52 protein-coding genes (1 of these 52 running past the window's edge) are annotated in these 57671 nt (G+C 55.5%); 19 read left to right on the forward strand and 33 right to left on the reverse strand.

Translation table 11 applies throughout. The annotated features are described in order from the left end of the window. Positions 1-1059 precede the first annotated feature (1059 nt). Positions 1060-1980, forward strand: coding sequence for a ketopantoate reductase family protein (locus tag K7H09_RS18165; protein ID WP_230805484.1), 921 nt, complete (start codon positions 1060-1062; stop codon positions 1978-1980). Positions 1981-2090: 110 nt separating this feature from the next. Here the strand turns inward: K7H09_RS18165 and K7H09_RS18170 are convergent, their stop codons facing one another. The 9 genes from K7H09_RS18170 to K7H09_RS18210 all read right to left on the reverse strand — a co-directional run bounded on the left by K7H09_RS18170 (position 2091) and on the right by K7H09_RS18210 (position 11302). Beyond that, the gene (locus tag K7H09_RS18170) at positions 2091-2717 is read right to left on the reverse strand and encodes a glutathione S-transferase family protein (protein WP_230805446.1); all 627 of its coding nucleotides are present in this window, start codon (positions 2715-2717) and stop codon (positions 2091-2093) included. A gap of 206 nt (positions 2718-2923) precedes the next feature. After that, positions 2924-3826 (reverse strand): 3-hydroxyisobutyrate dehydrogenase, encoded by a 903-nt coding sequence (gene mmsB / locus K7H09_RS18175; RefSeq protein ID WP_230805448.1) that lies wholly within the window; start codon positions 3824-3826, stop codon positions 2924-2926. Between the two features lie 37 nt (positions 3827-3863). Next, positions 3864-4979 carry an enoyl-CoA hydratase/isomerase family protein gene (locus tag K7H09_RS18180; RefSeq protein ID WP_161463422.1) on the reverse strand — a complete coding sequence of 372 codons (1116 nt, stop codon included), beginning with the start codon at positions 4977-4979 and terminating at the stop codon, positions 3864-3866. A gap of 53 nt (positions 4980-5032) precedes the next feature. After that, on the reverse strand, positions 5033-6187 hold the full coding sequence (locus K7H09_RS18185; RefSeq protein WP_230805450.1) for an acyl-CoA dehydrogenase family protein: 1155 nt from the start codon (positions 6185-6187) through the stop codon (positions 5033-5035). 196 nt (positions 6188-6383) lie between these two features. Continuing rightward, complete coding sequence (locus K7H09_RS18190) at positions 6384-7376, reverse strand: branched-chain amino acid ABC transporter permease (protein ID WP_035578664.1); 993 nt, start codon at positions 7374-7376, stop codon at positions 6384-6386. 2 nt (positions 7377-7378) lie between these two features. After that, complete coding sequence (locus K7H09_RS18195; RefSeq protein ID WP_022523807.1) at positions 7379-8266, reverse strand: branched-chain amino acid ABC transporter permease; 888 nt, start codon at positions 8264-8266, stop codon at positions 7379-7381. Between the two features lie 101 nt (positions 8267-8367). Further along, the gene (locus K7H09_RS18200; RefSeq protein ID WP_230805452.1) at positions 8368-9591 is read right to left on the reverse strand and encodes an ABC transporter substrate-binding protein; all 1224 of its coding nucleotides are present in this window, start codon (positions 9589-9591) and stop codon (positions 8368-8370) included. Between the two features lie 164 nt (positions 9592-9755). Further along, the gene (locus K7H09_RS18205; RefSeq protein WP_027959156.1) at positions 9756-10499 is read right to left on the reverse strand and encodes an ABC transporter ATP-binding protein; all 744 of its coding nucleotides are present in this window, start codon (positions 10497-10499) and stop codon (positions 9756-9758) included. Next, positions 10496-11302 carry an ABC transporter ATP-binding protein gene (locus tag K7H09_RS18210; protein ID WP_230805454.1) on the reverse strand — a complete coding sequence of 269 codons (807 nt, stop codon included), beginning with the start codon at positions 11300-11302 and terminating at the stop codon, positions 10496-10498. Before K7H09_RS18210 ends, K7H09_RS18205 begins: the two co-directional genes overlap by 4 nt. 326 nt (positions 11303-11628) lie before the next feature. Here K7H09_RS18210 and K7H09_RS18215 point away from each other — a divergent pair, with 326 nt between their 5' ends. The 9 genes from K7H09_RS18215 to K7H09_RS18255 all read left to right on the forward strand — a co-directional run bounded on the left by K7H09_RS18215 (position 11629) and on the right by K7H09_RS18255 (position 22085). Beyond that, positions 11629-12096, forward strand: coding sequence for a MerR family transcriptional regulator (locus K7H09_RS18215; protein WP_230805456.1), 468 nt, complete (start codon positions 11629-11631; stop codon positions 12094-12096). A gap of 94 nt (positions 12097-12190) precedes the next feature. Then, positions 12191-13360, forward strand: coding sequence for an isovaleryl-CoA dehydrogenase (locus tag K7H09_RS18220; RefSeq protein WP_230805458.1), 1170 nt, complete (start codon positions 12191-12193; stop codon positions 13358-13360). Between the two features lie 10 nt (positions 13361-13370). Continuing rightward, positions 13371-14978: a carboxyl transferase domain-containing protein gene (locus K7H09_RS18225; RefSeq protein ID WP_230805460.1), complete on the forward strand. Its 1608-nt coding sequence runs from the start codon at positions 13371-13373 to the stop codon at positions 14976-14978. 12 nt (positions 14979-14990) lie between these two features. Next, the gene (locus tag K7H09_RS18230) at positions 14991-15815 is read left to right on the forward strand and encodes an enoyl-CoA hydratase/isomerase family protein (protein WP_230805462.1); all 825 of its coding nucleotides are present in this window, start codon (positions 14991-14993) and stop codon (positions 15813-15815) included. Further along, complete coding sequence (locus K7H09_RS18235) at positions 15812-17893, forward strand: acetyl/propionyl/methylcrotonyl-CoA carboxylase subunit alpha (RefSeq protein ID WP_269064048.1); 2082 nt, start codon at positions 15812-15814, stop codon at positions 17891-17893. Before K7H09_RS18230 ends, K7H09_RS18235 begins: the two co-directional genes overlap by 4 nt. 9 nt (positions 17894-17902) lie before the next feature. Next, entirely contained in the window at positions 17903-18808 is a 906-nt protein-coding gene (locus K7H09_RS18240) for a hydroxymethylglutaryl-CoA lyase (RefSeq protein WP_230805464.1), read from the forward strand. Between the two features lie 85 nt (positions 18809-18893). Continuing rightward, on the forward strand, positions 18894-20615 hold the full coding sequence (locus tag K7H09_RS18245) for an AMP-binding protein (protein ID WP_230805466.1): 1722 nt from the start codon (positions 18894-18896) through the stop codon (positions 20613-20615). A gap of 3 nt (positions 20616-20618) precedes the next feature. Next, positions 20619-21443 (forward strand): class I SAM-dependent methyltransferase, encoded by an 825-nt coding sequence (locus tag K7H09_RS18250; RefSeq protein WP_230805468.1) that lies wholly within the window; start codon positions 20619-20621, stop codon positions 21441-21443. A 78-nt stretch (positions 21444-21521) separates the two neighbouring features. Next, a complete protein-coding gene (locus tag K7H09_RS18255; RefSeq protein WP_009286455.1) occupies positions 21522-22085 on the forward strand; it encodes a hypothetical protein in 564 nt (187 codons plus the stop codon). Between the two features lie 33 nt (positions 22086-22118). On the opposite strand, the gene K7H09_RS18260 is transcribed toward K7H09_RS18255, so the two are convergent. After that, positions 22119-23012, reverse strand: coding sequence for an AraC family transcriptional regulator (locus K7H09_RS18260; protein WP_200890247.1), 894 nt, complete (start codon positions 23010-23012; stop codon positions 22119-22121). 144 nt (positions 23013-23156) lie between these two features. Here K7H09_RS18260 and K7H09_RS18265 point away from each other — a divergent pair, with 144 nt between their 5' ends. Then, positions 23157-23558: a VOC family protein gene (locus K7H09_RS18265; protein WP_041158348.1), complete on the forward strand. Its 402-nt coding sequence runs from the start codon at positions 23157-23159 to the stop codon at positions 23556-23558. After that, on the forward strand, positions 23555-24532 hold the full coding sequence (locus K7H09_RS18270) for a saccharopine dehydrogenase family protein (RefSeq protein ID WP_230805470.1): 978 nt from the start codon (positions 23555-23557) through the stop codon (positions 24530-24532). Before K7H09_RS18265 ends, K7H09_RS18270 begins: the two co-directional genes overlap by 4 nt. A 29-nt stretch (positions 24533-24561) precedes the next feature. Here K7H09_RS18270 and K7H09_RS18275 read toward each other — a convergent pair whose 3' ends face one another. After that, the gene (locus K7H09_RS18275; RefSeq protein WP_230805472.1) at positions 24562-24888 is read right to left on the reverse strand and encodes a winged helix-turn-helix transcriptional regulator; all 327 of its coding nucleotides are present in this window, start codon (positions 24886-24888) and stop codon (positions 24562-24564) included. Between the two features lie 178 nt (positions 24889-25066). Here K7H09_RS18275 and K7H09_RS18280 point away from each other — a divergent pair, with 178 nt between their 5' ends. Beyond that, a complete protein-coding gene (locus tag K7H09_RS18280) occupies positions 25067-25531 on the forward strand; it encodes a nuclear transport factor 2 family protein (protein WP_041158345.1) in 465 nt (154 codons plus the stop codon). A 298-nt stretch (positions 25532-25829) separates the two neighbouring features. After that, positions 25830-26498 (forward strand): glutathione S-transferase family protein, encoded by a 669-nt coding sequence (locus K7H09_RS18285; RefSeq protein WP_230805474.1) that lies wholly within the window; start codon positions 25830-25832, stop codon positions 26496-26498. Between the two features lie 56 nt (positions 26499-26554). Here K7H09_RS18285 and K7H09_RS18290 read toward each other — a convergent pair whose 3' ends face one another. Continuing rightward, a complete protein-coding gene (locus tag K7H09_RS18290) occupies positions 26555-28477 on the reverse strand; it encodes a monovalent cation:proton antiporter-2 (CPA2) family protein (RefSeq protein WP_230805476.1) in 1923 nt (640 codons plus the stop codon). A 97-nt stretch (positions 28478-28574) separates the two neighbouring features. Between K7H09_RS18290 and K7H09_RS18295 the strand changes: the two genes are divergently transcribed. Genes K7H09_RS18295 through K7H09_RS18305 form a run of 3 tightly spaced genes read left to right on the forward strand, consistent with a single transcriptional unit; the run spans position 28575 to position 30948 of the window. Further along, positions 28575-28853, forward strand: coding sequence for a Trp family transcriptional regulator (locus K7H09_RS18295; RefSeq protein WP_141441233.1), 279 nt, complete (start codon positions 28575-28577; stop codon positions 28851-28853). Continuing rightward, on the forward strand, positions 28850-30271 hold the full coding sequence (locus tag K7H09_RS18300) for an anthranilate synthase component I family protein (protein ID WP_141441234.1): 1422 nt from the start codon (positions 28850-28852) through the stop codon (positions 30269-30271). The genes K7H09_RS18295 and K7H09_RS18300 overlap by 4 nt, the downstream gene beginning before the upstream one ends. Then, positions 30268-30948, forward strand: a complete 681-nt coding sequence (locus K7H09_RS18305) for an anthranilate synthase component II (protein WP_009286448.1) — start codon at positions 30268-30270, stop codon at positions 30946-30948. The genes K7H09_RS18300 and K7H09_RS18305 overlap by 4 nt, the downstream gene beginning before the upstream one ends. 30 nt (positions 30949-30978) lie before the next feature. On the opposite strand, the gene K7H09_RS18310 is transcribed toward K7H09_RS18305, so the two are convergent. The 8 genes from K7H09_RS18310 to cysM all read right to left on the reverse strand — a co-directional run bounded on the left by K7H09_RS18310 (position 30979) and on the right by cysM (position 41222). Further along, positions 30979-31254: a DUF1294 domain-containing protein gene (locus K7H09_RS18310; RefSeq protein WP_022523829.1), complete on the reverse strand. Its 276-nt coding sequence runs from the start codon at positions 31252-31254 to the stop codon at positions 30979-30981. A gap of 26 nt (positions 31255-31280) precedes the next feature. Next, a complete protein-coding gene (gene rluF, locus K7H09_RS18315; RefSeq protein WP_041158340.1) occupies positions 31281-32360 on the reverse strand; it encodes a 23S rRNA pseudouridine(2604) synthase RluF in 1080 nt (359 codons plus the stop codon). Positions 32361-32396: 36 nt separating this feature from the next. After that, on the reverse strand, positions 32397-32942 hold the full coding sequence (locus K7H09_RS18320; protein ID WP_041158339.1) for a DUF924 family protein: 546 nt from the start codon (positions 32940-32942) through the stop codon (positions 32397-32399). An 80-nt stretch (positions 32943-33022) separates the two neighbouring features. Further along, positions 33023-35671 carry a phosphoenolpyruvate carboxylase gene (gene ppc, locus K7H09_RS18325; RefSeq protein ID WP_141441235.1) on the reverse strand — a complete coding sequence of 883 codons (2649 nt, stop codon included), beginning with the start codon at positions 35669-35671 and terminating at the stop codon, positions 33023-33025. A gap of 38 nt (positions 35672-35709) precedes the next feature. After that, the gene (mazG, locus tag K7H09_RS18330; RefSeq protein ID WP_141441236.1) at positions 35710-36564 is read right to left on the reverse strand and encodes a nucleoside triphosphate pyrophosphohydrolase; all 855 of its coding nucleotides are present in this window, start codon (positions 36562-36564) and stop codon (positions 35710-35712) included. Next, positions 36564-38840: a GTP diphosphokinase gene (gene relA / locus K7H09_RS18335; RefSeq protein ID WP_230805478.1), complete on the reverse strand. Its 2277-nt coding sequence runs from the start codon at positions 38838-38840 to the stop codon at positions 36564-36566. Before relA ends, mazG begins: the two co-directional genes overlap by 1 nt. Before the next feature lie 73 nt (positions 38841-38913). Next, positions 38914-40311 (reverse strand): 23S rRNA (uracil(1939)-C(5))-methyltransferase, encoded by a 1398-nt coding sequence (locus tag K7H09_RS18340; protein WP_022523835.1) that lies wholly within the window; start codon positions 40309-40311, stop codon positions 38914-38916. A gap of 2 nt (positions 40312-40313) precedes the next feature. Next, entirely contained in the window at positions 40314-41222 is a 909-nt protein-coding gene (cysM, locus tag K7H09_RS18345; protein ID WP_009286444.1) for a cysteine synthase CysM, read from the reverse strand. Between the two features lie 91 nt (positions 41223-41313). Between cysM and K7H09_RS18350 the strand changes: the two genes are divergently transcribed. Further along, positions 41314-44046 carry a response regulator gene (locus K7H09_RS18350; protein ID WP_230805480.1) on the forward strand — a complete coding sequence of 911 codons (2733 nt, stop codon included), beginning with the start codon at positions 41314-41316 and terminating at the stop codon, positions 44044-44046. 83 nt (positions 44047-44129) lie between these two features. On the opposite strand, the gene acpS is transcribed toward K7H09_RS18350, so the two are convergent. From acpS to rpoE, 12 genes are all read right to left on the reverse strand, one after another. Continuing rightward, on the reverse strand, positions 44130-44507 hold the full coding sequence (gene acpS, locus K7H09_RS18355) for a holo-ACP synthase (protein WP_041158334.1): 378 nt from the start codon (positions 44505-44507) through the stop codon (positions 44130-44132). Positions 44508-44540: 33 nt separating this feature from the next. Further along, positions 44541-45365: a pyridoxine 5'-phosphate synthase gene (gene pdxJ / locus K7H09_RS18360; protein ID WP_027959132.1), complete on the reverse strand. Its 825-nt coding sequence runs from the start codon at positions 45363-45365 to the stop codon at positions 44541-44543. Between the two features lie 54 nt (positions 45366-45419). Next, on the reverse strand, positions 45420-46115 hold the full coding sequence (gene recO, locus K7H09_RS18365) for a DNA repair protein RecO (protein WP_041158333.1): 696 nt from the start codon (positions 46113-46115) through the stop codon (positions 45420-45422). A gap of 8 nt (positions 46116-46123) precedes the next feature. Continuing rightward, positions 46124-47023, reverse strand: coding sequence for a GTPase Era (gene era / locus K7H09_RS18370; RefSeq protein WP_009286442.1), 900 nt, complete (start codon positions 47021-47023; stop codon positions 46124-46126). Next, the gene (rnc, locus tag K7H09_RS18375; RefSeq protein ID WP_009286441.1) at positions 47020-47712 is read right to left on the reverse strand and encodes a ribonuclease III; all 693 of its coding nucleotides are present in this window, start codon (positions 47710-47712) and stop codon (positions 47020-47022) included. The genes era and rnc overlap by 4 nt, the downstream gene beginning before the upstream one ends. Before the next feature lie 67 nt (positions 47713-47779). Continuing rightward, complete coding sequence (lepB, locus tag K7H09_RS18380; RefSeq protein WP_009286440.1) at positions 47780-48583, reverse strand: signal peptidase I; 804 nt, start codon at positions 48581-48583, stop codon at positions 47780-47782. Between the two features lie 15 nt (positions 48584-48598). Continuing rightward, entirely contained in the window at positions 48599-50416 is a 1818-nt protein-coding gene (lepA, locus tag K7H09_RS18385; protein WP_022523840.1) for a translation elongation factor 4, read from the reverse strand. A gap of 195 nt (positions 50417-50611) precedes the next feature. Then, positions 50612-52024 carry a DegQ family serine endoprotease gene (locus tag K7H09_RS18390; protein ID WP_141441243.1) on the reverse strand — a complete coding sequence of 471 codons (1413 nt, stop codon included), beginning with the start codon at positions 52022-52024 and terminating at the stop codon, positions 50612-50614. 81 nt (positions 52025-52105) lie between these two features. Continuing rightward, positions 52106-52573, reverse strand: coding sequence for a SoxR reducing system RseC family protein (locus tag K7H09_RS18395; RefSeq protein WP_141441244.1), 468 nt, complete (start codon positions 52571-52573; stop codon positions 52106-52108). A gap of 5 nt (positions 52574-52578) precedes the next feature. Continuing rightward, the gene (locus K7H09_RS18400) at positions 52579-53619 is read right to left on the reverse strand and encodes a MucB/RseB C-terminal domain-containing protein (protein WP_230805482.1); all 1041 of its coding nucleotides are present in this window, start codon (positions 53617-53619) and stop codon (positions 52579-52581) included. 54 nt (positions 53620-53673) lie between these two features. Then, complete coding sequence (locus K7H09_RS18405; RefSeq protein WP_141441246.1) at positions 53674-54402, reverse strand: sigma-E factor negative regulatory protein; 729 nt, start codon at positions 54400-54402, stop codon at positions 53674-53676. 308 nt (positions 54403-54710) lie between these two features. Next, positions 54711-55310: an RNA polymerase sigma factor RpoE gene (rpoE, locus tag K7H09_RS18410; protein WP_009286436.1), complete on the reverse strand. Its 600-nt coding sequence runs from the start codon at positions 55308-55310 to the stop codon at positions 54711-54713. A 379-nt stretch (positions 55311-55689) separates the two neighbouring features. Between rpoE and K7H09_RS18415 the strand changes: the two genes are divergently transcribed. Continuing rightward, on the forward strand, positions 55690-56766 hold the full coding sequence (locus K7H09_RS18415; protein ID WP_141441247.1) for a 3-deoxy-7-phosphoheptulonate synthase: 1077 nt from the start codon (positions 55690-55692) through the stop codon (positions 56764-56766). Between the two features lie 38 nt (positions 56767-56804). On the opposite strand, the gene dinG is transcribed toward K7H09_RS18415, so the two are convergent. After that, positions 56805-57671, reverse strand: the 3' portion of a protein-coding gene (gene dinG / locus K7H09_RS18420) for an ATP-dependent DNA helicase DinG (protein WP_022523846.1). It continues 1263 nt past the right edge of the window; 867 of the gene's 2130 nt are visible here — the last part of the coding sequence; its start codon lies off the right edge, out of view; the stop codon is at positions 56805-56807.

Here is a 57671-nt window from a genome sequence, read left to right on the forward strand (position 1 = left end):
GAATATCGGCAGTTATTCAGACCTTCCCTAGTAATATATAGCCGCCATGATCATTTGCTAAGGCCGACACGTATTTAGCAAGCTCTAAAGGACTGACAGACGCGGGTAATATTAGTTTGTCTTCATCATTACAGGTCTCCAAGAACCTTAAAGCCCAATCTTGGATTGACGTATCTACAGTTTTTAGCATTCAAAATCCCAATATAAGGGCCCAATGATCTGATTGTATTGAAGACCTATTCGCGATTCGTATAACGTTTTATGCATTTACAACGCCCTGGATAAACAAGCACGCGCCTATTGCGTAAGCTATAATTTGCAGCCAAAAGCAGCCCCACGTAACCGGACCACAACATTTGGCCATGAGAGTATTAAAGCAACCTCCATCCTTGATCTTCCTCGCGGTGTATCGGTAGTCAAGGAGCCGCGATACGGTAGCAACACAACCAAGCCCTGCCGAAACTGACCATACAATAATCACACAATTCAGAGGCAATGCCTGATGAGTAACTTCTCCCAGTTTTAGATTGATAGCATAGGCTAGTGATGCAACTGCGAACCCAAGGAACAAGTTGATCGAAAATGACAATTGGGTGATGCGGTAGTTTTGCCACCGTACGTACCGCTCTTTCTGATCTTGGTCCATGGGCTCCCTATGCATAACAGCGTATTAGACGGCGCGTTCTATGATTGAATGAACGTGCTGGTACTTTTTCCGGCAAATTCAGCCTATCAAATGTTCCCAAGTCTATGATCCTTTGGGCTATTAATTTTCATTAGGTCATATAGTCAAAATTCGCGCGCCTACTGCATTTCCCGGAATGTCTGCTCAGGGTCGAAATCAGCCATCAAATAATGTCTCATGACAACATCGGGCATCATACGCCGTCACACATTGACCACTTCATCCACCAAATTCACTTAGCATCAAACCTATCAGACATTGTTTACCACCGTCACTAGCCATTAGTCCCCTTTACTCGGCTTTTTTCACCTTCGCGACCCTAAACCAAACGCGGTAAGCTTGGCGGCAACGCCACTGCTGAGTACATGCTTGATATGACTACCCACTGGATACTCGGCCCGGGCGCCATTGGCCGCCTGCTGGCCCATTCACTGTCTCCAATAGCGACTACCACGCTGCTTGGTCGCCGTTCGCTGCCTGTGAGTCAGATACTGGCCACACCGGAAGGCGAACAGCGCGTGCGGTCATTAAATTCGTTGACGATAGCTCAACTGGCATCAAACACGCCTGAACCGCCCACCTTTGTACATATCACTACTAAAGCGATGGTGGCTGAGTCGGCGCTGGCTGGCATTACTGACTGTATTCCCCCTTCTACTCCTCTGGTGCTGTGGCAAAACGGTTTTTTGGCGCAGCCACGTATTACCCAGGCGTGGCCAGGGCCGGTGTTGTGCGCCACAACAACTGAAGGCGCTTATCTAACCGGTGATGATGGCGTGGTGCATGCGGGGCGTGGGCATACCTTTCTGGGTGATTTGCATAACCACCACGGTGCGCTGGCGGAAGAACTGGCCCAAACATTAACCCAGGCACGGCTTGCCGCCACAAAGGTGTGTGATATTCGCCAGCGCTTATGGCAGAAGTTGGCGGTGAACGCGGCGATTAATCCGTTGGTGGCATTAAATGGTGTGCGTAATGGTGAATTGCGCGGTGAAGCTTATGCGGGCCGTGTGGCGGCGGTGGTAAAGGAAGTCGCGGCGATTATGATAGCCGAGGGCATTGCGCCGCCTAATGATGGCAACGGTGAAGATGCGTGGTTGGCGTTGGTGTGGCAGGTGGTGGAGAACACGGCAAACAATAAGTCTTCGATGTTGCAGGATGTGGAGGCCAAACGCCCCACCGAGCGCGGGGCGATATTGGGGCCGTTAATTGAGAGTGCCCAGCGCCATGGGTTGGAGTGTGAGGTATTGCAGGCGCTGGATGATAAGTTGGCGGAGGTTGAGGCGAGCTTCTAGGCATTACCTGGGGCAGCTTCGCTGCCCTCCCGCGGGTGCCTCGTTTCTCGCTGCGCTCGCTACTCGTTACCACACGCTACAATTGCGCTTACCTCATTTAGATTCAAGCATCACGTTACAGGAATCACCACCACTTTTTGGTAGGCGGGGCGTTCAGCGATTTGTTGGTACCAGCGTTCTAGATTGGGGCGTGGCTGCCAGGTTAAGCCGATATGCCATAAGTTGTAGATAAAGGGTGCAACGGCAATATCACCCAGGCCAAACTCATTGCCCGAGAAGAACGCTTGCTTGGCCAGCACGTTATCCATCAATTCAAACAGCTCTTCACACGCCTGCATACCCGCTTCAAGGGCAGCATTATCGCGTTTTTCAGGTGGGGTTCTAACATAGCCCATCAGGATCGTGCGGTGCCTGGGTGACAGAGTGCTGTTCGACCAATCCATCCACTTTTCTGCCTGCGCCCGTTCGGCGGGGGCTTCGATCCATAGCTTGCTTTGCCCGTACTGCGCGGCAAGGTAGCGAATAATCGTATTGGATTCCCACAGCACGCTGTTGGTGGTGTCATCTTTGAGTAGCGGCACTAGCCCGGTGGGGTTCATAGCCAAGTATTCCGGCGTATTGTTAACCCCGTGCTCAAGCCCCGCCTGGATCTGTTCGAACGGTAGTTCCAGCTCTTCTAGCACCCAGCTCACTTTTTTGACGTTGGTGGAGTTGTTGCGGCCCCAAAGCGTGATCATGGTAGTCCTTGTATATGAGCAGTTTCTTTAAGTTTGCCCGCCCTTGAGGTCGGAGACAAGCTGTGGCTTTGGTGGGATAGCTGGGGCGGCTTCGCCGCCCTCTCGCGGGTGCCTCGTGTTGCTCGTTCCTCGCAAAACTCGTTACCACGCGCTACACCACCCCTTACTCCTCATCATTCGCGATTTTACCCCCCACCATTTACCCCTCACGATTCACCCTCTTTATCCTGATAGAACTGCATCAGGCTTGAGAAGTCGAGTTTACCGTTGCCTTTGGCTTTATGGAGGGTGAACAGTGAGCGGGCGGCGGAGCCCATGGGGACTGCGGAGGCACTTTGCTGACTGACATCCATGGCGAGGCCTAAGTCTTTGATCATCAGGTCGACCTGGAAGCCACCCTGATAATTTTTAGAAGCCGGTGCGTTTTCCATGACGCCTGGGTAGGGGTTGTAAACATTGAGCGCCCAGTTACCGCCGGAGCTTTGCTTCATGATCTCTGAAAGCACCGCGGGATCCAGGCCGTTTTTGACGCCCATATTGATCGCTTCGCAGGTGCCTGCCATCAAGATAGAGAGCAGCATGTTGTTGCAGGCTTTGGCCACCTGCCCTGCGCCGTGATCTCCGGCGTGGAAGATGTTTTTGCCCATGGCTTCCAGCACCGGCTTGGCAAGCCTGAACTCGACCTCGCTGCCGCCCACAATAAAGGTCAAGGTGCCCGCTTGCGCGCCGCCCACACCACCGGAAACCGGCGCATCGATAAAGCCGATACCCAGCTTCTCGCCCTCTTCAGCAACGCCTCGGGCAGTGGCACCGTCAATGGTAGAGCAGTCTATGACCAGCGCTCCACGTTTGATCACTTCAAACAGCGGCGCATCGTCTTCAATATATAGCCCGCGTACATGCTTTCCGGCGGGCAGCATTGAAATGATAAAGTCGGCATCGGTGGCAGCTTCCTGGGCCGAGAAAGCCACTTCACAACCATTCGCTTTGGCGGTCTCTTGCGCCTCTTGAGAAAGATCAAAGGCGCGCACGTCAAAGCCTGCTTTTACTAGGTTGGCAGCCATGGGGCCGCCCATATTGCCCAGGCCGATAAATGCGATGGTGTTCATTTTATTATCCTTATTAGCCGGTAATGGGAAGATTATATTAGCGTAGATCCGCCAGCGGATTTTGCGACCATGCGGAAGATAGTAGCTCGTTGATAAAGCTCTCCTCTACCGAGGCCACATCGGGATACGTCCAGTTCGGTTGCCCGTCTTTATCGACCAGCAGTGCGCGCACACCCTCGGGGAACTCACGGTGCCGGCAGCACTGTACCGAGAGCGACATTTCGGATTGGAACACTTCTGCCAGCGACATATGTTTAGCCCGCTTTAGCTGCTCATCAATCAATTTCACTGACACCGGGCTACCGTGGGCCAGCGTTTTCTGTGCCTTACCAAACCACTGATTATCGCTTTTTACCGCCGTAATAGCGGCGACAATTTGCTCCACGCTGTCGTGATCCATCAACTCGCGAATCAGCGGCGAGTGCTGGTAAACGGGCGCTTCCATCTCAGCAAATACAGGCTGCGATGTTTGCTCAAGCTCACGCATGATGCGGTTAACCACCCCGTTGGCATCGGTATTCTCACCGGCTCCCCACTGTGCGTCGGTCAGTTGCTGCAGCATGGCATCACGGTGGTGGCTGGCGATACAGCGGTCAGCCAAACCTAGATGAACGGCATCTGGCGCATTGATCTGGCAACCGGTCATGGCTAGAAAGCGCCCAGCGCCGTTGGGAAGCCGGTTTAAAAACCAGCTAGCGCCAACATCCGGGTAGAGGCCGATGGTGACTTCTGGCATGGCCAAACGCGAGGTCTCAGTCACTACACGGTGGCTGCTGGCGCTTAACAGCCCCATGCCACCGCCCATCACAATACCATTGCCCCAGCAGATCACTGGCTTGGGGTAGGTATGGAGTAGAAAATCGAGTCGATACTCGGTCTCGAAAAAGCGCTCCGGAAAGCTGGGGTCGCCTTCGCCGGTAATCGTTTTATACAGATTCACCACGTCGCCACCGGCACAAAACGCTTTTTCGCCTGCGCTATCCAGCAGCACCGCTACCACCCGCTCGTCGGTGGCCCAGTCGCGAAGGCGCGGCAGCATCTCTTCACACATCTCAAGCGTTAAAGCGTTCAGCGAGCGCTCGGCATTGAGCTTAACCTCAGCAATTACGTGGCCGTCTTGGGTGGCGTGTTCAGTAAACAGTACGCTGCTCATTGGCATTCCTTATCCGTCGCTATCGTATCCACCGTAATCTTATTCATCGTCATTTACAGCTCGGTGGCGCCGTCTGCCAGCACCCGGCGAGAGATGATCAGCCGCATGATTTCGTTGGTGCCTTCAAGAATCCGGTGTACCCGAGTATCGCGCACGTAGCGCTCCATGGGGTACTCCTTGATATAGCCATTACCGCCGTAAAGTTGAAGCGCTTCGTCGCACACCTTGAAGCCCACATCGGTAGCAAAGCGTTTAGCCATGGCACAGTAAGTGGGCGCGTCGGCGTGGCCGGCATCCAGCTTGGTCGCGGCCATGCGCACCAGTTGCCGTGCAGCCACCAGCTCAGTAACCATATCCGCCAAGCGGAACTGTAACGCCTGAAAATCGGCTAGACGTTTACCAAACTGTTTGCGCTCCAGCATATACTCCCGCGCTTTGTTGATCGCCTGCTGGGCGGTGCCGATAGAGCAGGTAGCAATATTGATACGCCCGCCGTCGAGGCCCTTCATGGCGATTTTAAAACCGTCGCCTTCATTGCCGAGCAGATGATTGGCGGGCACCCGAACGTCTTCAAACGTGATCATGCGGGTTGGCTGGCTGTTCCAGCCCATTTTCTCTTCCTTGCGTCCATAGCTAATGCCGTCACTCTTGGCATCGACCGCAAACGCCGAAACGCCACTGGCGCCCTCACCGCCAGTGCGCGCCATCACCACGAGAAAATCGGTGCTACCGGCGCCGGAAATAAACATCTTGCTGCCGGTCAACACGTAATGGTCGCCGTCGCGCTTGGCAGTGGTTTTCAGCGAGGCGGCGTCGGAGCCTGAGTTAGGCTCGGTTAAACAGTAAGAACCCAGCAGCTCGCCTGTGGCCAGTTTTGTGCCCCACTGCTCTACCGCTTCCGGCGTACCGAAATCTGCCAGCATCCAGGTGACCATATTGTGAATGGTTAGGTAAGCCGTGGTAGATGTGCAGCCCATGGAGAGCTGTTCGAAAATGATGCTGGCGTCCAACCGCGAAAGCCCTAACCCACCCACGCTTTCCGGTGCATAAAGAGAGCAAAAGCCCAGCTCGCCGGCTTTACGAATCACATCGACGGGGAAGAAGGAGGTTTGATCCCACTCGGCGGCATGGGGCTCTAGCTCGTTTTGGGCAAAGGCCCGCGCCATATCGGCAAAGGCCACCTGGTCTTCGTTGAGTTCAAAATTCATGGCATATCTCCGCAAATGCGCGTGCGCACTGCTGTTGTCGTTATAATTGACGTTAACGTTAACTTATCCATTTACTCGGCTACAAGCAACCTGCCAACGCTTGCGACCTTAGGCGTAGGCCTTATAAAAGAATCAAAAAAAGGGCGCCCAACGGCGCCCAAAATCGGACAGAGAGAGTGCTATTTAAAAAAAACGCTTACTTAAAGTTTTTGCGATACATCTTGTCCAGTTCACCGATTATTCCGCTACGGAAACTGAGTACACAGACCACAAAGATGATACCGAGAATAACGCTAACCCAATTCCCCAGCGGCGACTGCGCCAGGATATGCTGAAGGCTGACCACGATTCCCGCACCCATTAACGGCCCCAACAAGGTGCCCACACCGCCCAGCAGGGTCATCAGTATTACCTCACCGGACATATGCCAGTGCGCATCGGTCAGCGAAGCCAGCTGGAAAACCACGGTTTTGGTCGAACCCGCCAAGCCCGCTAAACCTGCAGAGATCACGAACGCCACTAGCTTATAGGCATCGGCGTTGTAGCCCAGCGATACCGCGCGGGGCTCGTTTTCACGAATCGCTTTTAGCACCTGGCCAAACGGCGAGTGCACCGTGCGTTGAATCAGCGCGAAGCCGAAGATGAAAATCGCGAACACAAAGTAGTACATCGCCAGGTTACTGCTCAGGCTGATAAACCCAAACAGTTCGCCACGGGGCACGCCATGCAAGCCATCCTCACCGCCGGTAAACGGCGCCTGTACAAACATGAAGTACACCAGTTGGGCGATCGCCAACGTCACCATGGCAAAATAGATACCCTGACGCCTGATGGAGAGCACCCCAAACACCACCCCAAGCAGGGTGGCCAGAACAGTCCCGGCGATAATACCCAGCTCAGGCGTCAGCCCTGGGTAGCTCGCCAACAGGTATCCGGTTACGTAGCCGCCGGTGGCCAAAAATGCCGCATGGCCGAAAGACAAAAGCCCCGCATAGCCCAGCAACAGGTTGAACGCGCAAGCAAACAGCGCAAAACAGAGCACTTTCATCAAGAACACGGGGTAGGCCAAAAATGGCGCGACCAAACCCACCACAATCAGAGCCAGATAGAACATATTGCGGCGAAACTTGGCCCGCTTCTGACGTTCCAGCACCGCGGATGGCGCCGCCATTGATTGAGATTCTGCCATGTTCATGCCTCCTTACCGAACAGCCCAACGGGGCGCAACATGAGCACGAGGATCATGACAAGAAAGATCACCGTATTAGAGGCTTCGGGGTAGTACACCTTGGTCAGCCCTTCGATGATGCCCATGGAAAGCCCGGTAATAATGGCACCTAGAATCGAGCCCATCCCGCCGATTACCACCACCGCAAACACCACGATTAACAAACTCGACCCCATGGTCGGCGATACCGGATAGAGCGGCGCTGCCAACACGCCGGCAAACGCAGCAAGACCAACCCCAAATCCATAGGTAAGCGTGATCAGCAGCGGCACATTAACGCCAAATGCCTGCATCAGCTGCGAGTTCTCAGTACCTGCGCGAAGGTAAGCACCCAACCGCGTACGCTCAATCATAAACCAGGTAAACAGGCACATCGCCAGCGCTGCCACCAGCACCCAGGCGCGATATGTCGGTAGGAACATAAAGCCCAGGTTCAAACCGCCCTGAAGGATCTCCGGTGTAGCGTAACGCGCCCCGGAAACACCGAAGAAGTTGACCAGCGTGCCCTCAAAAATCAGCGCTAAGCCGAAGGTCAGCAGCAGCCCATAGAGGTGATCCAGATGGGCGATCCTGCGCAGCAAAAAGCGCTCTAGCAGCACACCGAAAGCGCCGACCACTAACGGCACCAATATGAGCGCCAGCCAGTAATTAATGCCCAAATAGCGAAAGCCTAATAGCGCGGCGAAGGCTCCCAGCATGTATTGCGCCCCATGGGCAAAGTTGACGATCTTCAACAGGCCGAAGATGACCGCCAGGCCCAGGCTAAGCAGTGCGTAAAAGGCGCCATTCACAAGACCCAGCGTTAGCTGGCCCATGAAGACGGCCATTGGCACGCCGAATATCATCGTCATAACGCGACTCTCCTCGCCCTCAAACAGTTGGCGGCAACTTGCCGCCAACCGGTTCTACACATCACTTGCGATGGCTATCTGGCTCAAGCTCAGCCGGGAAATTAGTTTTGCACCAATTTGCACTGGCTTTCAGATAGCGGGCGGTAGGCTTCTTCGGCGGGAATGGTGCTGAGGATTTCGTAAAGATCCCACTCACCGGTGGACTCATCCGGCGTTTTAACCTGGGCCAGATACATGTCGTGGATCATGCGGCCATCTTCACGAATGCTGCCGTTACGGGCAAAGAAGTCCTCAATAGGCATCTCGGCCATTTGTGCACGTACGGTTTCAGGGTCGTCGGTGCCAGCGGCTTCAACGGCTTTCAGGTAGTGCATGGTGCTGGAGTAGATACCCGCTTGTACCATGGTCGGCATGCGGCCTACTTCATCGAAATAGCGCTGTGCCCATTCGCGGGACTGCTCATCCATATCCCAGTACCAGCCGGTAGTTAGCAGCAGGTTCTGAGTGGCTTCCAGGCCAAGGGCGTGAACGTCATTCAAGAAAATCAACAGCCCTGCTAGCTGCTGCCCAGATTGAGTCAAGCCAAACTGGCTGGCCGTAGTGATCGCGTTAACGGTATCGGCACCGGCGTTGGCCAAGCCAATAATTTTCGCGCCGGAGCCCTGAGCCTGAAGAATGTAAGAAGAGAAGTCGTTAGTCGGGAAGGGATGACGAACGCCGCCCACAATTTCACCGCCGCTCTCTTCCACTACTTTGGTGACGTCAGCTTCAAGCGCATGACCGAAAGCGTAGTCTGCGGTCAGCATAAACCAGCTGTCGCCGCCCTGCTCTACGACGGCTTTGGCGGTACCGTTAGCGAGCGGATAGGTGTCGTACACCCAGTGGATGTGGTTAGGAGTACAGTGTTCGTTGGTAATGCTAGAAGCCGCCGAGCCGGACACGATACCCAGGCCATTGTTCTCTTCCAGCACTTTGGTCACCGCAATGGACACAGAAGACGCTACTAAACCACCCACCATATCGACGTTATCCTGATCGATCCAACCACGCACGGTATTAGCACCGACGTCAGCGCTGTTGCGATCATCTGCACTGGAAATAACGATGGACGCGCCATTTACACTGCCGCCAAAATCGGCCACTGCCATCTCCATGGCGGTTAAGCCGCCGGGGCCTGCGAGGTCTCGATAAGTGCCTGACATATCGGCAAGGTAACCAATACGGACTTCACCATCGCTCATATCAGCCTGGGCGGTAGACATAGCGAGGCTTGAAGCGGCCGCGACGGCGATGCTGGCGGCCAGCGTTTTTTTCATAAAGGTCATATTCGTCTCCTGGCCCGGAGGCCTTTGTTGTTGTGTTGTTTTTGAGCTGTTGTGTAGTCTTTGAGCTGTCGTGAAAGTGCGTACTGCAAATTACTGATTAATATTATTGTTTTGTGAGCAGCGAAACTGTTGGCGGAATGAACATTTAAGTGTCTAGCCGTGTGTTATACCCCTAGCATTGAGTTGAGATGTTCCCGACGCGATGGCAGCTGCGCGGCGCTGATTTCTTCGACAATCTGACCGTGATCCATCACGAAGTGGCGATCCGCAAGCGGCGCCGCAAAGCGAAAGTTCTGCTCCACAAGCACAATGGTCATACCGCGCTCTTTCAACTGAACCAGCACTTCGGCAAGTTTCTGCACTATCACCGGGGCCAACCCCTCGGTAATTTCATCGAGCAGCAGCATGCGCGCGCCGGTGCGCAAGATGCGCGCCATGGCTAACATCTGCTGTTCACCCCCGGAAAGCCGCGTCCCCTGGCTTCTACGCCGTTCATAAAGGTTCGGAAACATGGCGTAGATTTCGTCCAGGCTCATACCGCCGGAACGCACAGTGGGTGGAAGCAATAGGTTCTCGTGCACATCCAGGCTTGCAAAAATACCGCGCTCTTCCGGGCAGTAACCCACCCCGAGACGCGGGATATGGTGCGGCTTCATATGCAGCGTTTCATTACCGTTAATCACAATAGAGCCCGTTCTGCGCCCCACCATGTTCATGATCGATTTCAAAGTGGTACTTCGCCCGGCGCCGTTGCGGCCCAGCAGCGTCACCAGCTCGCCACGCTTCACATCAAAATTGACGCCGTGCAGGATGTGCGACTCGCCATAAAAGGCGTGTAGATCCTGCACCCGCAGCATTTCCAGGCTTTGCGTGTTTTCAACCGGCGCTTCGGCCTCAGCGATATTCATACGACAGCTCCCTCTTTTTCAGAACCATCCTCTTCCGCGGCATCGCTGCCCATATAGGCTTCGCGTACCAATGGATTCCGAGAGACAGCGTCGTAATCGCTCTCAGCCAAAACAGCGCCTCGCGCCAACACGGTGATGCGATCACATAGGCGGCTAACAACGCTCAGGTTGTGCTCCACCATTAATACGGTGCGCCCCTGGGAGACACGCTTAATCAGCGCCACGATGCGGTCAACGTCTTCTGCGCCCATGCCTTGGGTAGGTTCATCAAGCAGCATCATGGTGGGGTCGAGCGCAAGCGTAGTGGCCAGCTCAAGTGCTCGTTTACGACCGTAGGGCATTTCTACCGTTAGCGTATCGGCATATTCCCGCAGCCCCACTTCTTCCAGTAGTTCAAGCGCGCGCTCATTAAGGTGATCCAGGGATTTCTCAGATTTCCAGAAATGAAACGAGGTGCCCAGTTTTCGCTGTAGCGCTACCCGCACATTCTCCAGCGCGGTCATATGGGCGAATACCGCAGAAATCTGAAACGAACGCACCAACCCTAACTGGGCTATTTCGTTGGATTTTTTACTGGTGATTGAGTTGCCGCGATACAAAATATCGCCGCGGGTAGGCGGCAGAAATTTGGTCAATAAGTTAAATACGGTGGTTTTACCCGCACCATTGGGGCCAATCAGTGCGTGAATATGCCCTTCCTGTACCTGGAGATTGACATCGTCCACGGCGGTGAAGCCGCGAAACTCTTTGGTCAGCCCTCGGGTTTCGAGGACAGGTCCCTGAAGGACATCGTTTGCACTCATAGAGTGGCAAGCCTCTTATTGTTGTTGTGCTAATTCTTTACAGGCATGGCAAAAGCGGCTGCTACTGCCTTACCTGAACGTAAGGTGTATGTGCAAACTAGCAACTGTCGCTATAGCAATACAATTACAACTTTGGTCTATCGAGGACATTATCCTGAATTAACAACTGCTTTCAAAATATAAATATCAACGACTTACCTAATTTAAACGCTTTTCAACTGCTAGCAACAATTGCTTTACGTTAACGTAAACTTGTTTTAGCCTCAGTGGCAGTGTTCCATAGGAGTCATATATTGGGAACAACGCCTTATTGAGAGAACGTCACCATGAGCAAAACTTACTCGATCAGTGAACTAGCCAACGAGTTTGATTTAACCACCCGTAGCATTCGCTTCTATGAAGATCAGGAACTGCTCCACCCTACGCGCCGCGGGCAAACCAGGGTTTACAGCAGCAAAGACCGTGTACGGCTGAAGCTGACCATTCGTGGCAAGCGACTGGGTTTTTCATTGGCAGAGATTCGCGAACTGTTCGAGCTTTGGGACGAAACCCGCAGCGGCAGCAAAAAGCAGCTGCATCTAATGCTTAGCAAAATAGGCGAGCGCCGTGCGGCGCTGGATCAACAAATGAAAGACATCACCATGGTTCAGCTAGAGCTTGAAAGCGCTGAAATCCGCTGCCGCCAAGCGCTCGAAGAACTACTCGAGAAAGAGCCGCAAGAAACACAAAACGAAGAAGAGCACGCGAGTTCGGCCGATAAAGCCTCAGCCCCCTATTCCGCCACTATGCACTGACGCGTCCGCCAACTCGATTAGCCGACACAGCTACGCCAGCCCAGATGGCTAATTACAGATAGCAAACACAAATAATCAGCACAGGTGATTGACCATGTTTTCACACTACTCAGAACTCAATTTTGGCCTCGAAGACGAACTGAACATGTTACGTGAGCAGGTCAACGCCTTTGCTGCCAGCGAGATTGCCCCCCGTGCGGCCGAAATCGACCGCAACAACGAGTTCCCTAACGACCTGTGGAAGAAGTTTGGCGATATGGGGCTATTGGGGATTACCGTCTCGGAAGAGGATGGCGGCAGCGGCATGGGCTACCTCGCCCACTGCATTGCCATGGAAGAGATCTCCCGGGCCAGCGCATCGGTAGCGCTCTCTTACGGCGCCCACTCCAACCTGTGCGTTAACCAGATCAAGATCAACGCCTCCCCCGAACAAAAAGCCAAGTACCTCCCCAAATTGATCAGCGGCGACCACGTAGGCGCCCTGGCCATGTCCGAGCCCGGCGCAGGCTCTGATGTGGTCTCGATGCAGCTGCGGGCCAAGCAGAGTGGCGATCACTACATCCTTAACGGCAATAAAATGTGGATCACCAACGGTCCGGATGCGGATGTGCTGGTGGTCTATGCGAAAACGGATCCAGACGCCGGCTCCAAAGGCATTACCGCGTTTATTATCGAAAAAGGTATGCCCGGTTTTTCTACCGCCCAGAAGCTCGACAAGCTGGGCATGCGCGGTTCCAACACCTGTGAACTGGTATTCCAGGACTGCGCCGTTCCCGCTGAAAACATTCTCGGTGGGGAAGGCAAAGGCGTACGCGTACTCATGAGTGGCTTGGATTACGAGCGCACCGTGCTTGCCGCTGGGCCGATCGGCATTATGCAGGCTGCCATGGATGTGGTGATGCCCTATATCCATGAGCGTAAGCAGTTCAATCAGTCGATTGGTGAATTCCAACTGGTGCAGGGCAAAGTGGCGGATATGTACACCACCCTGAACGCCTGCCGCGCCTATTTATACGCCGTAGCCGGTGCCTGTGACCGTGGCCAAACCTCGCGCAAAGACGCTGCCGGGGTGATTCTCTACTGCGCCGAAAAAGCCACTCAGGTCGCGCTGGATTCCATTCAGCTACTCGGCGGCAACGGCTATATCAACGAATACCCCACCGGGCGCCTGCTGCGAGACGCCAAGCTGTATGAGATCGGCGCAGGCACCAGCGAGATTCGGCGGATGCTAATTGGTCGCGAACTCTTCACCGAAAGTAAGTAAGGGTCCTGTCATGAGCTCCATTTCCACTCAGATCAACCCGCGCAGCGATGTGTTTCAAGCCAACGAAGCCTCAATGCTCGGTGAAGTGAACAAACTGCGTGAACTGACCGCTGCCGTCGCCCAGGGTGGCGGTGCCAAAGCCCGCGAGCGTCACGAAAGCCGCGGCAAGCTGTTTGTACGCGACCGCATCGATCACTTGATCGATGAAGGCTCGCCGTTTTTAGAGTTTTCCGCCCTGGCGGCGCACAACATATACGATAGCGAGATCCCTGCCGCTGGTGTGATCACCGGTATTGGCCGTGTTTCCGGCGTGGAGTGCGTGATCGTCGCTAACGATGCCACAGTTAAAGGCGGCACTTACTTCCCGCTGACCGTCAAAAAGCATATTCGCGCCCAGGAGATCGCCCGCAAGCATCGTCTGCCGTGTATCTATTTAGTCGATTCCGGCGGCGCTTTTCTGCCCCGTCAGGACGAAGTCTTCCCCGACCGTGACCACTTCGGGCGCATCTTCTATAACCAGGCGACCATGTCGGCTGAAGGCATCCCGCAAATCGCCGTGGTGATGGGTTCCTGTACCGCAGGCGGCGCTTACGTGCCCGCCATGGCGGATGAGTCGATTATCGTCAAAGAGCAGGGCACGATCTTCCTCGGTGGCCCACCCTTGGTAAAAGCCGCCACTGGTGAAAGCATTAGCGCCGAAGACCTGGGCGGGGCAGATGTTCACGCCAAGGTCAGCGGTGTCGCCGACCACTACGCGGAAAACGACGCCCACGCGCTGCAGCTTGCCCGCGCCTGTGTGTCGCGGTTGAACTGGCAAAAGCGCGGCAAGCTAGCCATGCAGGCACCCAAGCCACCCAAGCTTGACCCTGCTGAACTGTATGGGATTGTCGGCACCGACCTAAAAAAGCCCTACGACGTTCGCGAAGTCATCGGCCGCATCGTCGATGACTCCGACTTTGACGAGTTCAAGCGCTACTATGGCGAAACCCTGGTCACCGGCTTTGCCCATATTCACGGCTACCCGGTGGGTATTGTGGCCAATAACGGCGTGCTGTTTTCCGAAAGCGCAGTGAAAGGCGCGCACTTTATCGAGCTCTGCGCCCAGCGCAAGATTCCACTGATCTTCCTGCAGAACATCACCGGCTTTATGGTCGGCTCCAAGTACGAACACGAAGGCATCGCCAAGCACGGTGCCAAGCTGGTCACCGCCGTAGCCTGCGCCAAGGTACCCAAATACACCGTCCTGATTGGCGGAAGCTTCGGCGCCGGTAACTACGGTATGTGTGGCCGCGCCTATGACCCTAACCTGCTGTTTATGTGGCCCAACGCGCGCATTTCAGTGATGGGCGGCGAGCAGGCGGCGGGCGTCCTGGCCCAGGTTAAGCGCGAGCAGCATGAGCGCGAAGGCCGCGAGTGGAGCAAAGCGGACGAAGAAGCCTTTAAGCAGCCCACCCGCGACCAGTACGAGCATCAGGGCCACCCCTACTACGCCAGTGCCCGCTTATGGGATGACGGTGTGATTGATCCGCTGCAAACCCGCGATGTCCTTGGGCTCTCTTTAGCTGCCGCGATGAACGCAGAAATCGAAGAGACGCGCTTCGGCGTGTTCCGGATGTAAGGGGGTCTTACCATGGCTTACTCAACACTGATTATCGAAGAGGGTGTGGCGCGCCTGACCTTAAACCGCCCCGAGGTGCATAACGCTTTTGACGACAGCCTGATCGCTGAGCTAAACGCGCACCTTGACCAATTGCATACGTTGGCCGATTCAGGCGATGTGCGCGCGGTAGTGCTGGGTTCAGAAGGCAAAAGCTTCTCCGCGGGTGCCGATCTGAACTGGATGAAGCGCATGGTCGATTACGACCTGGAAGATAACGTCGCCGATTCCCGCAAGCTCGCCGCGCTAATGCATGGCCTGGATACGCTGCCCTGCCCTACCGTCTGCCGTGTGCAAGGCGCAGCCTTTGGCGGCGCGGTGGGCTTGGCTGCTTGCTGCGATGTGGTGATCGCCTCGGGCAAAGCCAAATTCTGCCTTTCGGAAGTCAAAATTGGCCTATCGCCCGCGGTCATCAGCCCTTACGTGCAGCGAGCCCTGGGCGAGCGACAGATGCGCCGCTATGCGTTAACCGCAGAAGTCATGGACGTCGAAATAGCGCTCGCGCTGGGTTTAGTCCATCTAGTGGTGGAGCACGATAAGCTAGACGACGAAGTGGACGCCATGCTGGCCACTCTGTTAGCCGGCTCGCCCCAAGCCCAGCGCGCCACCAAGGCGCTGATGGCCTCGGTCGCTCAAGCACCTGACAGTGACGCCACTCGGGAACATACCTGTCAGGTGATCGCCAAACTGCGGGTAAGCCAAGAAGGGCAAGAGGGTTTATCCAGTTTCTTTGAAAAGCGCCGCCCCGCCTGGGCCGATTCTAATAACACACCCCACGCTTCGGAGCGTCGCTCATGAGTCATTCACCCCCTATTGAAAAAAACGAAAGAGCCGAAAAAGCCGCTCGCACGACGCCTTTTGACACGCTTCTAGTCGCCAACCGCGGTGAAATCGCCTGCCGCGTGATGCGCACTGCGCGCCGTATGGGCCTGAAAACCGTCGCGGTTTACTCTGACGCCGATGCCAGCGCACGCCACGTGCGTGAGGCCGACGAGGCCGTTCGTCTGGGGCCTGCCGCCGCCCGGGAAAGCTATCTCAATATTGATGCGGTGATCGAAGCTGCCAAGCGCACCGGCACCGGCGCGATTCACCCCGGTTACGGCTTTCTTTCCGAAAACGGTACCTTCGTCAAAGCCCTTGAAGAAGCGGGCATTACCTTCGTCGGCCCGCCCGCCTCAGCAATTGCTGCCATGGGCGATAAATCCGCTGCTAAAGCGCGTATGGCCAATGCGGGCGTGCCGCTGGTGCCGGGCTATCACGGCGACGATCAGGACGACGCCCTGCTGCGCAGCGAAGCCGACAACATTGGCTACCCGGTGATGCTCAAAGCCAGCGCCGGTGGCGGTGGTAAAGGCATGCGCGTGGTTGAATCTGGCGATAGTTTTCAGGCCGCATTGGATGGCTGCCGTCGTGAGTCAAAAGCCGCCTTCGGCGATGACCGCATGCTAATCGAGAAGTACCTGGTGCAGCCCCGCCATGTGGAAGTGCAGGTATTCTGTGACCGCCACGGCAACGGCGTTTACCTGTTCGAGCGGGACTGTAGCGTTCAGCGGCGCCACCAAAAAGTCATTGAAGAAGCCCCCGCCCCCGGTATGACGGCGGAGCTGCGCAGCGCTATGGGCGATGCCGCGGTGCGCGCCGCCCAGGAGATCGGCTACGTGGGCGCGGGAACCGTCGAGTTTCTTCTAGACATTGACGGTTCATTCTACTTTATGGAGATGAACACTCGCCTCCAGGTCGAGCACCCGGTGACCGAGATGATCACTGGCCAGGATTTGGTCGAGTGGCAGTTGCGCGTCGCCATGGGCGAACCGCTCCCTTGCAGCCAAGACGAGCTAACGATTACCGGCCATAGTTTTGAAGCGCGCATTTATGCCGAAGACCCGGAGCAAGACTTCCTACCCGCGACCGGCCTGCTCACTCGCTTTGCGCTGGATTTAGAAGGTGCTGGTTTAAGCGTAGATCAGGTGCGTTTGGACAGCGGCGTGGAGAGCGGCGATGCGGTGTCGATGCACTACGACCCCATGCTCGCCAAGCTAATCGTTCACGGCGCCGATCGTGATGCAGCGCTGGCTACACTCAACCGCGCCTTGGCGGCGCTGGATGTACAAGGTGTTGTGACCAACCGCGCCTTCTTAATGCGCTTGGCAACGCATCCGGGCTTTAAGAACGTGGAGCTGGATACCCGCTTTATCGAGCGCAACGAAGCGACGCTGTTTGCTCCCCGCACTTATAGCATGGACGCCTACGCCAGCGCGGCGCTGATTGGCCTGAATCAACTGGCTCAGGAGTGCGAAAGCGACTCGCCCTGGGATCGCCACGACGGCTTCCGCCTCAACGCACCGCACACCATTCGCATTGCCCTGTGTGACCCGGCAAGTGCGCAAGCGCCGGATAGCGATGAAGCGGTAGTGATCGTCGAAGGTAAACGCAGCCCTGGCGAGTCGCTGTGGAATCTCACTATTGGTGATGAAACCCTTACCGCGAGTTTGCAGCCGCTCACCGGCGATGCGGTAGCGGTTACCTTGAATGGCCACCGCCGTCGCCTGCAGGCCCGCCGCGACGGTCATGTGGTGGTCATGGCCGACCCCAGCGGTGAAACCCGCCTGTTCTGGCGGCGCATCGATGCCATTGATCACGGTCACCACGAGGCAGAATCCACGCTAACCGCACCCATGAACGGCACGGTCGTTGCATTGCTGGTAGAGCCCGGCGTTAATGTTGAAAAAGGCATGCCGCTAATGGTGATGGAAGCCATGAAAATGGAGCACACCATGACCGCTCCGGCGGACGGCAGCGTGGAAACCTTCCACTTCCAAGCCGGTGACACCGTGAGCCAAGGCGCCGTGCTGCTCGACTTTGCGGCCAATGAATAGGAGTCACTGATGCCATTGCCTACCTCTGTAAAGCTGTTTGAAATGTCGCCCCGTGACGGCCTGCAAAATGAGCCGGGGGCCATTGTGCCCACCGGGACTAAGATTGCTCTGATCGAGCGGCTTGCTAAAGCAGGTATCACGCATATCGAAGCCGCCAGCTTTGTATCACCCAAATGGGTGCCACAAATGGGCGACGCCGTTGAGGTCATGGCGGGCATCACACGCCAGCCAGGCGTGGTGTACTCCGCGCTGACGCCCAATCTAAAAGGGCTCGAAAACGCGCTAACTGTGGGCGTTGAGGAGGTCGCGGTATTTGGTGCGGCGTCTGAGGCTTTTTCACAAAAGAACATTAACTGCTCCATTGCTGAATCACTGACCCGCTTTGAGCCGGTGTTAGAGCGCGCCCGAGAAGCTGGCGTGCGCGTGCGCGGCTACGTCTCCTGCGTATTGGGCTGCCCCTACGAAGGCGAGATAGCCCCCGCCAAAGTGGCTGAAGTGGCCAAGGCGCTTTATGAGATGGGCTGCTACGAGGTGTCCCTGGGCGACACCATTGGCGTCGGCACGCCACTGGCTGCTAAACGCATGATTGAGGCGACGCGCCAACAGGTGCCCATTGAGTTTCTGGCCGCTCACTTCCACGACACCTACGGCATGGCGCTGGCCAATCTTTATGCCGTCCTAGAAGAAGGCGTTAGCGTTATTGATGCCGCTACCGCGGGACTTGGCGGTTGCCCCTATGCCAAGGGCGCTTCCGGCAACGTAGCCACTGAAGACGTGCTCTATCTGCTGGAAGGGCTAGGGATTGAAACGGGCATCGACCTACAGGCCGTGATTGAAACCGGCTACTGGATCACCAACGAGTTAGGCCGCAAGCCCAGCTCCAAGGTGGCCCTGGCAAAAGGCTCTAGCAGTTAAATGAGACGTGAATAATAAAAATTAAAAGCAGCGAGTTATCCCCTGCCTTCCCGTTCGGACAAGAAAAATATCGGAGAGATACACCATGGCATCACCTGCTCTTACCCAACCCAGCTACTCCAGCAGCATGGCTGACAAGCCGCTTCTTGGCATGACGATCGGCGATAAATTTGACCAAATCGCGACACAGCATGCTGATAATGACGCGCTGATCGTACTGCATCAGAACATTCACTGGAGCTATCGCCAGCTCCAGGAAGAGGTCAACCGCTGTGCCCGTGCGCTGCTCTCCATCGGCGTCAATAAAGGCGACCGTGTGGCCATTTGGGCACCCAACTGCAGCGAATGGACATTGACTCAGTTCGCCACTGCCAAAATTGGCGCCATCCTGGTCAACATTAATCCCTCTTACCGTACCCATGAGCTGGAATACGCACTGAACCAGTCTGGTGCGCGCTTTCTGGTCACTGCCAACAGCTTTAAAAGCTCTGACTACAGCGCCATGCTGTATGAGCTGGCACCCGAGTTAAAAACCAGTAACGATGGCGAGCTGAAGTCGCAAAAGCTGCCCGACCTTGAGTGCATTATTAATTTAAGCAGCGAAAAGCTGAGCGGCATGTGGCGCTGGTCTGACCTGATGAAAGAAGCCAACAAAGTTAGCCAAACCGATGTTGACGACCTGCAGGCGACGCTGCAGTTTGATGATGCGATCAATATTCAGTACACCTCGGGCACCACTGGCTTTCCTAAGGGCGCGACGCTTTCCCACCACAATATTCTCAATAACGGCTTCTTCGTGGCGGAGAGCATGGGCTTTACCAGTGAAGACCGCCTAGTGATTCCGGTGCCGCTTTACCACTGCTTTGGCATGGTGATGGGCAACCTGGGCTGTATGACCCACGGCGCCACCATGATCTACCCGGATGAGGGCTTCGATCCCGGCAAGGTGCTCAAGGCAGTGCACGATCAAAAAGCCACCGCGCTCTACGGCGTGCCCACCATGTTTATCGCCGAGCTTGAACACGAGGGTTTTGCTAGCACTGACTTCTCCACACTGCGCACCGGGATTATGGCGGGCTCGATCTGCCCTGCGGAAATCATGAAGCAGGTGATCAACAAGATGAACATGAAAGGCGTACAGATCGCCTACGGCATGACGGAAACCAGCCCGGTCTCCACTCAAACGGGTGCCAACGACAGCATTGAGAAACGCGTTTCCACCGTGGGCCGTACCCAGCCTCACTTAGAGAACAAAATTGTCGACCCCGGCAACGGCGGCATTCTGCCTCGGGGCGAAATCGGCGAGCTGTGTACCCGCGGCTATAGCGTAATGCTGAAGTACTGGAATAACGACAAAGCCACCGCCGAGGCCATCGACGAAGCGGGCTGGATGCACACCGGCGACCTGGCCACCATGGATGAAGAGGGCTACATCCAGATCGTCGGCCGCATCAAAGATATGGTCATTCGCGGCGGCGAAAATGTCTATCCCAAAGAGATCGAGGAGTTTCTCTACGTCCACCCGGCGATCTCAGAAGTACAGGTCACCGGCGTGCCCGACAAGAAGTATGGTGAAGAGCTGATTGCCTGGGTGAAACTCAACAGCACCGCGGGTGACGTCACCGGTGAAGAGCTGCGCGAGTACTGCAAAGGTAAAATCACCCACTTCAAAATTCCGCGCTATTTCAAGTTCGTTGACGAATTTCCCATGACCGTCACCGGCAAGATTCAGAAATTCAAAATGCGCGAAATTTCGATTCAGGAGCTAGGTTTAGATCAAGAGTCGGGTTTGGATCAAGAGTCGTAAGCGATGATCCCCGTCAACCCTCTAGTCGACCACTATCAGCGCGCCCTGCGCGCTGATGAGGTATTGGCACAAATTGATAGCCACTATCCCGCAGGCCCCACGCTGCATCAACTGGCTCCCTTGGATCAGTTGCATATTGGCGGCGTGGCAGCCTCTACACGGCTGCTGGAACGGCTCAACCCTGACACCCACAGAAAGGTGCTGGATATTGGCGCTGGGCTGGGCGGGCTAATGCGCCAGGGTGCTTCACTTGGTTTTCAAATGACGGGGCTGGATATCACCCACGGTTTTAGTGCGCTCAATAAATCGCTGAGCTTACGGGTCAGTCAGCCAGACGCCCCACCGCTTGCCTGGGTAACGGGCGATGCTTGCGCTCTGCCCTTTGCGGATAACAGCTTTGATGCCGTGCTGTTTCAGCACAGCCTGCTCAATATGCCCAATGCCTCCAAGGTAATCACAGAAAGTCGACGAGTTCTGCGCCCCGGTGGGCAGTTAGTGATGCACGAAGTCGTCAGTGGCCCCAACGTAGCTCAACTTCGCTACCCAGTGCCTTGGGCAGCCTCCTCCAAGCACTCCCATCTACTTACCTTGGTTGAACTGACTCGACTGCTTGAAATAGGCGGCTTTCAACTTGAACACGTGGACGACTGGAGCGAAATGGCCTTGGCGTGGCGCCAGCGGCAACGTCAAAAAGAGCAAGCGCCACAGCAAGCGGTGCTGTCCCCCCAGTGGGTATTTGGCGAGCGCTTTATCACTATGGGTAAAAATTTAGTCGATAACCTAGCCCAGGGCGCAATTAAAGTGGTGGAAATCCAAGCCAGTTGCTAATCTGAATAGAGTTGCTTTTTCCTCTCTACCCATGGCTATACGACAACACTTGGGTATGTACCGATAGGTGTAAGAGAAATGCCAATCAAACGCTTGGCAAGCACCCTGCTCTGCTGCTCCGTTCCCTGGTTTAGCAGCTACGCCGACGACACTCCGCCGGTGATGGCCTATACCGCCCCTAATAGCGAACTCATGCAGCTGGATAACGGCGTTATCTTAGAAGGCAGTGACCTTCAAAGCCTCGATAACTATACCAGCGGTTTTCGGGTCACCGCAGGCTACAGCCCCTGGCGACTCCCCCAACTCGATATTGGCGCTGAAATTGCCTACCGGGAAAGCGACGAAATCTCCACTTCCTCCGGTGTTAACCCGCTCATCATGGATACACTCAGTTTGGGTGGCGCCATTGTTGCCGGAGTTCGCATGGGCGCCTTCAGCGTCTATGCGAAGTCCGGCATCACAGAATGGCGTGGTGAAAGCGACCTGGAAGGCGCCGATGAAAGCGGTACTGCATTGCTACAAGGTTTCGGCGCCACGGTAACGATCAACCGGCTCGTCAGCCGCCTAGAGTACGAACGCATCGACGCCCCAACCCTCAGCCACCTCAATATGCTAAGCGCCTCGTTGCATCTGCCATTTTAAAGTGACACTTCGGCTTAACTTCGAAGCGGCACCCTATCCTCCAGCTCCTTTGATTTCGCTTAACATCCTCACAGTATCTCGTGCAGGGGATAGACCAAATACTTTGGTGTAATCACGGCTGAACTGAGTCGCGCTTTCATAGCCGACTTCGAAAGCTGCATCCGTGACACTTTTGGCACTGGATATCATGAGCGTTCGCGCCTGAAGCAATCGAACACGTTTTTGATACTGCAAGGGGCTCAACGTAGTGACCGCTTTGAAGTGCCGATGGAAGGCAGAGACACTCATTGCGGCTTTCTGAGCAAGCGACTCCACTCTAATGGGTTCGGCAAAATCTTGGCGGATCCGCTGAATAGCTTGGCTGACTCGGGCCATGGCGGTATCAGGGGCTGCTATTTCACGTAGCATCCATCCATGAGGTCCTTGCAGTACCCGATACAGAATCTCCCGTTCGTAAACAGGTGCAAGTGCCGCGATTTCCTCAGGGCTATTCATCAATCTCAACATGCGCACCCAAGCGTCTATTAGCTCGGTCGTTACATCGGCCACTGAAAATCCTGGGTCGTTTTCGTAACGTCTGGTGGTCTTTGGCAGGTCAGCCAGCAACATCGACAGCATTGCCGGTTCAAGTGTCAGACTCAAAGCGAGATAAGGCTCGCCTGAACTGCTAGGGTGCACGGCTCCTACTGCTGGCAACTCGATGGACATAACGAAATACGTTGCCGGGTCGTACCGCAGCGTGCGGTCACCAACCGTCATTGTTTTGCTGCCTTGCAGGATAAGGTTGATCATCGGATCGTAAACGGCGGCCAGCATATGTTCTGGAATCTCACCCTGAATCATGGCGATACGTGGTATCCCGGTTTCAGTACGGCGATTTTCTGCGTTTGAGGCCAATGATCGAAGTTCGTTGAGTTGGTTATTCATGGGCATCATGCTGACCCCGGGCGCACGCTTAGCGCAAGCAAAAAGCAGAAATAGGCAGGTTTGGAAGAGAAATAGCCTCGTTAGCGACAAAACACAGGATTACTCTGGTTGCTATCGACCACCTCTCAACAAGCGAGATACAGCATGCTGGATCATATCTTCATTTCTGTCAGCGACATAGAACGCTCCATCCGTTTCTACGATGCAGCTCTAACACCTCTCGGTATCACAGCGCGGCTCAATTACAACGGTAAGGATGGTCCTGCAGGCCACCCGGATCTCAAGGGGTTTGGTGCCAATGGTCGGGTGTTTTTCTGGTTACGTGAAGGAGTCGTGGAAGGCCGCGCAGCTCATATTGGCTTCGTAGCAAGCAGTAAAGCCGAGGTCGAATCAGCCTACGCCGCAGCCATGGGGGCAGGCGCTACCGACAATGGTACTCCCGGCGCACGTTTGCATTATGACCCCAACTACTACGCGGCTAACGTTCTAGACCCAGACGGTTACAGCCTTGAATTCGTCTACAAGAATTGGCAGCACGCACAATGAATACTCTCCTAATTTATGGTGCGACCGGCTATACCGGCCAAATGGCCGCAGAGCACGCAAAAAGGCTGGGCCTTGATTTCGAGATTGCTGGGCGCAATGCCGAGCGATTACAGGCTCTTGCCAACCGGCTAGACGTTCCTTACCGCGAGTTCAACGCGGATGCTCAAGCAGAGCAATCACTAAACGGCGTGAATGTGCTGCTGAACTTCGCGGGACCCTTTGCGCAAACGTCGAACGCGCTGATGCGGGCATGCATTAACGCCGGGGTCGATTATCTGGACATCACCGCTGAGATCAACATCTATAGGCTAGCAGAACAGTTGGGCTCTGAAGCGGCTGAAGCCGGTATCATGCTCTTGCCGGGCGTCGGCTGGGATGTGGTACCGACAGATTGCCTAGCAGTGCATGTCGCTCGTCGTGTGCGGAAGCCGCAGTCGCTGAGTGTGGCTCTTCAGGTTCCGGGCTCCATGTCGCGGGGTTCGGCAATGAGCGTTAGCGAGATCATTGGCGCAGGTCTGTTGGCGAGGGTCGACGGTCAGCTTGTACCGACGCCCGATGCGCAACCACGCTACTTCGATTTTAGTGAAGGATCGGTGCTTTGCGCACCATTGTCTTTTGGTGACCTGGTCACCGGCTGGCACTCTACCGGCATCCCAAATATCGCTATGTTCGTGCATATCAGAGGTGACGCGTTCCCCGAGGGGGATCTATCACAGTTGCCCGATGGCCCAACCGCTCAGCAACGCGATTCCCACCGGGCTCGTGCTGTGGTCGAAGTGACGGCGGCCGACGGAACGGTTGTCCGATCGATGATCGAAACCATCAATGGCTATTCCTACACACCACTGGTGGCCGTAGAAGCAGCGCGCCGTGTACTGGAAGGTGATCGGCAGCCAGGCTTCGAAACCCCGGCACAGATATTCGGTAGCGGTTTCGCCGAGACCATTGCGGGTACGACGATTATTGATCTTTAGGATAGAGGCTGGCCATCCGGGAGTGGGAGTTACAAAATTTGATCCTCACGCCTATCGAATTCGCTCTGCGCCTGGGTGACGGTTTCCAGATAGTTGATCGTCCACCGGTATAGGGCCCCAAACGGTTCCTCCAGCGTTCGTCCCAAAGAGGTGATGCTGTATTCCACCGCGACTTGGGAGGAAGGGATTACCCGACGAGCGAGAATGCCATTTCGCTCAAGACGACGAAGCGCCTGAGTCAACGACTTTTGTGTAATGCCTTCCAGACGTCGTTTGAGTTCGTTGAACCGGAGCGGCTTCTCGCAAAGTGCCGCCAGGATCAGTATCGACCACTTATCCGCTATCTGATCCAGCAAGAAGCGGCTCGTACAATCGACTGGTTTGTCCTTTCCGGTTGACCCGCTTCGAGCCGATATCCGATCAGTCGTGTCCTGCATCCAGTTACCTCCGATATACCTGATGACTTTTAAGTGCGTAATTGATATCTGGTTTCAGAAGTATACCATTTGAATTCATTCGAAAGGAGTCAACCTCATGTCGTCAATTCATCTCAAAAAAATGGAAGATAAACTCTCGGTCGTTGATGTGCTCTACCGATTCGCTGCAGGCATTGATCTGCGCGACAGAGTACTTCTCGCAGCGACCTTCACAGAAGATGCGATATCTGATTTCCGGCCTGCCGCGGCGAAAGCTGGATTTGAATATCCAATACTGCAAGGCAGAGAAACTATCGTCTCAGTGTTGTCGGACTCGTTGCAGCCCTTCGACACGACCCACACCGTCACCAACCCTCGAGTATGTATAGATGGTGACAAGGCGTATCTGGAAGCGATAGTGGAAGCCCAGCACTTGCCTCGCGACGACCACTCACGGCACTACCTCATGAAAAACCGCTATGACGTCGAATTGGTTCGACACGGGGAAGCTTGGCTGATTCAGCGAGCGACGATCGACAACGTATGGCGCGATGGCGATCCAGCGGTTCTCTCCGGTGTTTAGAAGACGGCCAAGGTTTCCGCTACTACTCAGCTGATGTCGAAAAGGTGTGATGCTGGAGATGCGTACCCATACACTTTCGTAGGCAACCGGCAAGTCTGCTTCTGTGTCTTTGACTATTGTTGATCGGAACCCCGCCGAGTCCCAACGGAAAAGCCATTGGTGCAGCCGTGCGCAGGGTACTGGACAGTGAGCGGCGGCCAGGTTCCCCCCGGTGCGGATATCCGGGGGTTCGCCGCGGTTCAGAAAATTAGCAGCTAGAGTAGCTGGCTCATTCCCACCAATTATCAAGAGATATGCAATGGAATATGACTTTTATTGGATCAGCGGTAGCCCTAACGCTTGGCGTGCCATGTTAACACTGGAGCATAAAGGAATTTACTACCATTCCCATAGACTTGACCCCGGCAAGCAGGAGCAGAAAAGCCCAGCATTCCTGGAACTCAATCCTTTAGGCAAAGTACCTGTTCTAAAGCATGGCGATGTCGTAGTCGCTGAATCGATTGCTATCATGGCTTATCTGGAGCGCGTACACCCGCAGCCGCCACTCTTTGGTGTAACAGCTGCCGAAACGGGGCTGATATGGCAGCGGATTTTTGAATTCGTCAACAGTTTGCGCGATGTCATAGACGATGGTGTGGTTCGTCCACTTAGCCAAGGGGCAATGTTACATGACACTGATGCATTGAAAATGGCTGCCAACACCTTGTACGCATCATTGGATAGAATGGAGACCACTTTGGGAACATTCAATTATTTGGCGGGCAATAAGGTGTCTGCGGCAGACTTTACAGTGCTGCCCAATCTTTTGATGCTTATGCGCGTAGGCAGCCGTTCCGACGCATTGGCACTCAAATTGAAGTTTAACGAGATTCGTTCTAACTATTCTGCAATCGACAGCTGGCTTGCTCGTTTGGAGACATTGCCAGCTTTCGATGCAGCATATCCACCGCACTGGCGCTTATCTTGATTGGCCGAGTGACTATTGGCATCTGCTCGTTTATATAAATGCCGGAACGAATAGTGCTACTGGACACCATTGCTAGGCTGTTGTTGAGATTTTGGCTCTTGCCCCTGCTCAGGCGGTGTCCAGATAGGCACATCCTGCCGTTGCGGCTCGGGCCAATCCTGCTGCATAGCGCTATTGAGCGCTTCTTCGAGTTTCATGAACAGCTCACTATAGCGAGGGCCGAAAGCATTCCCTCCCTCAATGTCCTTCCAGGTTGCAAACAATTCATCCTCATGGGCATCTTCGTTCTGTACAAAGGCCCAGGTCATCTGCTTAGCTCGCATAGGGTGCACGCCCATGGCAGTCAGTGCATGCCCGCCTAGCTCCAGCGCTGAATGATAGGTTTCACTGATAACATCGTCGGCCCCTGCGTCACGTAGCTGATAGCCATGCCCACGGTCGAATGCACGGGCCAGCACCCACACTTGGGGGTAGACATGCTTCACATGCTTAACCATCTGCACGGCACGCTCACGATCGTCTAACGCGATAACCAATAATCGGGCGTGCTCAATCCCTGCGGTCTCAAGCAAGTCGGAGCGGCTGGCGTCGCCAAAGTAGCTTTTGATGTTAATTTTGCGCAGATTCTCGATCTGCTCGATCTCATGATCCAAAGCCACAATGGGAATGTTGTTGGCGCGCAACAAGCGGCAGATAATTTGTCCAAACCGCCCTACGCCCGCAACGATAACCGGTGCCTGCTCCTCGATTGTATCGGCCTCTCGGTCGTCATTTTTGGCCATTTGGTATCGCGGAAGTACTAAGCGGTCGTAGGCAATAAACAGCAGTGGGGTTAAGAACATCGATAGCGCCACGACTAACGAAAGCACCTGGGAGATATCGGTAGGAATCACGCTGTTTTGAACGCTGTAGGTCAGCAGCACAAAGCCAAACTCACCGGCTTGGGCAAGGCTTAAAGTGAATAGCCAGCCGTTGCTACCATGTACCCGAAATAGCAGCGCCAAGCCCAGCAGAATCAGACCTTTAACAACGATAACCGCCAAACCTAGCGATAGCACCGCGCCCCACTCCGCCGCTAACACCGAGAAGTTGATGCCCGCTCCTACGGTAATAAAGAACAGCCCCAGTAGTAGTCCTTTGAAGGGCTCAATATTGGCTTCCAGCTCGTGCTTAAATTCACTGTTGGCGAGCACCACTCCTGCCAGGAAGGCACCCAGTGCGGGAGATAAATTGACCACACTCATCAGGGCGGCGATGCCAATCACCAGCATCAGCGCAGTAGCGGTAAATACTTCACGCAGGCCAGAGCCAATCACATAGCGAAACAGCAGTGGCATTAAGTAGTAGCCGCCGGCGATGACACTCACGATGGCACCCACGACCACTAAGGCGTGCGCCCAGCCCGGCAAGTGCGCTACCAGGCTTAAGCTGGCGTGGCCATCATCACCGCCCGCCCCCATCAACTTAGGCAGCGCTAGAAGCGGGATCAGCGCCAGCATGGGGATCACCGCAATATCCTGAAACAACAGCACCGAGAAAGCGCTGCGCCCGCCCTCCGTTTTGGCGAGCCCCTTTTCATTCAGTGTTTGCAGCACAATCGCCGTGGAAGAGAGCGCAAAAATCAGCCCCACCGCCAGGGCGGTTTGCCACACAAGCCCAAGCCACCAGGCAATAGCGGTGCCAGCTGCGGCGGTTAGCACGACCTGAAGCCCACCCAGACCGATCAGCCGAACCCGCATTGCCCACAGACCTTTGGGGTCAAGCTCCATACCCACCAAAAATAGCATCATCACCACACCAAACTCGGCAAAGTGCTGAATGGTGGTGGTTTCCTGCCCCACCAGCCCCAGGATTGGCCCAATCACTACCCCGGCGACCAAGTAACCCAGTACCGACCCCAGGCCAAAACGCTTGGCAAGAGGTACGGCGATCACCGCGGCAACAAGATAAATAAAGGCTTGAATGAAATAACTGGTCATCGGGGCTCCTTAAATTGACAGACGCTACTTGACTTCCCAGAGCAATCAGGTAGCGTACTAGTACGTTAGTACATCACTAATTACTCGGTAGCGAACTATGCCTTCAAACGGTCACTATCAGGCAGAGCTAATCGACCACCTACTCTCCATTGATTCACCTGAAGCAATGGATCGAGCGCTGGCGAGCCTGCTAACGCCTGCAGAGTACCAAGAAATCAGTAAACGCCTACAAATTTTTAAGCTGCTGCGTGAAGGCGTGCCCCACCGCAAAATTGCCGAAACCCTGGGCGTGGGAATCGCTACGGTTTCGCGGGGTTCCCGCGCGCTTACCACGTTACACTCTTCAAGCCCTTCTTCACGGAATGATGCATCATGACCACTGCCAATACACATGCCTCACCAGGCCCGCAGCCTTTTACGCTGCCGCGCAAACCTCACTATGTGACCTTGGCGGCGGACTGCGACTTCTTTGCCCTGTTTCAGAAAATCGAGCGTCGGTTTGATACCTGCTACATGCTTGAGTCTCTGGGTGAAGATAGCCATATGGCGCGCCACTCGATTATCGGCTTCGACCCCGAGTACACGCTCTACGCCAACGGCAACACACTGACCATTGAAGAACGTGGCGGCAATGCCAACCACTACACTAGCGACAACCCCTACGAACTGCTGCGCAGCCTGATCCCGCAGAATATTATTTCCCGCAAGTACGCCGGAGGGTTAAGCGGTTACCTTGGTTACGATGCCATGCAGTATTTCGAGCCATCGCTTACGTTAAAAGCCAGCGATGATTTCGACACCTTCCGTTTCGGGCTTTACAAAGATGGCCTGATCCTCGACAAGATGACCGGAGAAGTCACCTACTTCTATTACGACAACAGCCGCTACGAATTTCTACAGACGTTAATTGATGCAGACGATGAGCCGGCAGGCCCGCTGAAAATCACCGCCTTAGGCGACACCATGAGCCAGGCAGAACACGCCGAGGCGGTGGCCAAGGTGAAACAGGATATTATCGACGGCAAAGTGTTCCAGTGCGAAGTTGGCTTTAAAAAACGCTTCAGTATTAAAGGCGACGCCCTGGCGCTGTATGACCAGCTACGCACCATCAACCCGTCGCCGCAAATGTACTACGTCAAATTTGGCGAACAAAAGCTAATTGGCGCAAGCCCAGAGCTTTTATTTCGGCTGCGCCAGGGCGAGATGGAGACCTTTCCGCTGGCGGGTACCACCACCCGGGGTCAGACGCCCCAAGAAGATACCCAGCTCGCCCGCGCGCTGCTTAACGATCCCAAAGAGATCGCCGAGCACAATATGATCGTGGATCTACACCGCAACGATATTGGCCGGGTAGCGCAGTTTGGCACGGTGAAAGTGCGCAGTTTGATGGATATCAAACGCTTTAGCCACGTGCAGCATATCTCCAGCGAGATCGTCGGCATCATCGCCGAAGGCGAAGATATGTTTACCGCGCTGGCCAGCAACTTCCCCGCGGGCACCCTCACCGGCGCACCCAAAATCGAGGCGATGAAAATCATCGACGATCTGGAAACCGACGGGCGCGGCCCCTACGGAGGCGCAGTGGGCCAGTTCTCGTTCAACGGGGACTGTACCTTTGCGATTCCGATTCGTACCGTGTTTGTGAATGGTGAGCGTGCCTACGTGCAAACCTGCGGTGGCAATGTGTTTGATAGCAATGCCGCCGATGAGTATGAGGAGATCCGCCGCAAGTTTGCCGGTACTCGCAAAGCCCTTACCCCCTTTATGGAGACGGACATGGAGAGCCCAGCATGAAGGTACTTATCATCGATAATTACGACTCCTTCACCTATAACCTCTACCAGTTTATTGGTGAGATTCTAACCACAGAGAAGAATCGCGGCGGGCTGGCCAATTTTGAGATTATCGTTAAGCGCAACAATCAGATCGATTACGGCGCCATCGAAGCCATGGCCCCGGAGCGTATTATCATCTCCCCCGGCCCCGGCTCGCCGGATGACCCGCGCTACTTTGGTGTATGCGCTGAAGTGATCGAGAAACTGGGTAAGACCACCCCGCTGCTGGGAGTATGCCTGGGTATGCAAGGCATTGTGCACGTATTTGGCGGCAAGGTAGTGAAGGCGCCGCTACCGATGCATGGCAAGATCAGCCCGATCAACCACAATAACGCATCGGTGTTTAACGGCGTGCCCGACCAGCTTGAAGTGATGCGCTACCACTCGCTAATTGCCGATGCGATCACCCTGCCCGAGTGCCTGGAAGTGACCGCCACCGTAGGCGCACTTGCAGCCGATAGCTTTGAGCAGCGCAGCCGTTGGCTGGCACTGGGTGAATTCGAACTGATGGGGGTTAAACATCGGGAGTACCCGATTCACGGCATCCAGTTTCACCCAGAATCGTTTGCCACCGAAGGCGGCAAAGAGCTGATCGCTAATTTTCTTTTCGCGCACGGCAATCACGCCAGAGCGTAGGCACCAAGTATAGGGTGGCTAAACGGGTGGCTAAATGAGACTCAATGAAACCGTTAGCCACCCTAGACAGGCCAGATTTACGACAACCGTCAGCCAGAACGTAACTTGAAAGGCGGTTTTCTGGGTTTTATGCCTCAGCTGCTGTTGGGCCAGTAGCGCACCCGGCCAGCCACCCACTACCCCAAGCAGATGTAGCGACTTTTCACTCACCCGACGGCGGTTTTTAATAGCCGCCTTTTTGTCGATAGCGTAAGTGATATAAGCGATAACGCTCACTACAGCGTAAAAGGCGACGATTGGGATCACAGTGAAGACTCTTGAATGATGGGGAGTTACTTGCGCCGCTGGGAAGGCTTTCCGACCGCCGCTGGCTTACCGCGGCCTTTACCAACGGGCTTACCTTTAGCTCCAGGCTTGCTTTTAGCACCAAGCTTGCCGGGGGCTTTGCTGCCCTTGGAGTGCGGCTTGCCTAACGTACTGCCTTTCGGGCCGGTACCTGTTTTTCCACTGACTTTTCCGCTGGCGGCTTTTTTACCCTTGACGGGTGGTTTAGCCCCGGCGGCTTTGGCACCAGCCGCCTTCGCGCCTGCTTTGGCCGGGCGCCCTTTTGCGGAAGGCGGTTTTGCCTTTCCTGCGCCTGAGCTGTAGTTGGGCCTTTCCGGTTTAGCTTTACTTTTCTTTTCTGGTGCCGCCTCTGAGCGTTCGGTCAGCGCGATAATGGTATCGATCTCTTTGGCAGTGAGATCGCGCCAGTCGCCCAGGGCTAAGCCTTTTAGCGGCACATTCATAATGCGCGTGCGAATAAGCTGGGTAACCTCGTAGCCGAAGTATTCACACATACGACGAATTTGCCGATTGAGCCCCTGCACCAAGGTAATAGTGAACACAAAGGTGGACTCTTTTTGTACCTTGCAGCGCTTGGTCACCTTGCCAAGAATCGGCACGCCGCTCTGCATGCCGTCAATGAACTCGTCGGTGATCGGTTTGTTCACCGTCACCTGGTACTCTTTTTCGTGGTTGTTATTGGCGCGCAGAATCTTATTAACCAGATCGCCGTTATTGGTTAAAAAAATCAGCCCCTGGGAGTCTTTATCGAGCCGCCCAATGGGAAAAATGCGCACGCCATGCTTCACAAACTCAACGATATTGTCCTTTTCGCTGGATTCAGTGGTGCTGACAATGCCCACCGGTTTGTTCAGCGCGATCAGCACCAGATCCTCCTCTTCCTGAGGCTCGATCTCCTGACCGTTTACTTTAACCAAGTCACCCGCCACCACTTGATCACCGGTAGTCGCACGGCGACCGTTTATCCATACGTTGCCCTGCTCCACAAAGCGGTCGGCTTCACGGCGAGAGCACATCCCGCTCTCGCTAATATATTTATTGATACGGGTAGATTTTCGAAACGACATAAAACGCCATGTGGCTATAAGAGGATAAGCAAACAGTTAAAAAGAGGAGCCGGGCTCCTTTAAGAAGGCCAACTCCTCGTCGGTAGAGCCCCGCCCCAACAGTGCGTTGCGGTGCGGGTAGCGCCCAAAACGATCAATAATCGCCTTGTGGCGCACTTCAAAATCGTAGTTATTCTCTAACCCCGGCTGGTCAAACAGCTGCATCGCCAGCTCATGAATGGCCGCGGATTCGCTATGCATATAGGGCATATACAAAAACGCACGCTGCTCGCTGGTTAGTTCTGCGTCTGCCCCAGCGGCTACCGCCTCTTGAGCTAGCGCCAGCGCTAAGGGATCAGTGGCAAAGGCGCGAGCGTCATCGCGATAGATATTGCGCGAGAACTGATCCAGCACAATGATCTCCGCAAGCCGCCCTTGCGGCGTTTGACGCCATGCGTAACATTCACACCGCGCGGTTTGGGCATGCAGCGCGCCAAACCGCTGCGAGATTGTACGATCCAACTCAGCGTCTTTTTTAAACCACTGAGCAGGCGTCAACTCCTCAAACCAAAAGTCGAGTACCGCTTGAACATCTGAGGACATTGACGCCTCCCTGTTGTAGTAGAACGTTGTAGTAAAACGTTACGGTTAAAAATCACGGTAAAAAATCGTGTTAAAACAGCCTAGCCGGTGTTGCGCAGACCTGCCGCTATGCCCGCCATAGTGACCATCAACGCCCGGGAAAGATCGGCGCTGATCGCCCCATCGGCGTCGCGATTACGCTGCAGCAACTCCGCCTGCAAACCGTGCAGCGGATCGATGTAGGGGTTGCGAACATCGATCGCCTGGCGAATCAGCGGCGTGTTTTCCAATAGCTTCTCTTGCTGAAGAATATCCAGCACTGCTTCTTCCAACGACGCGAAGCGCTGGCGTAACTTTTTACCCAACGCCTTCAGTGAGGGCTCGTCGACCAAGCGATGCTCGTAGTAAGCGGCAATGGCGACATCGGCTTTGGCCAGCAGCATCTCCAGCATGTCCAGATAGGTGCCAAAGAAAGGCCACTCGTTGCGCATCTCCTGTAGCACATCGCGTCCACCGGGCTGCTCTAAGCGCCGCGCAAAGGCTTCGCCGCTGCCCAGCCACGCGGGTAGCATCAGGCGAATCTGTGTCCAGGCGAAAATCCATGGAATGGCGCGCAGGGTTTCCACCCCGCCATCCTGGCGCCGCTTGGTGGGGCGTGAACCCAACGGCAGCCTACCCAAGGCGCCTTCCGGTGTGACCGCGCGGAAATAGGGCACGAAGTCCGGGTCTTCACGCACCACGCCCACATAGGCGCCATGCGCCACCTTGGCGAGCTGATCCATCTCTTCACGCCAGTGCGGCTCTGGCGCGCGCGGCGGCAGCAGCGTAGCTTCCAACACTGCACAGGCATAGATCTCCATGGAGCGCAGGGCAATATCGGGTTGGCCAAACTTGAAGCGAATCATCTCGCCCTGCTCAGTCACCCGCAGGCTGCCGTTTACCGAGCCTGGAGGCTGAGAGAGTATCGCCGCATGGGCCGGGCCGCCACCACGACCAACGGTACCACCGCGACCGTGGAACAGGGTTAAATCGACGCCGTGCCGGTTACACACATTCACCAGCGACTCTTGAGCACGGTACTGCGCCCAGGCAGCGGCCAGCTGGCCGGCATCTTTTGCCGAGTCGGAGTAGCCGATCATGACCTCCTGACGGTCATCGATCAGCGAACGGTAGCCCGGTATCGCCAGCAGCTGATCCACCACATCGCCTGCGTGATCCAGGTCGTTAAGGGTTTCAAACAGCGGTGCAATAGGTAGCGTTACCTGCCCCCCGACCTCTTTCATCAGCAGTGCTACGGTGAGCACGTCCGAGGGTTCAGCGGCCATGGAAATGATGTAAGTTCCCAGCGCTTCGGAGTGCTCCTGGGCGATAACTTTGAAGGTATCCAGCACTTCGCGGGACTCGGCGGAGCACTCCCAGCGACGCGGAATCAGCGGGCGACGTGAGGCCAGCTCCTCAAGCAGAAATTCCTGACGTTTGGCTTCGTCCCACTCCTGGTAGTGACCCAGGCCAAGGGAGCTTGTTAGCTCTTCAATGACCTGGGCATGGCGACTGGCTTCCTGACGTAGGTCAAGCTTGGTCAGCGTAACGCCAAACACCGCTACTCGGCGCAGCGTATCCAGCAGCGCGCCGTTAGCGATGGTGTCGAGGCCCACATCACACAGCGAGCGGTAACAGGCGAGCAGCGGTGAGTAGAGCTGATCGCGGGTTTCAATAATCGGCCCGCCGTCGTAGTTGCGCCCTTCCAGTTCGGCCTTGGCCCAATCCCGGGTCGACTCCATCTTAGCCAGTAGGCGTTTCAACACTTCGCGATAAGGCTCTGCTACATCGCCTGCCTCGGCTTTGAGGGCGCTATTGGCCTTCCACATGGAGAGCTCGGTTTTAAGCTGTTCAAGATCGCGCAGATAGAGATCAGCGGCCATCCAGCGGCCTAAAAGTAGTACTTCACGGGTCACACGAGCGGTCACATTCGGATTACCGTCCCTGTCGCCCCCCATCCAGGAGGCGTAGCGAATCGGTGCGGCGTCCAACGGCAGTCGCTCACCGGCGGTATCCAGCAGCAGGTTATCCAAATCTCTATGGAAATCTGGCACCGCCTGCCACAGGGAGTTTTCAATCACCGCAAAGCCCCATTTGGCTTCGTCCACCGGGGTGGGTCGCTCGTGACGGATCTCGTCGGTGTGCCACGCCTGGCTAATCAGTTCTTCCAGGCGCCCCTGGGCACGGGTGCCACGCTCCGGGTAATCCTCGGAACTCTCAATGGCGGTTAAGCACTCATCGATGGCATCATATTTTTGGATCAAGGTTCGGCGGATAACTTCGGTGGGGTGCGCGGTGAGTACCAGCTCAACGCGCATATTGGCGAGGGTCTCGACCAGTTTACGCGGTGAGTTGCCCGCCTGCTCGGCACGCGCAAGCAGTTCCCCGAGCACCGGCTGGGAGCCGGGCTTGTAGTCCTCTACCCGGCGAAAGCGCGCCCGATAGTGCTGTTCGGCAATGTTCGCGAGGTTTAAGAACTGGTTAAACGCCCGGGTGACCGGCAGCAGATCCTGCTCGGGAAGCTCACGCAGGTACTCGATCAGTTCGCGCTGCTGCAGTGAATCGCCCTGGCGCCCGCGCTTGGCGTGGGCGCGAATGGTTTCAATTTTATCGACAAATGCTTGGCCCAAATCGTCGGCAATGGTTCGCCCCAGGCTGTCGCCCAGAATACGCACATTATCGCGCAGAGATTCGTGTAGGTCGTGACTCATTGGCATGGCCTCCTTGCAGGGGTCGCGTCATTATTAGATCAGGAATGGGTAGATTGTTTTTCTTCTGCTTTGGCTGCCTGCCAGTGGGCTTCCATCTCGTCTAGGGAAGCCTCTATTAATGGCCGCTGGGCAGCGCTAAGCTCGCGCTCGACAAAACGAAAGCGGCGCTCGAACTTGGCATTGGTAGCGCGCAGGCACTGCTCTGGATCGGCATTCAGCGTGCGGGCAAGATTGGTCACTGCAAACAGCAAATCGCCGACTTCTTCCTGGGCGTGCTGTTGATCACCGGCGGCGAGCGCCTCTTCTACTTCCGCCAGCTCTTCACGAATTTTAGCCACCACGCCGCGCGCATCGGGCCAATCGAAGCCTACTCGCGCGGCGCGCTTGGACAGCTTGGCAGCGCGGCTAAGGGCGGGCAGCGTGCGCGGCACATCGTCGAGCACAGAGGGCTGCTCTACGGCTCTCTCGGCACGCTTCCTTTTCTCACGTTCTTCGGCCTTCAATGACTCCCAGCGGCTGTTGACCTGCTGAGTTTGCACCTCTTCGGCACTCACTCCTGGCGGGCGGCGGGAGGCCAGCGTGCCCTCCGGAAACACGTGCGGATGGCGGCGCAGCATTTTGGCGGTCAACGTATCGACGATATCAGCAAAGTCGAAGCGCTGCTCTTCCGCGCCGAATTGGGCGTAGTAGACCACTTGAAAGAGCAGATCGCCCAGCTCGCCGGGTAGTTCGTCAAAAGCGCGCCGCTCGATGGCATCGGCGACCTCGTAGGCCTCTTCCAGGGTGTGGGGCACAATGCTGTCCCAATCCTGCTGGAGATCCCAGGGGCAGCCCTGCTGCCGGTCGCGCAGCACCTGCATCAGGGTCAGCAGATCATCGATACCATGGCGCATTATGCCCCTCCCTTGCGAATTTGTTGTTCCGGGTCGGCGTTGCGCAAACGGCGCACTTCGGTAACGTTGGGCAACTGCTGGATACGCGAGAACAACCGTCCCAGGGATTCAAGGCCATCGACTTCCAGGGTAATGCGCAGCCGGGCAATGCCTTCATCGGTGTCCGTTAGCGTGTTCACGGCAAGCACGTTGACTTTTTCATTACCGAGCAGGCCCGTGACATCGCGCAGCAGCCCGGAGCGATCCCAGGCCTGAATCTCGATGGTCACCGGGTAGCGGGTCTGGGCGCGTTCGCCCCACTCCACTTCGATAATGCGCTGGGGTTCGTCCAGCCGCAATTGCAGAATATTACTGCAGTCCTGGCGGTGAACGGTGACGCCACGCCCCTGGGTAATAAAGCCGATAATCGGTTCGCCAGGCACCGGACGGCAGCAGTTGGCCATACTGGTTTTAAGGTTGCCGACGCCGAGCACCGTGATATCGCTTTTGGTGGCTTTGCTGGATTGGCGCTTAGGTTTGGCGAGCAGGCGATCGAGCTGCTCTTGGTCGTCGGTTTCACCAAACAGTTGCTGAGCCTGGTGCAGCACCTGACCGATACGCAGGTCACCAGCGCCGATGGCCGCGTACATGTCCTCGGCGTTTTGGTAGTTGACCGCCTTGACCAGCTTGGGCAGATCGAGACCTTCGACATCCAGGCGGCGCATTTCACGGTCAAACAGCACGCGCCCCTCGTCCAGGTTTTGATCCCGTGCCTGATGTTTGAACCACGCCTGGATTTTGGCCCGCGCCCGGGAAGTGCGTACATAGCCCAAACTGGGGTTTAGCCAGTCGCGGCTTGGGCCGCCTTTAGTGGCGGTAAGAATTTCTATCTGCTGGCCGGTTTTTAACTTGTAGGTGAGCGGCACAATGCGCCCATTAATCTTGGCGCCTCGGCAGCGGTGGCCAATCTCGGTATGCACCCGGTAGGCGAAATCGATCGGTGTGGCAATTCGCGGCAGGTCAATCACGTGACCGTCAGGAGTGAAGACGTAAATGCGGTCAGGGGCCACATCACTGGAGAGCCCTTCGCGCAAATCGCCAAAGCCGCCCACTTCGTCCTGCCACTCCAGAACCTGACGCAGCCAGGCAATTTTCTCTTCGTAGCTACGGCTTTTGGCGTTGGTATCGTGGCCTTTGTAACGCCAGTGGGCACAAACGCCCAGCTCCGCTTCGTCGTGCATGGCGAAGGTGCGAATCTGGATTTCGAGCACCTTGTTTTCCGGCCCCATAACAGCGGTATGCAGCGATTGATAGCCGTTCTTTTTGGGGTTGGCGATATAGTCGTCAAACTCGTTGGGCACGTGGTGCCAGCGCGAGTGAATAATCCCCAGCACGGTGTAGCAGTCCGCCACTTCCGGCACCAGAATACGCACTGCGCGCACGTCATGAACTTGTGAAAAATCGATCCGTTTGCGCTTCATTTTGCGCCAGATCGAATAGATATGCTTGGCTCGCCCATCCACGTCGTAGCGGTGGATGTGCTGAGCTTCCATCAAGCCTTTGATGGTTTCGACCACATCGTGAATATAGCGGTCGCGGTCAAGGCGTTTCTCCGCCAACAGCTTGGCAATCGCCTTGTACTCATCTTCGTGCAGGTAGCGAAACGATAGATCTTCCAGTTCCCACTTAAGCTGACCGATGCCCAGGCGGTGGGCCAGCGGCGCATAAATATCGGCGACTTCACGAGCCACCAGTAAACTTTTTTCCCGGGGAGCGTCTTTTACCTGGCGTAGTGCGCAGGTGCGTTCGGCAATCTTAATGAGTGCCACGCGCACATCACCGACCATATTGACCAGCATCTTACGCAGGTTTTCCTGCTGATTGTGTTGGCCCATGCCATGGTCAGGCGCCAACGGGTAGCTAATAGCGGCCATTTGCAGCACGCCATCAATCAGACTGGCCACTTCTTCGCCAAAGCGTTTTGTCACGGACTCAAGGCTCAGCAGCCCTTCCCGCACTGCACGGTAGAGAACGGCGGCCTCAAGCGTGGCTTGGTCTAGCTTTAACTCACCAAGGATATCGGCCATTTCCAGGCCCATGCGAAAACTAGAGCCTGGCGATAGCCATACGCGATGGGTGCGCGGGGCTTCAAGCTCCAGTTGTTCGGCGAGTTCACAGGCGCCGACTAGACGCTCAGGCTCAGGTAGGCGCACATCCTCCTGCAGGCGCGTTAACCACTGCTGTATATCCACCTTTCCGCCCGCGGTTAGCGGCTGGTCTTCACGCACTTTCACCATGACAATTACTCATCCTTTCAGGGAGACGGTCTCTGCACGACCGCCACCGTGGCTTGATGCGATGGGGAAACGTCTAGTCCCCGTATTCGAACAGCATCAGCGTTTCCATATGCGCAGTGTGAAGGAACATATCCGCCACTGCTACTTGCTTGACCCGGTAACCCGCATGCACAAGATGTGCCGCATCCCGAGCAAGCGTCGCCGGATCACAGGAAATATAGACCACCCTGGGCACCGGGTGATGCGCCAGCGCCTGACAAATAACTTCGGCGCCGCTTCGCGGCGGATCGAGCACAAGCGCATCGCTACCGCCATGAACGGTCAACAGCTCCTTAACGCTGGCAGCGCTGTTTAAATCAGCCTGCTGACCGCTGACCATCAGTTGGTTGCGCTTAGCGTTAATCGCAATGCGCGCCACCATGGCAGGGTTACCTTCCACTGCATAAACCTCAGCACCCGCTGCCGCTATGGGTAGGCTGAAATTACCGATACCAGCAAACAAGTCGAGTAATTTTTGCCCCGGCTTAGGCGCTAACCACTGGATGACCTGGGCGACCATTTGCTGGTTAACCGGGGCGTTGACCTGTAAAAAATCTCCCGGTGCAAAACTTAGGCTAAGCGGTGGTTGGCCGGTAACGGTTAGCGACTCTTCAAGCGCCGGCGCTGCGCCATGCCAGTGCAGTGTGGGTGTTTCTCGCCCCAACCAAGTGCCCAGCGCCACTCCCTGCTGCTGCGCAAAGGCTTGCCAGCGTTCGGCGTCCCCGGTGTGCTCTTTTAACTGACGAACCAACACGACCTGCGCGGTCGCCGTTGCCAATAATTCGATGTGCCCTACCTGGCGCGGCGCCTCTAACGTACCCAGCAGCTCACGCAGAGGTGTTAATAGGCGCTGTAAGGGATCGACCAACACCGGGCAGCGTTCAATATCCACCAGGCGATGGCTATGGGCGGCACGAAAGCCCAGGCGCGTAGTGCCTTGGCTGTCGACTTTGACCCCCAGCCGTGCGCGGCGCCGATAGCCCTGATCGCTGCCTTGAATCGAGCCGATCTCGCTTAGCGTTATACCCTGGCGAGAAAACAGATCGCGCACTACTTCTCGTTTATGGTCGCGCTGGGCATCGACACTTAGGTGCTGCAGATCACAACCGCCACAGTGCCCAAAATGCGGACAAGGCGGCTTGACGCGCAGCTCGGAGGTGGTCAGCAGCGATTTGATATGCGCTTCATCAAAGCGTTTGCGAGTGAGATGAATGGCCACTTCGACCTGCTCACCGGGCAACGCCTTATCAACAAAGACCGTTTTACCGTTGGCTGAGTGGGCAACGCCACGGCCATCGTGCGCTAAGCGCTCAATCACCATAGGAGATGTGTCACCCGTAGCCGCATGACGCGTTTTGCCACCAGGCGTGCCCGCTAGCCCAGAGTGGCCTGACGCGGGCCTGGGCGGCCGCCGTTTTCCCAACATGGCCATGGTTATACTCCTGGGGCAAATAGGCCAGTGGAGAGATAACGATCACCACGGTCGCAGACGATAAACACAATCACCGCATTTTCGGTTTGCTCCGCGATACGTAGCGCGCCCGCGAGACTGCCACCCGATGAGACCCCGGCCAGAATGCCCTCTTCACGGGCCAGACGGCGCATATGCTCTTCGGCCTCTTGTTGGCCAATATCAAGGGTGACATCCACCCGCGGCGCTTCAAAAATAGCCGGCAGGTACGCTTGTGGCCAGCGACGAATGCCGGGAATACTGGCGCCATCGGCGGGCTGCAAACCGACAATCTGAATAGCCGGGTTTTGCTCTTTCAAATAGCGCGACACCCCCATAATGGTGCCCGTGGTGCCCATCGAGCTGACGAAATGCGTCACCTCGCCCCCGGTTTGCTCCCATACTTCGGGACCGGTGGTACGATAGTGGGCCAGCGGGTTATCAGTGTTGGCGAACTGGTTTAGCGGCTTGCCTTCGCCCCTGGCGATCATGCCATCCGCAATATCCCGAGCCTCTTCCATACCGCCCGCTTTGCTGGCGGAAATTAATTTAGCGCCATAGGCCGCCATTGCCTGCTTACGCTCTTCCGAGGCGTTTTCCGGCATAACCAGCACCATCTGGTAGCCCTTAATCGCGGCCGCCATGGCTAGCGCAATACCGGTATTACCTGAGGTCGCCTCAATCAGCGTATCACCGGGGGCTATATCACCTCGGGCTTCTGCTTCATTGATCATTGAGAGCGCGGGGCGGTCTTTAACCGACCCAGCGGGATTATTGCCTTCAAGCTTGGCCAACAGGGTATTGTTACGCCCCGCGCTAATGCGCTTAAGGCGTACCAGGGGCGTGTTGCCAACCACATCTTCTATTGTGGGATAGCCCTTAAGATCGTTCATGAATGTTCCTTATCGTCACCGTTATGCTGCATTATATCGGTGCTGCCTTAGGCTGGACAGGCAACCTCATTGAATCAGCGAGCTTCTTTTCATGTCTTTGAATACCCGACTGCTGTTTGCGTTACTCGGTTTCCCGCTCCTGGTGTACGCCATGATGGCCGTACTGCTGGTTATACAGAGTGATACGCAAGCTCGCGAGGCACACCAAACGCGGTTAGAAAGCGTCGGCGAGCTGCTCGCCCCGAACCTTGCTGCTGCGGTCGCAACGGGTGATGAGCAACGTCTGGAAGCCCTGTCGCGTCAACTCCTTGCTATGAAAGGACTGCGAGCGGTTGCGCTATTTGATGCCCAGGGCAACCGTCTATTATTACTCGGGCAATCCAACCTACCACCGCTAAACGCCCCAGATGATCAGCAATTGATTAAGCAGCAGGATGCATGGCGACTGCGCTTGCCACTGAACCCTCCTCAAACAAGTGTCAGCCAAGCTGGGGACAGCCACGTTGGCTGGCTAGATATCGAGATGGATACCCGTACGCTAACCCTTGGTCGCTATAAGTTGATTGCCAGCCTTAGCTTGGGTGGCATGCTGCTTGGCCTGCTGCTGTTTTTAGTCGCTTTTGCGATCAGTCGCTATACCACCCGCCCGCTGGAAGAAGCCAACCAAGCCCTTTATCGGCTATCCCGCGGCGACTATCGGCTACATCTGGCGCCCTCTAATGCCACAGAACTCCATCACCTGAGTAGCTATATTAACGCCCTAGCCGAGCACTTTCAGCAAGCCCAGCGGGATATGCAAACGCAAATCGAGCAGGCCACCAGCGAGCTGCAAGAGTCCATGGAAACCATTGAAGAGCAGAATATCAAGCTCGATTTGGCCCACCGCAGCGCGCTGCGGGCTAATGCCGTGAAGTCTGAATTTCTGGCCAATATGAGCCATGAGATCCGCACACCGCTAAACGGGATTATCGGTTTTTGCCGGTTACTGGGACGCTCATCACTGGATACGCGCCAGCGGGAGTGGCTGCAGCACGTACACCGCGCTTGCGACAACCTGCTTATGCTGGTTAACGACGTGCTCGACTTCTCCAAACTTGAAGCGAATCGCCTCACCCTGGAAGAGACAGATATCGACATTGTCGCACTGGTCGACGAAGTGGTCGGGCTACACGCCCCTGAAGCCCAGCGCAAGCAACTGCACTTGGTAGCCATGGTATATGACGATGTGCCTACCCCGCTAACCGGTGATCCGCTGCGTATTCATCAGGTATTGAATAACTTGATAGGCAATGCGCTTAAATTCACCCAGCACGGCGAGGTGATCGTGCGTGTCATGTTGGATAATTTAGAAGGCCAGCATGTGGTGCTTAATCTGAGCGTCAGTGACACGGGCATTGGCCTCAGCGATGCCCACCAGGAGGCCCTCTTCAGCGCCTTTTCCCAAGCAGAACCAAGCCACTCACGGCAATTTGGTGGCAGCGGCCTTGGGCTTACTATCTGCCGCCAGTTGATTGAACGCATGGGCGGCGAGATTGGCGTGGAAAGCTCGCTGGGCAAAGGAACCACTTTCTTCTTTACGCTGCCTATGCTGGCTCATAAAGCGGCCGAGCGACCTCCAGAAATTAGCTTGGCCAATCCGACCATTCGCTTATATGAAACTCATGCTCCAACCCGCCATGTACTGGAGCACTTGCTAGAGCGCTGGGAAGCACAACCCATCGCCTTTGATGTCTCGGAGCCAGCGAAATTGCTGATATTGGGACTTGAACACAGCGACTTTAGCCCCGAATGGCACGCTCACTGGCAAGCGGTGATTGATCAAACCCCCTGCCCCACATTGATTTTAGCCAATGGCAATAGTTTTGACCTGCCGCCACTGCACTTAACCCATGGCGGCGAGACACTCTACAAACCTTTTTCCCGCGCGCAGTTGGTAACGACGCTCAAGCAGCTACTGCTATCTACGCACGTGCCGAATAGGAGCGAACAGGAGCTCCCCGCGTTACCAGCAGCGTCTCAGCCACTCAAACTGCTGATTGTCGATGACAATGCACCCAATCGTGAGCTGCTCAAAAACCTACTTGAAGACCCTACCCTGCATGTCTCTACGGTAGAAAGCGGCCACCAAGCACTAGAATTCGCCCGTGCCAGTAACGTCGACATGGTGTTAATGGATATTCGTATGCCGGGGATGGATGGCGTACAAACCACCCAAGCATTGCGCCGGTTGAGTAGTACCTGGGCCCGCTGCCCCATTATTGCCGTTACCGCCCACGTGCTCAGCAATGAACGCCAGCAGTGGCTCGCGGAAGGTCTGGATGACGTGCTGGTAAAACCCATTGACGAAACACAGCTAGCACAGTTGCTCAACCGCTTTTTGGGGGTGACTCATCGGCTGACCGCCAGCATTGCAGAGCCGCCCTATCCACAGCACGACATTAACGCCACCCAGAGGACACGGGTTAGCCATGCGGCACCGGCCACGCTACCCATCATTGATCTGGAGATTGGCGCACGTTTAGCGGGGGGTAAGGAGCATCTGGCACGAGAGCAGCTAAAACGTCTGATCGACAGCTTGGATGAGAGTGAACAGCATATGCGCGCCGCTTTTGGTCAACAGCATTTGCCCACGCTGCTCGATTGGGTGCATGGTCTCAATGGCGCTAGCCGCTACTGCGGTGCGCCCGAGTTGGCCTTACTGGTAGAGACCCTGGAAACTCGTCTACGCACCAGCGGCTTAGACCATGTTGAGGGGCTATTGGAAGACCTTTACCGGGCAATGGCCCGGCTGCGAGCACTGCGCCCGCAGTTGGTTAGGCATTGATTGAACAGGCTTCAAGGCGTTGCCCATTAGATGCTTGGAATAAATGACATGACCCCAGCATTGGCTGATCTGGCGGCGAGCTGTTAACGCTCTAACACCACAAAAGCTACCGCATACTCGGCTTCATCGCTCAGGGTAACGTGGCTAGCGGTGACACCCGCCGCTTGCAATAGCCGCTCGGCTTCGCCATTAAGCAGGAAATAGGGCTTACCCAAGGCATCGTTCAACACCTGAATGTCCCCCCACTGCAGTCCTTGGCGCAGGCCTACACCCAGCGCTTTTACAAATGCCTCTTTGGCAGCAAAACGCTTAGCCAGAAACGCCGCAGGTTGGGCTTTGTGTAGCCAAAGCGCCTGCTCATCGGGGCCTAAAATCCGCTCAGCAAAGCGTGGCCCGTGCCGTTTCATGGCCCGTGTAAAACGCTCCACACGGGCAATATCCGAGCCAATTCCCACAATCATCGCCTTAAAAACCTCTGAATAGACAACCTCTGATCAGTGCCCGCAGCAGCCATTATGAACATGCTCAGAGTGGTTTTCATGCTCATGATCGTGAGCATCGAGAGCCGCCATTAAGCCCGCCTCTTGGCCAGCGATGATCAAGCGTTTCATCTCCTGAACGGCCTCTTTGAGGCCCACAAACAGCGCACGGGCAATAATGGCATGGCCGATATTGAGCTCGTTAACGCCCGGCAGAGCCGCAATCGCTTCAACGTTATGGTAATGCAAGCCGTGACCGGCATTGACCACTAAACCCAGCGAGATAGCGTGAGTCGCTGCAGTCGTTAAGCGATGATACTCTGCATTCGCTGCATCGCTGCCGGGACGCGCTTCTGCGTAAGCGCCCGTGTGCAGTTCAATCGTCGGTGCACCGGCGCGCTGAGCAGCCTCAATCTGCTCCACGTCAGGGTCGATAAACAGGGATACATCGCAACCCGCCGCACTTAGCCGTTGGCAAGCGCTGGCAATGGCATCAAAGCCGCCGACAACGTCAAGACCGCCTTCGGTGGTCAGCTCTTCGCGCTTCTCAGGCACTAAACAGACATGGGCGGGGCGCACTTCTTCGGCCAGCGCCAGCATCTCTTCAGTAACAGCCATTTCCAGGTTCATGCGCGTATTAAGCATTTCGGCCAGAATGCGTACATCGCGGGGCTGAATATGACGCCGGTCTTCACGCAAATGCACCGTAATGCCATCGGCACCCGCCTCTTCCGCAACTAATGCCGCCTGCACGGGGTCAGGATAGCGAGTACCTCGGGCTTGGCGAAGTGTCGCAATGTGATCGATATTGACGCCTAACAGTATCCGTGGGGGGTGCATAGTGCCTCCAGCGCAACAATAAGGTAAGAGTTTGTGAACAGGGAATTCAAAAAATCAGGGACGATAGCGACGCCGAGCTAAATCGAGCATCAGTTCTCGCGAACGCAAAACGGTGGTGCCAAGATGGGGTGCCAGCGCCGCTCGCATTACCGCCTTTAATGCATTGGCAAGGCCTTCATGTTGCCAATCACCCTGCTCAATGTAACGTAACGTCCTGCCGTCGAGGCCACGCTCAGCAGGTATGAATGCCCGGCTGGCGGTGTCAAAACGGTAGCGGAGCTGAGGATCCAAAACGCTACCTTCTGGTGTCGCAAACTGCGGCGTGGCCTCGAGCGCCTCTAACAGCGCCCACTCATAGCGGCGGAGCGCTAATGCGCGCTCCGCTGGCGCTGGCAGTGCTTCCAGTAGCGCGGTATAAAACGCGAAAACGTCAGGCGCCGGCAGTTCTAACGGCAGCAGCCGGGTGGCGATCTCATTGGCGTAAAGCCCGCACAGCAACCCCTCCCCGGCCAACAGCGCCGTCTGGCCGCGAGACTCCATCAACGTTAGCCGCTTTAAATCGCGGCTGCCCTGCCAGGTCACGAACAGCGGCGTAAACGGCTGCAGGCGTTGGCGCGATTTAGAACCGGGCCTTTGCCCGCCATGGGCCACAGCACGCACTCTGCCGTGATCAAGCGTTAATAGATCCACCAGCGCACTGGTTTCACGATATGGCCGACGGTGGAGTAAAAAAGCCGGCTCTGGCGACATCGCTACCTTCAATCGAGGTCGTAACCCAAGCTTTTCAAGGCGCGCTCGTCATCCGACCAGCCGCGTTTTACTTTCACCCATAAATTGAGCATCACTTTGGTGCCTAGCGCGCGCTCCATATCCAGGCGCGCTTCACGACCAATGCTCTTGAGGCGATCGCCGTTTTCACCAATTAAAATGACTTTTTGGCCTTGGCGCTCAACGAGAATAAGCGCGCTGATATGCGTTACACGCTCGGTTTCGCGGAACTCTTCAATTTCAACGGTCATCTGGTAAGGCAGCTCATCGCCCAGTTGGCGCATCACTTTTTCACGCACCAGTTCAGCGGCCATAAAGCGCAGGCTTTTATCGGTAATTTGGTCTTCAGGGAAGAAGTGGACACTTTCAGGCAGGTGTTTGGCTACTTCCTCTTCCAGAGTATCGACCTGAGTGCCGTGCTTGGCTGAAATCGGCACGATAGCCGCGAAATCGCGACGGGCGCCGACATCCGCCAGCCACGGCAACAAATCGCCCTTTTCGCCCAGGCGGTCGACTTTATTGACCGCCAGGATCACTGGCGCTTTTACGTGCTCCAGGCGCTTTAACACCGCCTGGTCTTCTTCCGTCCAGCGGGTGCGGTCGATAATAAATACTACGCAGTCCACATCACGCAGGGCCTGGGTAGCCGCCTGGTTCATAAAGCGGTTGATCGCTTTATTACGATCCTTGGACATGATGTGCATGCCCGGCGTATCAACATAGATGAACTGCGTCTCATCAACCGTTTTAATACCCATGACCTGGTGGCGCGTGGTTTGTGGTCGCCGTGAGGTAATCGATATTTTCTGCCCCAGAATACGGTTCATGAGGGTCGATTTGCCCACGTTGGGTCGGCCGACGATGGCAACGAATCCGCAGGTTTGGCTCATGATTTATCTCCAGGGCTTTTTTCGAGGTACGACAGCGCTTCTTCTGCCGCCTGCTGTTCAGCATGACGGCGGCTTGGGCCTTTACCAGTGGTATGCTCAGCCAACAGGTCAATGTAGCACTCCACGGTAAAGGTCTGGGCATGCGCCTCGCCCTTTACGCAGACAACTTCATAGCGCGGCAACGCGGCTTGACGCGACTGCAAAAACTCCTGCAACCGTGTTTTGGGATCTTTTTGGGTATCTTGTAAAGAGATATTACCCAGCCTTTCCGCGTACCAGTCCAACACCCGGTTGCGCACCACATCCATCCCAGCATCCAGATAGATAGCGCCAATAATGGCTTCGACCGCATCCGCCAAGATCGATTCACGACGATGCCCGCCACTTTTCATCTCGCCGGAACCTAGCCGCAAGCATTCACCGAACTCCATTTCACGGGCCAGTTCCGCTAGGGTTTGTCCTTTCACCAGTCGCGCGCGCAGGCGCGAAAGCTGTCCTTCACGGGCCTGAGGAAAGCGCTGAAACAGCGCCTCGGCGATGACAAAGTTGACGATGGAGTCACCTAGAAACTCCAGGCGCTCATTGTTACGACCACCGAAGCTGCGGTGGGTCAAGGCCAACTCCAGTAGCGTATCGTCGCCAAAGGTATGACCGATTCGTCGGCAAAAAGCGTTCAAGGAATTACTCACAGCTCTCCTACGTCATTGACGTTAACTAAAGTGACATAACTGACTAAATTCAGCACACGCAGCGTCTTCATTCAATGCGCCGCACGCTGGTAAAACTTGGCAACCCGCCATCCCAGTGCATCCACACCGCAAAGGCGCGGCCCACAATGTTCTCTTCCGGCACGAAGCCCCAATAGCGGCTGTCGTTGGAGTGGTCACGGTTGTCCCCCATCATGAAATAGTGCCCTTCAGGAACCTCCACTTCACGCATTTGCGGGCCAGGGTCTCGCGGGTTGTTATAAATAAAGTGCTCGGTGTCGCCAAGGCGCTCTTCTAACAATAGCTGCTGGGGCGAACCATCGGGCCCATCCTCGATCAGCTCTTTGGCCACCGGTTCGCCGTTAACGTAAAGCTGCTTTCCCTCATAGCGGATATGATCCCCTGGCATACCGACCACCCGCTTGATGAAGTTCACCGAAGGCTCGTCGGGGAAACGAAACACCATCACATCGCCACGCTCAGGATCATCGACTTCGAGAAAGCGGGTGTTGACTACCGGTAAGCGTAAGCCGTAGGCAAATTTGTTGACCAGAATAAAGTCACCCACTTCAAGCGTAGGCCGCATTGAGCCAGAGGGGATCTGAAAAGGCTCAATGATAAAACTACGCACCACCAGCACCACCAGCAGCACCGGGAAAAATGAACGGGCGTAGTCAACCGGCCACGGCTCTTTAAGTAGCTTTTCGCTGGTAACTGGATCCAGCCCTTCCTGGGTATTGGCCTCTGCGGCGGCGAAGCGTTGGCGGCGCTTGGGCTTTAATAGCCACACGTCCAACAGGTAAATAACGCCCGAAAGCGCAACGGCAAGTACCAGCAGTAATGAAAAATCCATGAGTGGTGTTCTTTCCTAGTCGTTAACCTTGAGCACAGCAAGGAAGGCATCCTGGGGAATTTCCACACGCCCCACCTGTTTCATGCGTTTCTTACCCGCTTTCTGTTTCTCGAGCAGTTTCTTCTTACGGCTGACATCGCCGCCGTAACACTTGGCCGTCACGTTTTTGCGCAGCGCTTTCACGGTGGAACGTGCCACCACTTGACCACCAATAGCCGCCTGAATCGCCACATCAAACATCTGCCGTGGAATCAGCTCTTTCATTTTTTCCACTAACAAACGACCACGATGGTGGGCGTGATCACGGTGGATAATCACCGCTAGCGCGTCAACTTTGTCGCCATTAATAAGTACGTCAAGACGCACCAACTTGGCCATTTCAAAACGCTCGAAGTTGTACTCTAGCGAAGCGTACCCCTTGGAGATCGATTTCAGGCGGTCAAAGAAGTCCATGACCACCTCAGACATGGGCAATTCATAGGCCAACTGGATTTGGTTACCCAGAAACTGCATATCCAGTTGCGTGCCTCGGCGCTGCTCACATTCGGTGATCACGTTACCCACATACTCCTGGGGAACCAGAATGCTGGCGCGCACCACTGGCTCACGCATTTCATCCACGTCAGCCATATCGGGAAGCTTTGAGGGGTTGGAGACGTAGGTGACGTCGCCATTTTTCATCGCTAGTTCATAGACAACCGTGGGAGCGGTAGTGAGCAGATCGATATTATACTCACGCTCCAGACGCTCCTGGACGATCTCCATGTGCAGCGTGCCCAGAAACCCCACCCGGAAGCCAAAGCCAAGGGCATCAGAATTTTCCGGTTCATAGGCAAGCGAGGCATCGTTAAGCGCCAGCTTCTCTAGCGCATCACGAAAGTCTTCATAATCATCCGCACTGACCGGGAACATACCGGCATACACCTGCGGTTTTACTTTTTGGAAACCAGGCAGACGCGCGACATCTGGCGTCTTGGTGTGGGTAATGGTATCGCCCACCGGTGCGCCGTGGATTTCTTTGATACCCGCGACAATAAAGCCGACTTCCCCGGCACGCAGAATCCCGGTCTGCTTGCGCTGGGGGGTGAAGATCCCTACTTCCGTGGTACCCCAGTCGCGGCCCGTCGATTTAATACGGATCTTATCGCCTTTGCGCAGCGTGCCATCAAACAGACGAACCAGCGAAACTACCCCAAGGTAGTTATCAAACCAGGAGTCGATAATGAGCGCTTGCAGCGGCGCTTCCGGGTCGCCCTTGGGCGGCGGAATATCGCGCACCAAGCGCTCTAGCAAGGCATCAATGCCCAAGCCACTTTTGGCCGAGACCTGGCAGGCGTCGGTGGCATCCAGGCCGATAATCTCTTCAATCTCCTGGGAAACCTTGTCGCAATCCGCCTGAGGCAAATCGATTTTGTTGAGTACCGGCAGAACTTCTAGTCCCTGTTCGATAGCGGTATAACAGTTGGCCACCGATTGCGCCTCTACCCCTTGTGCGGCATCGACAACCAGCAACGCCCCTTCACAAGCGTAGAGCGAACGCGACACTTCATAAGAGAAGTCAACATGCCCAGGCGTATCGATAAAGTTCAGCTGGTAAACCTGGCCATCGGCGGCGGTGTAATCCAGCGTAACCGACTGCGCCTTAATCGTGATGCCTCTCTCGCGCTCGATATCCATGGAGTCGAGCACTTGCTCTTTTAGCTCACGCTCGGTTAATCCTTCGCAGGTCTGAATCAAACGATCAGAGAGCGTCGATTTACCGTGGTCGATGTGGGCGATAATAGAGAAATTGCGTATGTGCTTAAGCTTTCCGTTGGGAACGTCTTGGGACATCGAGTCTGTTCTGCCTTAGTGGTACGCAAGCGGCCGCATAAACAGGCCGCTTCGAGAGTTCAAAGCTCGAAAACAGCTGCCGTTTAAAAATAAGGGCCATTTCCGACAAAAAGATATCCGCTATTGTAGCGATATGCGCAGGCTAGGAACAGCGGTCCGGCGAGAACCGCCGGACCAGGAGTGAAAATAGGCGGGTTATTCCAGACGCAGCGCTACAAACAGGGAACGTCCGTCGCGGAACAGACGAACTGGAATAGCGCGATCAGTCGGCAACGCCTCGACAATCTCTACCAGCTCAGCTGAGGAGGAAACGCTGCGGTGATCAATACTCACTAACACATCGCCTGGGCGAATGCCGGCCTCAGCAGCCACGCTGCCAGACTCAACCTGACGAACGATCACACCGCCGGGAACATTCAGTTGCTCGCGCATGGTGTCATCAATTTCAGCGACCATTACGCCAAGACGCGCTTGGTTATTGCTGCCTGCCTGTGCCGACTGCTGCTCAGTGTCTGGCCAACTACCTAACTCGACAGACTCGGTCAGTTCTTCACCGTCACGCATCAAGGTGAGCTCCACCTCGGTGCCTGGCGCGCCTTTACCGATCAGTCGCGGCAACGAGCTTGAGCGCTCAACCTCTTCACCATTGACCTCAAGAATGACATCGCCCGCCTGGAGTCCACCCTGGGCCGCTGGGCCTTCTGGATCAAGATCGGCAATCAAGGCGCCAATCGCATTCTCCATACCGAACGACTCGGCCAGATCATCAGACACAGGCTGAATCATGACGCCCAACCAACCACGGTCTACCCGACCGCCTTCACGCAGTTGCTCGGCCACATCCATGGCAACGTTAATGGGAATGGCAAACGAGACGCCCATAAAGCCGCCGCTACGGGTAAATATTTGCGAGTTGATTCCCACAACTTCGCCGTCTAAGTTGAACAGCGGGCCACCGGAGTTGCCGGGATTGATTGCCACATCGGTTTGAATAAAGGGCACATATGCATCCCGCGGCAAGGTGCGATTAATCGCACTGACGATACCCGCAGTGACCGAGTGGTCGAAACCGAAAGGAGAGCCAATCGCGGCAACCCACTCACCTACTTTTAGCTCGTCAGAGTCACCTAGATTGAGCGTAGGCAGATCATTGGCATCAATTTTGAGTACTGCCACGTCGGTTTGTGGGTCGCTACCAACCACTTCTGCTCTCAATTCGCGGCGATCATTGAGCCGCACAAGGATCTCATCGGCATCTTGCACCACGTGCGCGTTGGTCATTACATAACCATCTTCACTGATGACGAACCCCGAGCCTAGAGACTGTCGCTCTTCTGTACGTCCCTGACCATTACTGGGGGGCGCTGGAAAGCTATCCCCAAAGAAATGGCGGAAAATCTCGGGGATTTCCTGACCACCGAACCCGCCAAAATCGGGCGCGCTGCTGCGCTGAACCGTTCGACTGGTTGAGATGTTCACCACCCCTGGGGCAGCGTCTTCAACTAATGCGGTGAAATCAGGCAAATTCTGAGCGCTGGCGGCTTGGCCAAACGTCAGCAATGCCACCACACAAACCCAAAGCGTGGAAGGGAGAATCAAGCGCTTCATGCAAGAGCTCCTACTTAATGTGATAGTAAGCGAAGGTATATCAACAACTCACGGCGAGACACCGGAGAACTCATTAACAAACTAATTGACCAAGCGTGGGCGAAAGCGTTCCCCACGCCCGCGCATTAGACATTTAATACTTAGCGCACCGGCCATCAAAGCAATAAAAAAGCTCAGGGGCGCCAGCCAAATCGTAGTACTAACGAGCGCGATCAGCCCGGATAGCAACAGCGCAAGCAGTAGCGGCAGCCCATAAACACAAAAAGCTAGCAACGTGACAGAGGCACGCGGCAGGCTGATAATGACTTGGCTTCCTAACGGATAGTTGCGCTCGGCGTTATCTGTTTTGGAGGGAACCGCTACGGCAATGCGTTGGCTGCGCTGGCGCGCCAGCAATCCGACCCCGCACCCTCTCCCTTGAGCACACTGCTCGCAGTTCTGCTGGGCGGCAATTTCAACGATTACTCCCTGGGAGGTGTAATCGACAACCGTGCCAGTACGAAGCAGAGAAGTGCCAAGTAAAGAGCCACAGGGCGCGGAGGTCGTCATTTTATCTACTCAGCCTCATCGGCACTTTCTTGAGATTGATCTTCTAGCAGGTCGAAAGTGATTGAGCGAACAATACGCTGCAGCGTTGCTACGGGCAGCTCACCAATGGCCACCAACTGCCAGCGCCCTTCAGCGGTGATGGTGTGCTCAATGGCGACGGCCGAGACACCCAACTGCTGCACACCTTCCTGCAAGGCAATGGTTGCTTCAGATGCAAGAGGCTCTACAAAGATACTCACGGTGGCCAAACCATCACTGTAAACACGCTGATGCACATCGTCGCCGACAAAAGTAACCGGTTGCGCAACAAAGCCGTCGGGTAACCAAGTGGTATGCCAAGGCGTGTTGAGGATAACGGTGGGCGAGCCCACTCGTACGCGGCCGGTATATTTTTGGGGCGATTGGAGCTGGGTAATTTGGAAGGTTTCAATGATCCTGCCTTGCTGATCACTGAGTACATGCTTAAGGAGTAGGCCGGTATCTCGATCTAACCACCACTGATGGGAAAAACGCCATTGATCCCGAGGCTCGAAAATAAGTTTAACGGCATCGCGACCGGCTACCCGAGCATCATCCTCAAGCTCAATAGCGTAATATTTCTCAAGATGAGCCGCCCACCCTGCAGGAGTAGGCATCTCCCCATTACTATGCTCTTCAGTCCAAGCCAGTCGACCCACCGGCGAGCGCCGCTCAATACTCACGGAAGGACCGTCTAGGTACTGAACCACCTGCTGCCGAATGCCATTCTGGATGCGATGCGACAGCGCCAGCGTGCGAACATCAATAGCATCAATCGCCACCGCCCTGGCTTGGAAGGCATAACAGTGGCTAGCCCACAAACCACGCTCAAGCCACTGCGTGGCATTACTGGGCTGCTCTTCGGATTCCGCCGCGCACTCGTAGCCAGCATGACGAACCGGTTGGCTAACGTCGGACGAGCTATTGGCGTTTTCTGCATGCACTTGAAAAGAGAGCGTACCAACTACTGCTGCCAGTACCCAGGCACGCTTTAATCGCCAGGGCACGATCATGTTGCGCACTCCCATCCCGCGCACTCCCTACTCACTTAACAGGCTTCGTCAAAAAGAACGTCATTCAGCTTAGCGCTGACCTAATGGTTCAGTCACTGCAGATGAACGCATTAATGGCATCCAACTATCACCACTGCCGTAAGCAGCGCTCTGAGTATGCTGCTCTAAATAAGATTGCAGCAAGCCAATCTGATCTACATCAATATTGGTACCCTGGGAAGCAGTCACTCCCTGAGGCGTCTGCGCTGAAAACCCAGTTTCACTAATATTCATCAGACCGCCCTGACCCGACTGACCGCTAAGCCGAAACGGCGTAGGCTCAAACATGGGCATATCAGCACGTGAGGCTACTGCCGACTGAGAGGCCAAATTGACGGGCTGTACCTGAGTAGCACCATTAGCGCCAGATGCGGTCGTTGCCATGTCACCACTGCCCTGGCCAACGGGTGAGTCGTTGCCAAAGAACTGAACGCCGGTGATCACCATCAGTGACACTGCAGCAGCAACGCCAGCGCCGCGGGCGAACGAAATACCACCCGTACGGTGAGCTACAGGCTCGGCACCTTGTGTCATTGGAGCAGGCTCTTCGCGCAGTCTGGTCATAATGCCAGCGGAGAGATCAACGCTTACATCGACGCCCTGCTCCCGCTGCATCATGCTGCGGGCAAGGTGATATCGGCGCCATGTATCTGCGGCATCGTCATCATTAGGCAGTGCCTTCAACACTCGGCGAAGCTCAAGCTCATCACTCTCGCCATCCATTAACACCGAAAGTGATTCCCGTGTGTTTTGACTCATACTTCACACCCTCACACTGTTTAAAAGAAGTACTGGGGTGATGGCTTGCGTTATACGCACCACCACTCCGACGACTTCCAAGGCCAAGACTCAGTTCAGGCTAATTAAATGAGCAAAACTCATTAGCCTGCGACGCTAAGCTCATGACACTTTGCACATTGATATATCAGCGATTGACACACCAGCGTGCTCATCAAGATAGTCAGGCTTTATGACGCCTTACATGCCAGACAGTTCACAAAAAATAAAACCTTTATTTTTAAGGCTGACATCCTATAACGCTCATATCGCCTCCCCCACTACGACCACTACCCTTCGCGACTGTTCCGCGCGGTCGATACTAATGGGCGGATATGTTCATCAACCGCCTCGCGGGCGCGGAAAATTCGTGAACGCACGGTTCCCACAGGGCACTGCATGACCTGAGCAATATCTTCATAAGCAAGACCATCCAGTTCACGCAGGGTGATCGCCGTGCGCAGATCATCCGGCAAATTTTCGATTGCCTGATAAACCGCGGCTTCGAGCTGATCTCTGGCAATCGCCGCTTCCGGTGACTCGGAATCTGCCAGTCGACCGCTTTGATCAATGATTTCAGCGTCGACAATATCCATATCACTTCCCGGCGGGCGCCTTCCCCGCGAGACCAGATAGTTTTTCGCCGTGTTAATCGCGATGCGATACATCCAGGTGTAAAACGCACTTTCTGAGCGAAATTTACCCAAGGCGCGATACGCCTTAATAAATGCCTCCTGGGCTACATCCTGAACTTCAGAGTGATCATGAACATAACGACCAATCAGGCCGATAATTTTGTGCTGGTACTTCTTCACCAGCAGATCGAAAGCGCGCGTATCACCTTTTTGGGCACGTTCAACAAGCTGTTGGTCTGTTTCCCGAGTGCCCATTCACACGCTCCTCCAGCTCGTACGGCATGCGCCGAGCCCAATTCCTATTAGCCCTGACAAATGGGCGTTCACAGCAAGCAGCATAGCGTCCCTTGGGCATTGATTAATAATAGAGTGAATAAAAGAGCGAATACGTCGCCCGAGTAAATTGCTGCATTATTATAACGGTACTAAATTTTAACGACAGGGCTCCCAGTGTTGCGCGTTCCGCGCAACGCATCAAGCGCTTACCGCCTTTCGCAAAAACCGTGCGGCTGACACTTTTAATGCCGCTATAGTTCCGCAGCAATTGATTTTTACCTGCCCGGCGAGCGATAGTATGTGCCACTTTTATCGCCCCCTTACTTTTTCAGTCATTACGCAAAGCACAGGTAGCAAGATGCCAGAACAGCAGGTTAATAACCTTAACGTCCTCGCTCAAGACGTTCTCACCACGCCAGAAGCGCTCAAGAATGCCGTGCCGTTAACGGAGGCGGCAGAGCGCACCGTGATCGAAGGTCGCCAAACCATTCAGAACATCCTGGATGGCAATGACCCGCGACTGTTGGTAGTGGTCGGTCCATGCTCAATCCACGATGTGGAAGCCGCCCTCGACTATGCCCGCCGCCTTCGTGAGCTGGCTGACCTGGTCAGCGATAGCCTGTATATCGTGATGCGTGTCTATTTTGAAAAACCGCGCACAACGGTCGGCTGGAAAGGCCTGATCAACGACCCGCACCTCAACGACTCCTTTGAGATCGATGAGGGTCTGCATATCGCCCGTAAATTGCTGGTCGATCTGGCCGAAATGGGCTTACCGCTAGCCACAGAAGCACTGGATCCCATTTCTCCCCAATACCTGCAGGACTGCATCAGCTGGTCAGCGATTGGCGCCCGTACCACCGAGTCCCAGACCCACCGGGAAATGGCTTCCGGCCTTTCCTGCCCGGTCGGCTTTAAAAACGGTACCGACGGCAGCCTGGACGTGGCGATTAACGCGCTTCAGTCCGTGGCCAGCCCGCACAATTTCCTGGGCATTAACCAAGCGGGCCAGGTAGCCATTATTCGCACCCGCGGCAACGCCTACGGCCACGTCGTTCTACGCGGTGGCAACGGCAAGCCCAACTACGACAGTGTAAGCGTTGCCCTGGCGGAGAAAGAGCTCGAAAAAGCCAAGCTCTCACCCAACATAATGATCGACTGCTCCCACGCCAACTCCAACAAAGACGCTGCGCTACAGCCATTGGTGCTGGAGAACGTCACCAACCAGATTTTGGAAGGCAACACTTCCATTATCGGCCTGATGGTTGAATCCAACATTGGCTGGGGTAATCAAAAACTTACCCAGGACCTTAGCCAACTGCAGTATGGTGTCTCCATTACCGATGCCTGCATCGACTGGGATACCACGGTGGAGACCTTCAGCCGCATGAACGATAAACTTGCCGCCGCACTGGCCAAGCGCATCGTCAAGTAAGTCAACAACCCCGCTACGGCGGGGTTTTTCATGACGTTCTAGCGACTAATCTCACGCCGAAATGGCGGCAGTGCATCCAGCAGTGCTTGTCCGTAGCGGCGGGTAATCACCCGCTTATCCAGCAAGGTGATCGTCCCACGATCGCTCTCTTTGCGAATCAAGCGCCCACAGGCTTGCACCAGCTTAATAGACGCATCGGGCACGCTAATGCGCATAAACGCATTACCGCCCTGGCTTTCTATCCACTCCGCTAACGTAGCACCCACTGGGTCGTCGGGTACCGCAAAGGGTAACCGCGTAATCACCACGTGCGTCAAATAGTCGCCGGGAAGATCGATACCCTCAGCAAAGCTCGCCAAGCCAAAGATGATACTGCCCTCGCCCCTATCCACCGCTGCCCGATGGCGCTCGATAAGCTCTCGCTTAGGCAGCGCATCCTGAGCGAGCACGCGCTCCTTCACACTCGCGGGCAACGCTTTATCCACCGCACGCAGCTGGGCGCGGGAAGAGAACAGCACCAGCGCCGCCTCTTGGTCGGCCAACTGCGAGACAAACGTCACAATCGCCCGTTCATGGGCCTCCCTATCGCCAGGGTCAGTGGCCTCTTTAGGCACGCGCAGCACGGCATTGGCGTAATCAAAGGGGCTCGGTAGCGCCTGATAGCGGTAGCGATTCGCCAAGCCTGCACGCTCTTGCAGGCGTTCAAAGCGCCCCAGCGCGGTCAACGTTGCCGAGGTGACCACCGCCCCATGGCAACGCCCCCATAAATGCTTGGCCAGGGTATGTGCGGCTGAAACGGGGCTAGCCGAAAACTCAACTTCCGGCTCCCCCGCTACACGGCTTAGGGTAATCCAGCGAGCGCTGGGCGCCTCATTAGCAACATCCTGCTCACTGAATGCCTGCCA

The sequence above is a fragment of the Halomonas sp. IOP_14 genome, assembly GCF_021021315.1.
GTDB classification, from domain to species: domain Bacteria; phylum Pseudomonadota; class Gammaproteobacteria; order Pseudomonadales; family Halomonadaceae; genus Vreelandella; species Vreelandella titanicae.

Excerpts from the sequence above, each read along its gene's own strand:
- K7H09_RS18235 (WP_269064048.1), top strand. The coding sequence starts at position 15,812 with ATGAGTCATTCACCCCCTATTGAAAAAAACGAAAGAGCCGAAAAAGCC.
- acpS (WP_041158334.1), bottom strand. The coding sequence starts at position 44,507 with ATGATTGTGGGAATTGGCTCGGATATTGCCCGTGTGGAGCGTTTTACA.
- K7H09_RS18200 (WP_230805452.1), bottom strand. The coding sequence starts at position 9,591 with ATGACCTTTATGAAAAAAACGCTGGCCGCCAGCATCGCCGTCGCGGCC.
- K7H09_RS18245 (WP_230805466.1), top strand. The coding sequence starts at position 18,894 with ATGGCATCACCTGCTCTTACCCAACCCAGCTACTCCAGCAGCATGGCT.
- K7H09_RS18300 (WP_141441234.1), top strand. The coding sequence starts at position 28,850 with ATGACCACTGCCAATACACATGCCTCACCAGGCCCGCAGCCTTTTACG.
- K7H09_RS18255 (WP_009286455.1), top strand. The coding sequence starts at position 21,522 with ATGCCAATCAAACGCTTGGCAAGCACCCTGCTCTGCTGCTCCGTTCCC.
- K7H09_RS18250 (WP_230805468.1), top strand. The coding sequence starts at position 20,619 with ATGATCCCCGTCAACCCTCTAGTCGACCACTATCAGCGCGCCCTGCGC.
- K7H09_RS18230 (WP_230805462.1), top strand. The coding sequence starts at position 14,991 with ATGGCTTACTCAACACTGATTATCGAAGAGGGTGTGGCGCGCCTGACC.
- K7H09_RS18215 (WP_230805456.1), top strand. The coding sequence starts at position 11,629 with ATGAGCAAAACTTACTCGATCAGTGAACTAGCCAACGAGTTTGATTTA.
- K7H09_RS18205 (WP_027959156.1), bottom strand. The coding sequence starts at position 10,499 with ATGAATATCGCTGAGGCCGAAGCGCCGGTTGAAAACACGCAAAGCCTG.
- K7H09_RS18225 (WP_230805460.1), top strand. The coding sequence starts at position 13,371 with ATGAGCTCCATTTCCACTCAGATCAACCCGCGCAGCGATGTGTTTCAA.
- rluF (WP_041158340.1), bottom strand. The coding sequence starts at position 32,360 with ATGTCGTTTCGAAAATCTACCCGTATCAATAAATATATTAGCGAGAGC.
- mmsB (WP_230805448.1), bottom strand. The coding sequence starts at position 3,826 with ATGAACACCATCGCATTTATCGGCCTGGGCAATATGGGCGGCCCCATG.
- era (WP_009286442.1), bottom strand. The coding sequence starts at position 47,023 with ATGAGCCAAACCTGCGGATTCGTTGCCATCGTCGGCCGACCCAACGTG.
- rpoE (WP_009286436.1), bottom strand. The coding sequence starts at position 55,310 with ATGGGCACTCGGGAAACAGACCAACAGCTTGTTGAACGTGCCCAAAAA.
- K7H09_RS18350 (WP_230805480.1), top strand. The coding sequence starts at position 41,314 with ATGTCTTTGAATACCCGACTGCTGTTTGCGTTACTCGGTTTCCCGCTC.
- K7H09_RS18260 (WP_200890247.1), bottom strand. The coding sequence starts at position 23,012 with ATGAATAACCAACTCAACGAACTTCGATCATTGGCCTCAAACGCAGAA.
- K7H09_RS18340 (WP_022523835.1), bottom strand. The coding sequence starts at position 40,311 with ATGGCCATGTTGGGAAAACGGCGGCCGCCCAGGCCCGCGTCAGGCCAC.
- K7H09_RS18305 (WP_009286448.1), top strand. The coding sequence starts at position 30,268 with ATGAAGGTACTTATCATCGATAATTACGACTCCTTCACCTATAACCTC.
- K7H09_RS18165 (WP_230805484.1), top strand. The coding sequence starts at position 1,060 with ATGACTACCCACTGGATACTCGGCCCGGGCGCCATTGGCCGCCTGCTG.
- relA (WP_230805478.1), bottom strand. The coding sequence starts at position 38,840 with ATGGTGAAAGTGCGTGAAGACCAGCCGCTAACCGCGGGCGGAAAGGTG.
- lepA (WP_022523840.1), bottom strand. The coding sequence starts at position 50,416 with ATGTCCCAAGACGTTCCCAACGGAAAGCTTAAGCACATACGCAATTTC.
- pdxJ (WP_027959132.1), bottom strand. The coding sequence starts at position 45,365 with ATGCACCCCCCACGGATACTGTTAGGCGTCAATATCGATCACATTGCG.
- K7H09_RS18290 (WP_230805476.1), bottom strand. The coding sequence starts at position 28,477 with ATGACCAGTTATTTCATTCAAGCCTTTATTTATCTTGTTGCCGCGGTG.
- K7H09_RS18295 (WP_141441233.1), top strand. The coding sequence starts at position 28,575 with ATGCCTTCAAACGGTCACTATCAGGCAGAGCTAATCGACCACCTACTC.
- K7H09_RS18220 (WP_230805458.1), top strand. The coding sequence starts at position 12,191 with ATGTTTTCACACTACTCAGAACTCAATTTTGGCCTCGAAGACGAACTG.
- ppc (WP_141441235.1), bottom strand. The coding sequence starts at position 35,671 with ATGAGTCACGACCTACACGAATCTCTGCGCGATAATGTGCGTATTCTG.
- K7H09_RS18285 (WP_230805474.1), top strand. The coding sequence starts at position 25,830 with ATGGAATATGACTTTTATTGGATCAGCGGTAGCCCTAACGCTTGGCGT.
- K7H09_RS18320 (WP_041158339.1), bottom strand. The coding sequence starts at position 32,942 with ATGTCCTCAGATGTTCAAGCGGTACTCGACTTTTGGTTTGAGGAGTTG.
- K7H09_RS18185 (WP_230805450.1), bottom strand. The coding sequence starts at position 6,187 with ATGAATTTTGAACTCAACGAAGACCAGGTGGCCTTTGCCGATATGGCG.
- K7H09_RS18390 (WP_141441243.1), bottom strand. The coding sequence starts at position 52,024 with ATGAAGCGCTTGATTCTCCCTTCCACGCTTTGGGTTTGTGTGGTGGCA.
- K7H09_RS18415 (WP_141441247.1), top strand. The coding sequence starts at position 55,690 with ATGCCAGAACAGCAGGTTAATAACCTTAACGTCCTCGCTCAAGACGTT.
- K7H09_RS18400 (WP_230805482.1), bottom strand. The coding sequence starts at position 53,619 with ATGGGAGTGCGCAACATGATCGTGCCCTGGCGATTAAAGCGTGCCTGG.
- K7H09_RS18170 (WP_230805446.1), bottom strand. The coding sequence starts at position 2,717 with ATGATCACGCTTTGGGGCCGCAACAACTCCACCAACGTCAAAAAAGTG.
- mazG (WP_141441236.1), bottom strand. The coding sequence starts at position 36,564 with ATGCGCCATGGTATCGATGATCTGCTGACCCTGATGCAGGTGCTGCGC.
- lepB (WP_009286440.1), bottom strand. The coding sequence starts at position 48,583 with ATGGATTTTTCATTACTGCTGGTACTTGCCGTTGCGCTTTCGGGCGTT.
- K7H09_RS18180 (WP_161463422.1), bottom strand. The coding sequence starts at position 4,979 with ATGAGCAGCGTACTGTTTACTGAACACGCCACCCAAGACGGCCACGTA.
- K7H09_RS18190 (WP_035578664.1), bottom strand. The coding sequence starts at position 7,376 with ATGGCAGAATCTCAATCAATGGCGGCGCCATCCGCGGTGCTGGAACGT.
- K7H09_RS18265 (WP_041158348.1), top strand. The coding sequence starts at position 23,157 with ATGCTGGATCATATCTTCATTTCTGTCAGCGACATAGAACGCTCCATC.
- K7H09_RS18395 (WP_141441244.1), bottom strand. The coding sequence starts at position 52,573 with ATGACGACCTCCGCGCCCTGTGGCTCTTTACTTGGCACTTCTCTGCTT.
- K7H09_RS18240 (WP_230805464.1), top strand. The coding sequence starts at position 17,903 with ATGCCATTGCCTACCTCTGTAAAGCTGTTTGAAATGTCGCCCCGTGAC.
- recO (WP_041158333.1), bottom strand. The coding sequence starts at position 46,115 with ATGTCGCCAGAGCCGGCTTTTTTACTCCACCGTCGGCCATATCGTGAA.
- K7H09_RS18210 (WP_230805454.1), bottom strand. The coding sequence starts at position 11,302 with ATGAGTGCAAACGATGTCCTTCAGGGACCTGTCCTCGAAACCCGAGGG.
- K7H09_RS18270 (WP_230805470.1), top strand. The coding sequence starts at position 23,555 with ATGAATACTCTCCTAATTTATGGTGCGACCGGCTATACCGGCCAAATG.
- K7H09_RS18405 (WP_141441246.1), bottom strand. The coding sequence starts at position 54,402 with ATGAGTCAAAACACACGGGAATCACTTTCGGTGTTAATGGATGGCGAG.
- K7H09_RS18195 (WP_022523807.1), bottom strand. The coding sequence starts at position 8,266 with ATGACGATGATATTCGGCGTGCCAATGGCCGTCTTCATGGGCCAGCTA.
- cysM (WP_009286444.1), bottom strand. The coding sequence starts at position 41,222 with ATGAACGATCTTAAGGGCTATCCCACAATAGAAGATGTGGTTGGCAAC.
- K7H09_RS18280 (WP_041158345.1), top strand. The coding sequence starts at position 25,067 with ATGTCGTCAATTCATCTCAAAAAAATGGAAGATAAACTCTCGGTCGTT.